This is a genomic window from Tardiphaga sp. P4_G1, from assembly GCF_056401215.1.
Window position 1 is genome coordinate 227,453 of the sequence record NZ_JBFUJU010000004.1, and the last position, 57,671, is coordinate 285,123.

At 62.5% G+C, this 57,671-nt stretch carries 49 protein-coding genes and 1 pseudogene (2 of these 50 running past the window's edge); 32 read left to right on the forward strand and 18 right to left on the reverse strand.

The window, feature by feature from the left end; genetic code table 11:
- From mraY to AC1DUY_RS11530, 6 genes are all read left to right on the forward strand, one after another.
- A protein-coding gene (gene mraY / locus AC1DUY_RS11505; protein ID WP_068732324.1) for a phospho-N-acetylmuramoyl-pentapeptide-transferase crosses the window boundary here: on the forward strand, nt 1-322 show its 3' end. 761 nt of this gene lie to the left of the window's left edge; the window shows 322 of its 1,083 coding nt (coding positions 762-1,083); the start codon falls outside the window, past its left edge; its stop codon occupies nt 320-322.
- A 4-nt stretch (nt 323-326) separates the two neighbouring features.
- Entirely contained in the window at nt 327-1,724 is a 1,398-nt protein-coding gene (gene murD, locus AC1DUY_RS11510) for a UDP-N-acetylmuramoyl-L-alanine--D-glutamate ligase (RefSeq protein ID WP_478114354.1), read from the forward strand.
- A gap of 118 nt (nt 1,725-1,842) precedes the next feature.
- Nucleotides 1,843-2,535 (forward strand): nucleoside/nucleotide kinase family protein, encoded by a 693-nt coding sequence (locus AC1DUY_RS11515; protein WP_478114356.1) that lies wholly within the window; start codon nt 1,843-1,845, stop codon nt 2,533-2,535.
- A gap of 86 nt (nt 2,536-2,621) precedes the next feature.
- A complete protein-coding gene (gene ftsW / locus AC1DUY_RS11520) occupies nt 2,622-3,770 on the forward strand; it encodes a putative lipid II flippase FtsW (protein WP_089267347.1) in 1,149 nt (382 codons plus the stop codon).
- Nucleotides 3,767-4,870 carry an undecaprenyldiphospho-muramoylpentapeptide beta-N-acetylglucosaminyltransferase gene (gene murG, locus AC1DUY_RS11525; RefSeq protein WP_478114359.1) on the forward strand — a complete coding sequence of 368 codons (1,104 nt, stop codon included), beginning with the start codon at nt 3,767-3,769 and terminating at the stop codon, nt 4,868-4,870. The genes ftsW and murG overlap by 4 nt, the downstream gene beginning before the upstream one ends.
- 50 nt (nt 4,871-4,920) lie before the next feature.
- Complete coding sequence (locus tag AC1DUY_RS11530) at nt 4,921-5,955, forward strand: phosphotransferase (protein WP_478114361.1); 1,035 nt, start codon at nt 4,921-4,923, stop codon at nt 5,953-5,955.
- Nucleotides 5,956-5,973: 18 nt separating this feature from the next.
- On the opposite strand, the gene AC1DUY_RS11535 is transcribed toward AC1DUY_RS11530, so the two are convergent.
- Nucleotides 5,974-6,876: a LysR family transcriptional regulator gene (locus tag AC1DUY_RS11535; RefSeq protein ID WP_478114363.1), complete on the reverse strand. Its 903-nt coding sequence runs from the start codon at nt 6,874-6,876 to the stop codon at nt 5,974-5,976.
- A gap of 130 nt (nt 6,877-7,006) precedes the next feature.
- Between AC1DUY_RS11535 and AC1DUY_RS11540 the strand changes: the two genes are divergently transcribed.
- The 3 genes from AC1DUY_RS11540 to murB all read left to right on the forward strand — a co-directional run bounded on the left by AC1DUY_RS11540 (nt 7,007) and on the right by murB (nt 10,886).
- Nucleotides 7,007-8,179 carry an MFS transporter gene (locus AC1DUY_RS11540; RefSeq protein ID WP_478114365.1) on the forward strand — a complete coding sequence of 391 codons (1,173 nt, stop codon included), beginning with the start codon at nt 7,007-7,009 and terminating at the stop codon, nt 8,177-8,179.
- A gap of 194 nt (nt 8,180-8,373) precedes the next feature.
- Complete coding sequence (gene murC / locus AC1DUY_RS11545) at nt 8,374-9,777, forward strand: UDP-N-acetylmuramate--L-alanine ligase (RefSeq protein ID WP_068734093.1); 1,404 nt, start codon at nt 8,374-8,376, stop codon at nt 9,775-9,777.
- Nucleotides 9,778-9,965: 188 nt separating this feature from the next.
- Entirely contained in the window at nt 9,966-10,886 is a 921-nt protein-coding gene (gene murB, locus AC1DUY_RS11550) for a UDP-N-acetylmuramate dehydrogenase (RefSeq protein ID WP_478114367.1), read from the forward strand.
- 66 nt (nt 10,887-10,952) lie between these two features.
- On the opposite strand, the gene AC1DUY_RS11555 is transcribed toward murB, so the two are convergent.
- Nucleotides 10,953-11,762, reverse strand: a complete 810-nt coding sequence (locus AC1DUY_RS11555) for a bestrophin-like domain (protein ID WP_093760512.1) — start codon at nt 11,760-11,762, stop codon at nt 10,953-10,955.
- A gap of 133 nt (nt 11,763-11,895) precedes the next feature.
- Between AC1DUY_RS11555 and AC1DUY_RS11560 the strand changes: the two genes are divergently transcribed.
- The 8 genes from AC1DUY_RS11560 (at nt 11,896) to ligA (ending at nt 24,143) form a co-directional block, all read left to right on the forward strand.
- Complete coding sequence (locus AC1DUY_RS11560; protein ID WP_478114370.1) at nt 11,896-12,909, forward strand: D-alanine--D-alanine ligase family protein; 1,014 nt, start codon at nt 11,896-11,898, stop codon at nt 12,907-12,909.
- Nucleotides 12,910-13,429: 520 nt separating this feature from the next.
- Nucleotides 13,430-14,434 (forward strand): cell division protein FtsQ/DivIB, encoded by a 1,005-nt coding sequence (locus AC1DUY_RS11565; RefSeq protein ID WP_089267340.1) that lies wholly within the window; start codon nt 13,430-13,432, stop codon nt 14,432-14,434.
- On the forward strand, nt 14,431-15,756 hold the full coding sequence (gene ftsA / locus AC1DUY_RS11570) for a cell division protein FtsA (protein ID WP_068734085.1): 1,326 nt from the start codon (nt 14,431-14,433) through the stop codon (nt 15,754-15,756). The genes AC1DUY_RS11565 and ftsA overlap by 4 nt, the downstream gene beginning before the upstream one ends.
- 98 nt (nt 15,757-15,854) lie before the next feature.
- Complete coding sequence (gene ftsZ / locus AC1DUY_RS11575; RefSeq protein WP_478114373.1) at nt 15,855-17,624, forward strand: cell division protein FtsZ; 1,770 nt, start codon at nt 15,855-15,857, stop codon at nt 17,622-17,624.
- A gap of 346 nt (nt 17,625-17,970) precedes the next feature.
- Nucleotides 17,971-18,936 carry a UDP-3-O-acyl-N-acetylglucosamine deacetylase gene (gene lpxC / locus AC1DUY_RS11580; protein WP_089267338.1) on the forward strand — a complete coding sequence of 322 codons (966 nt, stop codon included), beginning with the start codon at nt 17,971-17,973 and terminating at the stop codon, nt 18,934-18,936.
- A 289-nt stretch (nt 18,937-19,225) separates the two neighbouring features.
- Entirely contained in the window at nt 19,226-20,122 is an 897-nt protein-coding gene (locus AC1DUY_RS11585) for an outer membrane protein assembly factor BamD (protein ID WP_315844373.1), read from the forward strand.
- Nucleotides 20,123-20,135: 13 nt separating this feature from the next.
- Complete coding sequence (recN, locus tag AC1DUY_RS11590; RefSeq protein WP_120289050.1) at nt 20,136-21,809, forward strand: DNA repair protein RecN; 1,674 nt, start codon at nt 20,136-20,138, stop codon at nt 21,807-21,809.
- A 183-nt stretch (nt 21,810-21,992) separates the two neighbouring features.
- Nucleotides 21,993-24,143: an NAD-dependent DNA ligase LigA gene (gene ligA / locus AC1DUY_RS11595; RefSeq protein ID WP_478114376.1), complete on the forward strand. Its 2,151-nt coding sequence runs from the start codon at nt 21,993-21,995 to the stop codon at nt 24,141-24,143.
- Between the two features lie 966 nt (nt 24,144-25,109).
- Here the strand turns inward: ligA and AC1DUY_RS11600 are convergent.
- On the reverse strand, nt 25,110-26,333 hold the full coding sequence (locus AC1DUY_RS11600) for a multidrug effflux MFS transporter (RefSeq protein WP_478114649.1): 1,224 nt from the start codon (nt 26,331-26,333) through the stop codon (nt 25,110-25,112).
- Between the two features lie 78 nt (nt 26,334-26,411).
- Entirely contained in the window at nt 26,412-28,250 is a 1,839-nt protein-coding gene (locus tag AC1DUY_RS11605) for an aminopeptidase P family protein (protein ID WP_478114378.1), read from the reverse strand.
- Nucleotides 28,251-28,439: 189 nt separating this feature from the next.
- Here AC1DUY_RS11605 and AC1DUY_RS11610 point away from each other — a divergent pair, with 189 nt between their 5' ends.
- Nucleotides 28,440-28,655: a hypothetical protein gene (locus tag AC1DUY_RS11610; protein ID WP_139285921.1), complete on the forward strand. Its 216-nt coding sequence runs from the start codon at nt 28,440-28,442 to the stop codon at nt 28,653-28,655.
- A 70-nt stretch (nt 28,656-28,725) separates the two neighbouring features.
- Here the strand turns inward: AC1DUY_RS11610 and AC1DUY_RS11615 are convergent, their stop codons facing one another.
- Together AC1DUY_RS11615 and AC1DUY_RS11620 are read right to left on the reverse strand one after the other, a co-directional pair.
- On the reverse strand, nt 28,726-29,616 hold the full coding sequence (locus tag AC1DUY_RS11615; protein ID WP_441276758.1) for a 50S ribosomal protein L11 methyltransferase: 891 nt from the start codon (nt 29,614-29,616) through the stop codon (nt 28,726-28,728).
- 203 nt (nt 29,617-29,819) lie between these two features.
- Complete coding sequence (locus AC1DUY_RS11620; protein WP_478114381.1) at nt 29,820-31,421, reverse strand: phytoene desaturase family protein; 1,602 nt, start codon at nt 31,419-31,421, stop codon at nt 29,820-29,822.
- Between the two features lie 248 nt (nt 31,422-31,669).
- On the opposite strand from AC1DUY_RS11620, the gene AC1DUY_RS11625 reads away from it, so the two are divergent.
- Nucleotides 31,670-33,943, forward strand: coding sequence for a spermidine synthase (locus AC1DUY_RS11625; RefSeq protein WP_478114383.1), 2,274 nt, complete (start codon nt 31,670-31,672; stop codon nt 33,941-33,943).
- A 60-nt stretch (nt 33,944-34,003) separates the two neighbouring features.
- Here AC1DUY_RS11625 and AC1DUY_RS11630 read toward each other — a convergent pair whose 3' ends face one another.
- Entirely contained in the window at nt 34,004-34,792 is a 789-nt protein-coding gene (locus tag AC1DUY_RS11630) for a L,D-transpeptidase (protein WP_441276761.1), read from the reverse strand.
- A 278-nt stretch (nt 34,793-35,070) separates the two neighbouring features.
- Here AC1DUY_RS11630 and AC1DUY_RS11635 point away from each other — a divergent pair, with 278 nt between their 5' ends.
- Nucleotides 35,071-35,397 carry a hypothetical protein gene (locus AC1DUY_RS11635; protein WP_089268246.1) on the forward strand — a complete coding sequence of 109 codons (327 nt, stop codon included), beginning with the start codon at nt 35,071-35,073 and terminating at the stop codon, nt 35,395-35,397.
- Between the two features lie 64 nt (nt 35,398-35,461).
- Here the strand turns inward: AC1DUY_RS11635 and AC1DUY_RS11640 are convergent, their stop codons facing one another.
- From AC1DUY_RS11640 to AC1DUY_RS11665, 6 genes are all read right to left on the reverse strand, one after another.
- Nucleotides 35,462-36,223, reverse strand: a complete 762-nt coding sequence (locus AC1DUY_RS11640; protein ID WP_068734061.1) for an ABC transporter permease — start codon at nt 36,221-36,223, stop codon at nt 35,462-35,464.
- Nucleotide 36,224: 1 nt separating this feature from the next.
- Nucleotides 36,225-37,145: an ABC transporter ATP-binding protein gene (locus AC1DUY_RS11645; protein ID WP_478114386.1), complete on the reverse strand. Its 921-nt coding sequence runs from the start codon at nt 37,143-37,145 to the stop codon at nt 36,225-36,227.
- 154 nt (nt 37,146-37,299) lie between these two features.
- The gene (locus tag AC1DUY_RS11650; protein ID WP_478114388.1) at nt 37,300-37,590 is read right to left on the reverse strand and encodes a type II toxin-antitoxin system HicB family antitoxin; all 291 of its coding nucleotides are present in this window, start codon (nt 37,588-37,590) and stop codon (nt 37,300-37,302) included.
- 8 nt (nt 37,591-37,598) lie between these two features.
- Nucleotides 37,599-37,793, reverse strand: coding sequence for a type II toxin-antitoxin system HicA family toxin (locus AC1DUY_RS11655; protein ID WP_478114390.1), 195 nt, complete (start codon nt 37,791-37,793; stop codon nt 37,599-37,601).
- A 49-nt stretch (nt 37,794-37,842) separates the two neighbouring features.
- Nucleotides 37,843-38,124, reverse strand: coding sequence for a type II toxin-antitoxin system HicB family antitoxin (locus AC1DUY_RS11660; protein WP_478114392.1), 282 nt, complete (start codon nt 38,122-38,124; stop codon nt 37,843-37,845).
- Nucleotides 38,125-38,126: 2 nt separating this feature from the next.
- Nucleotides 38,127-40,595, reverse strand: coding sequence for an ATP-dependent helicase (locus AC1DUY_RS11665; RefSeq protein ID WP_478114394.1), 2,469 nt, complete (start codon nt 40,593-40,595; stop codon nt 38,127-38,129).
- 271 nt (nt 40,596-40,866) lie between these two features.
- Here AC1DUY_RS11665 and AC1DUY_RS11670 point away from each other — a divergent pair, with 271 nt between their 5' ends.
- The gene (locus tag AC1DUY_RS11670) at nt 40,867-41,040 is read left to right on the forward strand and encodes a DUF1328 domain-containing protein (protein ID WP_115033412.1); all 174 of its coding nucleotides are present in this window, start codon (nt 40,867-40,869) and stop codon (nt 41,038-41,040) included.
- 3 nt (nt 41,041-41,043) lie between these two features.
- Here the strand turns inward: AC1DUY_RS11670 and AC1DUY_RS11675 are convergent, their stop codons facing one another.
- Nucleotides 41,044-41,553, reverse strand: a complete 510-nt coding sequence (locus AC1DUY_RS11675; protein ID WP_478114396.1) for a thioesterase family protein — start codon at nt 41,551-41,553, stop codon at nt 41,044-41,046.
- Nucleotides 41,554-41,634: 81 nt separating this feature from the next.
- Here AC1DUY_RS11675 and AC1DUY_RS11680 point away from each other — a divergent pair.
- The 3 genes and pseudogenes from AC1DUY_RS11680 to AC1DUY_RS11690 form a co-directional block, all read left to right on the forward strand.
- Nucleotides 41,635-43,047, forward strand: a pseudogene (locus AC1DUY_RS11680) (FAD-binding oxidoreductase); the annotation flags it as partial.
- Nucleotides 43,048-43,244: 197 nt separating this feature from the next.
- Nucleotides 43,245-44,561, forward strand: coding sequence for an MFS transporter (locus AC1DUY_RS11685; protein WP_439057702.1), 1,317 nt, complete (start codon nt 43,245-43,247; stop codon nt 44,559-44,561).
- Between the two features lie 225 nt (nt 44,562-44,786).
- Nucleotides 44,787-48,458: an AsmA family protein gene (locus AC1DUY_RS11690; protein WP_478114399.1), complete on the forward strand. Its 3,672-nt coding sequence runs from the start codon at nt 44,787-44,789 to the stop codon at nt 48,456-48,458.
- Between the two features lie 56 nt (nt 48,459-48,514).
- On the opposite strand, the gene AC1DUY_RS11695 is transcribed toward AC1DUY_RS11690, so the two are convergent.
- The 4 genes from AC1DUY_RS11695 to AC1DUY_RS11710 form a co-directional block, all read right to left on the reverse strand.
- A complete protein-coding gene (locus tag AC1DUY_RS11695; RefSeq protein ID WP_068734045.1) occupies nt 48,515-48,772 on the reverse strand; it encodes a ribbon-helix-helix domain-containing protein in 258 nt (85 codons plus the stop codon).
- The gene (locus AC1DUY_RS11700; RefSeq protein WP_068734044.1) at nt 48,769-48,957 is read right to left on the reverse strand and encodes a DUF4169 family protein; all 189 of its coding nucleotides are present in this window, start codon (nt 48,955-48,957) and stop codon (nt 48,769-48,771) included. Before AC1DUY_RS11700 ends, AC1DUY_RS11695 begins: the two co-directional genes overlap by 4 nt.
- Before the next feature lie 294 nt (nt 48,958-49,251).
- Nucleotides 49,252-50,664 (reverse strand): class II fumarate hydratase, encoded by a 1,413-nt coding sequence (gene fumC / locus AC1DUY_RS11705; RefSeq protein WP_093760469.1) that lies wholly within the window; start codon nt 50,662-50,664, stop codon nt 49,252-49,254.
- Nucleotides 50,665-50,772: 108 nt separating this feature from the next.
- Nucleotides 50,773-51,288, reverse strand: coding sequence for an SspB family protein (locus AC1DUY_RS11710; protein ID WP_089268256.1), 516 nt, complete (start codon nt 51,286-51,288; stop codon nt 50,773-50,775).
- 256 nt (nt 51,289-51,544) lie between these two features.
- Between AC1DUY_RS11710 and AC1DUY_RS11715 the strand changes: the two genes are divergently transcribed.
- From AC1DUY_RS11715 to hflK, 8 genes are all read left to right on the forward strand, one after another.
- On the forward strand, nt 51,545-52,147 hold the full coding sequence (locus AC1DUY_RS11715; RefSeq protein ID WP_089268257.1) for a chromate transporter: 603 nt from the start codon (nt 51,545-51,547) through the stop codon (nt 52,145-52,147).
- Nucleotides 52,144-52,680: a chromate transporter gene (locus tag AC1DUY_RS11720; protein ID WP_478114651.1), complete on the forward strand. Its 537-nt coding sequence runs from the start codon at nt 52,144-52,146 to the stop codon at nt 52,678-52,680. Before AC1DUY_RS11715 ends, AC1DUY_RS11720 begins: the two co-directional genes overlap by 4 nt.
- 92 nt (nt 52,681-52,772) lie before the next feature.
- A complete protein-coding gene (locus AC1DUY_RS11725; protein ID WP_089268259.1) occupies nt 52,773-53,273 on the forward strand; it encodes a tripartite tricarboxylate transporter TctB family protein in 501 nt (166 codons plus the stop codon).
- A gap of 13 nt (nt 53,274-53,286) precedes the next feature.
- Nucleotides 53,287-54,852, forward strand: a complete 1,566-nt coding sequence (locus tag AC1DUY_RS11730) for a tripartite tricarboxylate transporter permease (RefSeq protein WP_170849787.1) — start codon at nt 53,287-53,289, stop codon at nt 54,850-54,852.
- 127 nt (nt 54,853-54,979) lie between these two features.
- Nucleotides 54,980-55,963 (forward strand): tripartite tricarboxylate transporter substrate-binding protein, encoded by a 984-nt coding sequence (locus AC1DUY_RS11735; protein WP_439076449.1) that lies wholly within the window; start codon nt 54,980-54,982, stop codon nt 55,961-55,963.
- Nucleotides 55,964-56,130: 167 nt separating this feature from the next.
- Nucleotides 56,131-56,925 (forward strand): thymidylate synthase, encoded by a 795-nt coding sequence (locus tag AC1DUY_RS11740; protein ID WP_441276766.1) that lies wholly within the window; start codon nt 56,131-56,133, stop codon nt 56,923-56,925.
- Nucleotides 56,922-57,458: a dihydrofolate reductase gene (locus AC1DUY_RS11745; RefSeq protein ID WP_441276767.1), complete on the forward strand. Its 537-nt coding sequence runs from the start codon at nt 56,922-56,924 to the stop codon at nt 57,456-57,458. Before AC1DUY_RS11740 ends, AC1DUY_RS11745 begins: the two co-directional genes overlap by 4 nt.
- 153 nt (nt 57,459-57,611) lie before the next feature.
- On the forward strand, nt 57,612-57,671 hold the 5' portion of the coding sequence (gene hflK, locus AC1DUY_RS11750) for an FtsH protease activity modulator HflK (RefSeq protein ID WP_089268263.1). Its footprint extends 1,095 nt past the window's final position; 60 of the gene's 1,155 nt are visible here — the first part of the coding sequence; it begins with the start codon at nt 57,612-57,614; its stop codon lies off the right edge, out of view.

Below are 57,671 nucleotides of genomic sequence, written 5' to 3' on the forward strand. Positions count from 1 at the left end.
CTGGTTCAACGCGCCGCCGGCCTCGATCTTCATGGGCGATACCGGTTCGCTGGCGCTGGGCGGCATGCTCGGGTCGATCGCGGTAGCCGTGAAGCACGAGATCGTGCTCGCGGTGATCGGCGGCCTGTTCGTGCTGGAGGCCGTGTCGGTGATCGTGCAGGTCACCTCCTTCAAGCTCACCGGCAAGCGCGTATTTCGCATGGCGCCGATCCATCACCACTTCGAGCAGAAGGGCTGGACCGAGCCGCAGATCGTCATCCGCTTCTGGATCATCTCGGTGATGCTGGCGCTGGTCGGCCTCTCCACGCTGAAGCTGCGGTGAGATCGTGATCCCGGTCACATCCTTCGCCGGCAAGACCGTCGCCGTCTTCGGGCTCGGCGGCTCCGGCCTTGCGTCTTGCCACGCGCTGCAGGCGGGCGGCGCCGAAGTCATCGCCTGTGACGACAGCATCGACAGGATGGTCCAGGCCACGCAGGCTGGCTTCATTACCGCCGATCTGCGCACGGTGGCATGGGGCAGTTTTGCGGCTCTGATCCTGACGCCCGGTGTGCCGCTGACGCATCCGGCGCCGCATTGGACAGTCGTCGCTGCGAAAGCAGCAGGCGTCGAGGTGATCGGCGACATCGAACTGTTTTGTAGGGAGCGCAAGTTGCATGCGCCCGACGCGCCTTTCGTTGCCATCACCGGCACCAACGGTAAATCGACGACGACGGCGCTTGTCGCGCATCTGATGCGCGAGGCGGGTTTCGATACGCAGATGGGCGGCAATATCGGCACCGCGATCCTGTCGCTGGAGCCGCCCACGGCTGGCCGCGTCCATGTGATCGAGATGTCGTCCTACCAGATCGATCTCACGCCCTCGCTCGATCCGTCGGTCGGCATCCTGCTCAATGTCACGCCCGATCACATCGATCGTCACGGCACGCTGGCGCATTACGCTGCGGTGAAGGAGCGTCTCGTCGCCGGCGTGCAGGCGGGCGGCACCGCCATCATCGGTGTTGATGACGACTGGTGCAGCAAAGCCGCGGATCGGATCGAGCAAGCCGGCAAGCGTGTGGTGCGCGTCTCCGTCGAACATCCGCTGGCCGATGGCCTCACCATTCGTGGCAGCACCATTGTGCGCAACGCCGGCGGCGCGCAGAGCGATGTCGTCGATATCGCGGGTATCGGCTCGCTGCGCGGCCTGCACAACGCGCAGAATGCAGCATGTGCCTCGGCCGCAGCGCTGGCGCTCGGCGTCAGCCCGGCCGTGCTGCAAAAGGGCCTGCGCTCGTTCCCCGGTCTTGCCCATCGCATGGAGCAGGTCGGCCGCCAGGGCACGACCTTGTTTGTCAACGACTCCAAGGGCACCAATGCCGACGCTGCTGCGAAAGCGCTGTCGTCCTTCAACGACATCTTCTGGATCGCCGGCGGCAAGCAGAAGGAGGGCGGCATCACTTCGCTGGCCGAATTCTTCCCGCGTATCCGGGGCGCCTATCTGATCGGCGAAGCCGCCAACGATTTCGCGCAGACGCTGGACGGCAAGGTGCCTTACGAGATCAGCGTCAGTCTCGACGTCGCCGTAGCCAATGCCGCCCGCGATGCCGCGGAAGCCGGGCTGACAGAGCCGGTCGTGCTGCTGTCGCCCGCCTGCGCGTCATTCGACCAGTTCCGGAACTTTGAAATCCGTGGCGACCGGTTTCGGGAACTGGTGCTGGCGCTGGATGGGGTGAGGGCGGTTTAAGGCGCGATCTTCACGATCCAGTATCAGCCGACGTGTTCTGGCTCAGCCGAGGGAATATCACGCGGCTGTTAGGAGCCAACAATCGAGGTCATTTGATCGCACCGTGCAGGGGGCGTTGATGATTGAGCCATCGGATGATCGCACCGACACGTCGCCGCTGATCGCAGAGATCGCCGAATTTATTCGGCATCATGCGACGGGCTCGATCCTCCGCGTCGGCATCGATGGCGTGGACGGTGTAGGAAAGACGGTGTTCGCGGACACGCTCGCGCGTGTAATCGGCACGCTCGGACGGCCCGTTATCCGCGCCTCCGTGGACAGCTTTCACAACACGCGCGAGATCCGATACCGGCAGGGGAAAACCTCTCCACATGGCTTTTACGCGGACTCCTACAATTATGTTGAGTTGCGGAAAGTACTGCTCGATCCTCTCGGACCCGGCGGCTCGCGCGTCTATTGCCCTGCCATCTTCGATCACACCGTGAACGCCCCGGTCGCCGCTTGCTGGTCGATTGCCGATCCCGATGCTGTCCTCGTCTTCGATGGCATTTTTCTGCACCGCACGGAACTCAGGGACGTCTGGGACCTGTCGATTTTTCTGGATGCGCCATTCGCCATCACCATCCCGCGCGGCGCCGGTCGCGGCCCCGGATACGGATCGGCTGATATGGATGCCGTGTCCAACCGGCGCTATATCGAAGGCCAGCGCCTGTATCTGCAAGAGAACGACCCGCAAAACCGGGCGAATCTCGTCATCGACTATTCCGATTTCACGCACCCTGCAGTCGCAGCCCGCCGCTGGCCGCCCTGAATGGGGCCAAATTTTCACAATCCATTAACCGTCTGGCAACCACGATGGCCCATCGATAGGAGTTCATCGACCCGCAGGACGCGCTTATGATCTCTCGCGAACAACGCACACCGCTCAGCGAATGGTGGTGGACCGTGGACCGCCTGCTGCTGGCGGCGATCATCGCGCTAATGCTGGCCGGGGTGATCCTGTCGCTGGCCGCGTCGCCGCCGGTGGCGACCCGCATCGGGCTCGATCCGTTCCACTTCTTCAACCGGCATATCCTGTTCCTGGTGCCGTCGATTATCGTACTGATCGGCGTGTCCTTCATGACGCCGCGGCAGATCCGTCGTTCGGCCCTTGTCGTGTTCGCGATCTCCATCGTGCTGATCCTGGCGACCTTGCTGATCGGGCCGGAAGTGAAGGGCGCCAAGCGCTGGATCACCATTCTCGGCATCAACATCCAGGCGTCGGAATCCGCCAAGCCGGCTTTTGTCGTCATCGCCGCCTGGCTGTTCTCGGAATCCGCGCGCAAGCCGGAGATGCCGGCGACATCCATGGCGATCGTGCTGCTGATGATGCTGGTGTCGCTGCTGGTGATGCAGCCTGACTTCGGTCAGACCATGCTGATCCTGATGGCCTGGGGTTCGCTGTTCTTCATCGCCGGCATGCGCATGGTCTGGGTGTTCGGCCTCGGCGCCACCGCGGCAGGCGGGCTATTGATGGCTTACTTCCTGGTGCCGCACGTCGCCGGCCGTATCAAACGCTTCATGGATCCCGCCTCGGGTGACACGTTCCAGGTCGATACCGCTATGGAGGCCTTCTCGAATGGTGGTTGGTTTGGTCTCGGGCCGGGCGAGGGCATCGCCAAGCGCAGCCTGCCGGACAGCCACACCGACTTCGTCTTCGCCGTCGGCGCCGAAGAGTTCGGCATCCTGCTGTGCCTCGCCGTGCTCAGCCTGTTTGCCTTCATCGTGATCCGCGCGATGTCGCGCGCCTATGCCACCGAAGATCTGTTCTCGCGCTTCGCTGCCTCGGGCCTCGCGATCCTGTTCGGCGTGCAGGCGGCGATCAACATGGCGGTCAATCTGCATCTGATCCCCGCCAAGGGCATGACGCTGCCCTTCATCTCCTATGGTGGCTCGTCGATGATCTCGCTGGCCTACAGTGTCGGCATGCTGCTCGCTTTGACGCGGATGCGCCCGCGCACCGAAGTCGAGGCGATCGACGCCCACGTCGCGCGCACTTACGCGTGATGAGTACCGCGCCCCTCATATTGCTGGCGGCGGGCGGCACCGGCGGACATCTGTTTCCGGCGGAAGCGCTCGGCGTCGCGCTGATGAAGCGCGGGCTGCGCGTCCGGCTCGTGACAGATGCGCGTGCGCTGAAATATAGCGGGCTGTTTTCGCGCGAGATGATCGATGTGGTGCCGAGCGAGACGCTGCGCTCCCGCAATCCCATCTCGCTGGCACGCACCGCGATCATGCTCGCTGCCGGCACCGCGATGGCGCTGAACCTGATGCGCAGCCTGAAGCCCGCAGCGGTAATCGGCTTCGGTGGCTATCCGACTGTGCCGCCACTGTTTGCCGCGCGTCTGTTCGGCATTCCCACCCTCATTCACGATTCCAACGCCGTCATGGGCCGTGCCAACCGCATGCTGTCCGGCAAGGTCAGCGCCATCGCCACATCGCTGCCCGGCGTGCTCGACCGCGATCCCGAATTGTCGAAGAAGACCACCACGACAGGCACGCCGATGCGCCCGGCGATCCTCGCCGCCGCCGCCGTCCCCTATGCCGCGCCGGATCTCACCGGGCCATTCCGCTTGCTCGTCGTCGGCGGCAGCCAGGGCGCGCGCATCATGGCCGATATCGTGCCGCCGGCGATCGAGCGTCTCGAACCGGCGCTGTGGAATCGCCTCGTGCTCACACAACAGGTGCGCGACGAAGACATGAGCCGCGTGCGCGCGGTCTATGACAAGCTCAAGATCAAGGCCGAACTCGCACCGTTCTTCAGCGATCTCCCCGCGCGTCTCGCATCGAGCCAGCTCGTGATCTCGCGCTCCGGTGCGGGCACCGTCGCCGAACTTGGCGCCATCGGCCGTCCGTCCATTCTGGTGCCGCTGCCCGGTGCGCTCGATCAGGATCAGTTCGCCAATGCCGGTGTGCTTGCCGATGCCGGCGGCGCACTCCGCATCGCGCAGGCCGATTTCACGCCGGATCGCCTGGCTGCTGAAATCTCGGCGCTGGCCGGCGAGCCGGCGCGGTTGACCGCGATGGCCTCAGGCGCCCGCAAGGTCGGCAAGCTCGACGCGGCAGAGCGGCTGGCGGATCTCGTCGCCAAGGTCGCGAAGATTTAGGTCATCGGTTCTGCTACACGTCGTCCCCACGCGGTTCGCCCGGGGGGACAATGAGCGGAGAGTATCTTTCCAATATTCCGATGACGCACCGCGAGATCGCGCAGGCTGCGCTCAGGGCGTCCGTCGGTTCTGCAACCATCGATTCCATCCGGCCGATTCCGGGTGGCGTCTCGGGTGCTTTTGTCTATCGAGTAGCCGCCGGCGATCGCCGCTACGTCTTGCGCATGGAGGGGGTCGCGAGTCCGCTGCGGAATCCGCACCAATATACGTCGATGCGCATCGCCGCACAGGCAGGGATCGCGCCACGGCTGCACCATGTGGACGAGATCGCCCGCGTGGCGGTGATGGATTTCATCGTCGAACAACCATTGAACACCTATCCCGGCGGCCCTCACGCTTTGGCACAGGCGCTGGGAGACATGCTGCGGCGCCTGCAGGCAACGCCGAGGTTCGGGCGCTTCGTCGACTATCCGGATATCACAGCCCGGTTGTGGGCTCATGTCTGCCGCACAAACCTGTTTGCGCCTGGCGTGCTCGATGCTCACACGCAGCGTCTGGCAGACCTCCGTAGCGCCTATACGTGGAATAGCGACGAGGCGGTTTCCAGCCACAACGATATCCTGCCGCGCAACCTTCTGTTCGATGGCGAGCGTCTGTGGCTGGTCGATTGGGAGTCGGCCTATTGCAACGATCCCGTCGTCGACATGGCGACCATGCTCGATAATTTTGCGCCGTCACCTGAACTCGAAGAGGTGCTTTTGCAGGCATGGCTCGGTCACCCGCCCGATCGCGGCCTGCGCGATCGACTCGAACTGATACGCGCGCTCACCCGTCTGTTTTATGCGGGCGTCCAATTCAGCGCCGTAGCGACCGCGTCGCGCTCGGTGCCGGACACGGACCTTTCGGCTCCTACACTTGCGGAATTCCAGCAAGCCTTGCGCGACGGGCGGCTGGCGCCCGACGCGTTGGAGACCAGGCATCTGCTTGGAAAGATGTATCTCGCTGCATTTTTCACGGGCGAGAAACCGCCGGGGCTGCCTCCGCCGATCAGTGCCTTTCAAGTGATGGGCACAGCGGAGGCATGACGACGAGGTGCTGAAACGCTACAGCCTCACGGTCTCCACCAGATAATCCAGAAACGCCCGCACCCTTGCCGGCAGTTGTCCGCCATGGCCGACGAACACCGCGTGGATCGGTTCGATGTCACCGGGGTTGAATGCTTCGAGCACCGGCACCAGCCGGCCGGCTGCGATGTCGGCTTCGACATGAAAACGCGCCAGTCGCGCGAGGCCCATGCCGGCCACGGCGAGGTGTTGCATGGCTTCGCCGTCGCTGACGAGGGCATTGCCTGACGGCATCACGGCGATTGTCTCGCCGTCGATCTTGAACGGCCAGCCGTTCTCCCACTTGGCGAAGCCGAACCGCAGCAGATTATGGTCAGCGAGATCGTCCGGCGTCTTCGGTGTGCCGCGCTCGGCGAGATAGCTGGGCGAGGCGACCACGACCATTCGGCTCTCGCCGAGTTTGCGCGCCAACAGTCGTGACTCGCGCATCAAGCCAACGCGAATGGCGACATCGGCGCGCTCTTCGAGGAGATCCACCACGAGATCCGTCAGAACGACCTCGACCTTGATCTCGGGATAGCGTTTCGCGAAATCCGGCAGTAGCGGCAGCAGGAGACGCAGGCCGAAGGGCACGCTGGTATTGACGCGCAGGAGACCGCTCGGTGTTGCGCCGATGGCGGCTTCGCGTTCGGCCGCGCTGATCTCGTCGAGAATGCGCAAGGCGCGCTCATAGAAAGCGCTGCCTTCCGGCGTGAGCTGAAGCTTGCGCGTCGAGCGATTGATCAGCCGCACGCCGAGCCGGGCCTCCAGCCGCGCCACCAGTTTGCTGACGGCAGAGGGGGTCATCCGGAAGGCCCGCGCCGCGGTCGAAAAACCGCCGAGCTCGACCACGCGGGTGAACACTTCCATCTCGCCGGAGCGGTTGACGTCCAGTCGTGACATCTGGCTTCAATCTATTGAGTGAATTCAATTCACAAATATTGTGCCTATGCCACGTCTATCTCATCAATGTCCGGAGGTCCACATCTCCCGCTGTCGGGCATCTGGCCCGTTTCACGCACGGGATAGGATCATGCCTCTCGCACTCTACGCGCTTACCGCCGGCGCCTTCGGAATTGGCGTCACCGAATTCGTCATCATGGGTCTCCTGATCGAGGTCGGCGGCGACCTCGGTGTGTCGATCCCGGCAGCGGGTCTGCTGATCTCGGGCTATGCGTTGGGTGTCGTGCTCGGCGCCCCGATCATGACCGTCGCGACCGCCCGCTGGCCGCGCAAGACCGTGCTGCTGGTGCTGATGGCAATCTTCACCATCGGCAATCTCGCTTGCGCCCTGGCGCCGGATTACTGGAGCCTGATGGCGGCACGCGTGCTCACGGCTTTCGCGCATGGCACCTTCTTCGGCGTCGGCTCGGTGGTGGCGACCACGCTGGTGGCGCCGGACAAAAAGGCCTCGGCCATCGCCATCATGTTCACCGGTCTGACCGTGGCGAATATTCTCGGCGTGCCATTCGGTACCTGGCTGGGGCAGGGGTTTGGCTGGCGCGCGACCTTCTTCTCCGTGACCGCCGTTGGCGTCGCCGCCTTCGCAATCATCGCGCTGTTCGTGCCGCGAGATAAGGAAAAGCCCGCGCCGTCGAATCTGAAACAGGATCTCGCGGTGCTCGCGCGTCCGCAGGTGCTGCTTGGCCTGCTCACGACGGTGCTGAGCTGGATTGGTGTGTTCGCGCTGTTCACCTACATCGCGCCGATCCTGACCCGGCTGGCCGGCTTTTCGGAGACCGCGGTGTCGCCGATCCTGCTGGTGTTCGGCGGCGGGCTGGTGGTCGGCAATCTGGTCGGCGGACGGCTCGCCGACCGCTGGCTGCTGCCGACGGTGCTGGGCAGCCTCGCTGCACTGGCGGTGGTGCTGTTCCTGATGACTTTCGCAGTTCACAGCCAGATCGCCGTGGTGGCATTCGTGGCGCTGCTCGGCGCCGTGGGCTTCGCCACCGTGCCGCCGTTGCAGATGTGGGTGCTGGAAAAGGCCCATGGCGCCGGCCAGAGCCTGGCCTCGAGCTTCAACATCGCGGCGTTCAATCTCGGCAACGCCATCGGGGCCTGGCTGGGCGGTGCGGTGATCGATCACGGGGGTCTCGCTTCGGTGCCGTGGGTCGCTGCATTGGCGCCGCTGGCAGCGCTCGCTGTGGCACTTTGCGCAATCCGCTTTGACCGGGGGCGGGCGGCGGTTCCCGCGGCGGCAGAGTAGGGCACAGCAGCAGCGAAGGTGGCGGATTCGTCTGATCCGCAAGCCAAATTTCCGTCTTTTTCGTCATGGCCGGGCTTGTCCCGGCCATCCACGTCTGTTTGAAGGAGTCATCTGTTAGACAAGCCTTGGATGCCCGGACGTCCAGCGAAGCTCGCTTCGCGCTGCCCGGGCATGATGGAACATAGAGACGCCCCATGAGACTGCCGCGCGAAATCGGACCCATTCACTTTGTCGGTATCGGCGGCATCGGCATGAGCGGCATCGCCGAGGTGCTGTGCAATCTCGGCTACACCGTGCAGGGCTCGGACGCTTCCGAAAGCGCCAATGTCAATCGTCTGCGCGAAAAAGGCATCACCATCCATGTCGGCCACAAGGCCGATAACGTGTCGGGCGCCGACGTGCTCGTCGTCTCCACGGCGATCAAGCGCGACAATCCGGAATTGATGGCCGCGCGCGCGCAGCGCATTCCGGTGGTGCGCCGCGCCGAGATGCTCGCCGAGCTGATGCGCTTGAAGAGCTGCGTGGCCATCGCCGGCACCCATGGCAAGACCACCACGACCTCGATGGTCGCCGCATTGCTCGATGCCGGCGAACTCGATCCCACCGTCATCAATGGTGGCATCATCAATGCCTATGGCACCAATGCGCGCCTTGGCGCGGGCGAGTGGATGGTCGTCGAAGCCGACGAGAGCGACGGCACCTTCCTGAAACTGCCGGCCGATGTCGCCATCGTCACCAATGTCGATCCCGAACATCTCGATCACTTCAAGACCTTCGATGCCGTGCAGGATGCGTTCCGCCACTTTGTCGAGAACGTGCCGTTCTATGGTTTCGCCGTGATGTGCATCGATCACCCGGTGGTGCAGAGCATCGTCGGCAAGATCGAGGATCGCCGCATTATCACCTACGGACAGAACCCGCAGGCCGATGCGCGGCTGGTCGATCTGAAACCTGCCAATGGCGGTTCGTCCTTCAAGGTCGCGTTCCGCGATCGCAAGGCCGGCACCGCGCATGAGATCGACAATCTGCTGCTGCCGATGCCGGGTCGTCACAACGCACTGAATGCCACGGCGGCGATTGCCGTCGCGCATGAACTCGGCATGTCCGATGAGGCGATCCGCAAGGCCATCGCCGGCTTCGGCGGTGTCAAGCGCCGCTTCACCAAGACCGGCGAGTGGAACGGCGTCACCATTATCGACGATTACGGCCATCATCCCGTGGAGATTTCCGCCGTGCTGCGCGCCGCGCGTGAAAGCACCGCAGGCAAGGTGATCGCCGTGGTGCAGCCGCATCGCTACACGCGCCTGCAGTCGCTGTTCGAGGAATTCTGCACCTGCTTCAACGACGCCGACACCGTGATCGTCGCCGACGTCTATCCCGCCGGCGAAGCACCGATCGAGGGCATCGACCGCGACAATTTCGTGCTCGGCCTGCGCGCCCACGGCCATCGCGAGGTGATCCCGCTGCAGGAGTCCGCGGCGCTTGCGGGTCTTGTCGCGGGTGTCGCCAAGAGTGGCGATACGGTGGTGTGTCTCGGCGCCGGCAACATCACGCAATGGGCTTATGCATTGCCGGGCGAATTGAAGGCGCTGGGGTAGGGATTGTTGATGTTTGATATCGGCATCGCAACACACGCCGCTGCGCTCCCTCCCCMCTTGCGGGGGAGGGTCGGGGAGGGGGGGAACCCCGAGCGACGGCGCCCGCGGCTTACCCCCCTCCCGGCGCTACGCGCCACCCTCCCCCGCAAGGGGGGAGGGTGCACACTTCGCACCGTGCAAAACACGCTATGACCTTCCCCGACATCACCCCCTCACTCAAATCCGCGATGCCCGATCTGCGCGGGCGTCTGCTCGCGAACGAGTCCCTCGCACCGCTGACATGGTTTCGCGTCGGTGGTCCGGCGCAGGTGTTGTTCACGCCAGCCGATGAAGACGACCTCGCTTACTTCCTGTCGAAGCTGCCGAGCGATATTCCCGTCACCGTCGTCGGCGTCGGCTCCAATCTCATCGTGCGCGATGGCGGCATCAAAGGTGTCGTCATTCGCCTGAGCCCGCGCGGCTTCGGCGCAACATCAGCCGAAGGCGATATCGTGAGCGCCGGCACGGCTGCACTCGACAAGCGCGTGGCGGAGACGGCGGCGTCCGCGAATATCGGCGGGCTGGAATTCTACTTCGGCATTCCCGGTTCCATCGGCGGCGCGCTGCGGATGAATGCCGGCGCCAATGGCGACGAGACCAAGGATGTGCTGTCTGAGGCCACAGGCATCGGCCGCGATGGCACGAAGCACGTCTTCGACAATGTCGGCATGCAATTCGTCTATCGCAATTCCGGCGTCTCACCGTCGATCATTTTCACGTCAGCAAAGTTTCGCGGGACGATCACCGATTCCGCCGCGATCCGCGCGCGGATGGACGAGGTGCAGGCGCATCGCGAGACCGCGCAGCCGATCCGTGAGAAGACCGGTGGCTCCACGTTCAAGAACCCGCCCGGTCATTCGGCCTGGAAGCTGGTCGATGCTGCCGGATGTCGCGGACTGCGCGTCGGCGGCGCGCAGGTGTCGGAGATGCACTGTAATTTCCTGATCAACACCGGCGATGCCACAGCGAGCGATATCGAAACGCTCGGCGAGACCGTGCGTGTGCGCGTGCTGGCGCAGTCGGGCATCGACCTGCACTGGGAAATCAAGCGGATCGGCGTCGCGCCGTAACACGATATGTCTGACGCGGTTCCTTAACGCGAACCGGCACCACTTCGCTCGGAAACGCTTTGGCTGCTATTTCGGCGGTGGCGGTAGTGCCGACGCCGGTCCGGCCTCGCTGATGCTCAGCAGATTTTCCAGTGGCGCAGGGGCTACGCGGAAGGCGCCGTCGAACGGATGCTCCTGCAGCGCGATAATGCCGAGAGCGACGATGGCACCGCTGGCGAACACCGTGAGCGCCGCGAGCATGGCCCGCGGACGTTCCAGATGCACCAGCGCCAGCGCCAGTTGCGTGATCAGCCCGAGCAGCAGGACCGACGTCCATTTCAGATCATTGGTGTGATCGGTCGACAGGCTGAGCCGGTCGTTGCGCGCGGTCCCGGCGCGGATCGAGGCGCCCATCAGCGCCCCATGCACCGTGTTGCTGGCGTCGCGGGTGATCGCGGGATCGCTGATTTCGCGCAGCAGGCTGTCATAGGCCACATCGGTGCGCGGCGACTTCAGGCCGAGCAGCATTGCCGGCCATTCCTCCGTCACTTCCGATGTCACATAGGCCTTCAGCGCGGCGCGTATATTGGACATGTCGGTGACCGATGCCACGCTCAGCGTATGGATGTTGCGCAGCTCGCCGGCCTCGATCTGAACGGCGCGGACGGCCTGGCGGTTGCGATCGCCGACGTCGCTGGCTAGGAAGCCCGTGAGCAGGCCGAACAGGATAGCCACCGAGGAAAAGAACGGCGCGACGATGCCGTGGAGGGACTTCAGCCGCATCGACAGCAGCCGGCTGGATGTCAGCCCCACGAGGATCAGCGCGACTCCGTAATAGATGGTGCCCAGCGTCGCGAAGATGCCGAAGGTAGAGAGTTCGAGCCAGGCTCTGATCATCAGGTTACTTCCATGTCACCGCGGGGCGGGCTCGCAAAACCGCCTCCGACAAGGCATTATATGACTCGGCTAGCGTGATGCTATTGCCTTGTCGGCAAAGGCGCGATTCGCGGATGGGTTCGGAGACGACACAATGACGGAGCAGGCGAGACCTCAGCGGATCACCATCATGTTTGGTGGCCTGAACAAGGAGCGTCTGGTGTCGGTGGCCTCCGCACAGGCGCTGCATGGCGCGCTGCCCGATGCGGATCTCTGGTTCTGGGATGCCGATGACCGCGTCTACGAGACGTCGGGCACGGCGCTGCTCTCCCATGATCGTCCGTTCGAGGATCCGTTCAAGCCCGGTGGCAGCAGCATCGGCGTGCTGACGCAGGCGCTCGACAAGGCCCAAGCCGAGAACCGTGTGCTGGTGCTCGGCATGCATGGCGGCGCTGCGGAAAATGGTGAGCTGCAGGTGATGTGCGAGATGCGCGGCATCCCGTTCACGGGTTCCGGCTCAGCATCATCCAATCTGTCTTTCGACAAGGTCGGCGCAAAGCGCTTCGCAGCCATCGCAGGCGTGCCCATCGCGGCGGGTGTCGCATTGAACGACATGGAAGCTGCGCTCGCCGAATACGGCAAGCTGATCGCCAAGCCCGCGCGCGATGGATCGAGCTACGGCCTGATATTCGTCAATGCGAAGCAGGATTTCGTCGCTGTGCGCAACGCAGCCAAGACCGAGGATTATGTGATCGAGCCGTTCGTCGCCGGCGTTGAGGCGACCTGCGCCGTGCTGGAGCAGGCCGATGGCTCGCTGATCGCATTGCCGCCGATCGAGATCATTCCGGCCGATGGCGGTTTCGACTATGAGGCGAAGTATCTCGCGAAGTCGACGCAGGAGATCTGCCCCGGGCGTTTCACGCCGGAGGTTTCAGCGGCGATCATGGATTTCGCGGTGAAGGCGCACCGCGCGATGTCGTGCCGCGGCTATTCGCGGTCGGACTTCATCGTGTCGGCCAAAGGCCCAGTCTATCTGGAGACCAACACGCTCCCGGGTCTGACCAAAGCCTCGCTCTATCCCAAGGCGCTGAATGCCCAGGGGATCAGTTTCGTGGATTTTCTGAACGGACAGATCGAGCTCGCGGTGAAGCGGGCAGGCGGCTTTTAACCTCTCCCCGCTCTGTGCGGGGAGAGGTCGCCGCGTCTTCGCGGCGGGTGAGGGGCAGCGCACCGTGCTCTCCTCATCGCTAGCGTTTGCAGATCGAAGCGCCCCTCACCCCAGCCCTCTCCCCGCAAGAGCGGGGCGAGGGAGCGCACCAGCGCTTCACCGCCGCACCACCCGCTCCCCCGCGTTAATTCCGGCAACCCGGCGATGCCGGCCGCGAAGCCGCCGCAGTTCCCTCGGGCGCGTCGGCCACACCTCGGCTAAAGTCTTCCACAGCCGCATCAAATCGCGCTCTGCGCCCATCCCCTTTACACTTTGTTTACCAGGAAGGCCGAAGGTTAACGCTGGCGGCGCGTGTGCGCTTGGCTGCCGAGGCGTGAGCTTTGCGGGGACTCCGTGACGACGCGTATCGATGGAAAACCGGCCTTTTTCAAAGGCTTGAATCCATCCCGGCAGGACCGAGACGTCACTCGCGCCTCAAGTCCCGCGCCAATGCGGACGTAACCTGTGACGAGCTCGTGGTATGGATGGTGGAGGACGCCTCTCTCGGTCGGTGCGACCCTTGAGGCCCCAAGCTGATCTTAAAATGGCTGCCCTTGGGGCAGGCATTCTGCTGCGTGAGCAGCTGAGCCCGCTCGCCCGCTTCTGGGCCCGTTTTCGTGCCGCCAAGCCTGCCGTCCGCGAACAGAGTTCCAATCGCTTCATCGCGACGCTTGAGCGTTACGCGCCGCGCCGCGTCGGAATTGCGGCCACAGTGTTGATGCTGACGGGCAGCCTCGCGCTTGGCGTGGTCAAGGGCAATCACGTCGACGAAATGGTCGAAGCTTTTAGCGATGCGCGCAACGCTGCGGCCAATGCCGCCGGCTTCCGCATTGCCTCCGTCATTCTCAACGGCCGCAAGCAGCTGACCCAGGACGAGATCCTGGCCATCGGCGGCGTCAATGGTCGCTCCTCGCTGTTCTTCCTCGATGCCGCGGCTGTCCGCGACAAGCTCAAGGCCAATCCGTGGATCGCCGACGCCAATGTGCTGAAGCTGTATCCGAACCGTCTGCAGATCGATGTCACCGAGCGCACGGCCTTTGCGCTGTGGCAGGAGGACGGTCGTCTCTCGGTGATCGCCGATGACGGTGCCGTTCTCGAAAACTACGTGTCGCGCCGCTTCATGTCGCTGCCGCTGGTGGTGGGCAAGGGCGCCGACAGCAACGCCAGGGATTTCCTTGCGCTGCTCGATCGCTATCCGCAAGTGCGCTCGGTCACCAAGGCCGCGATCTTCGTCGGCGAGCGCCGCTGGAATCTCCGCCTGAAGGATGGCCTCGACATTCGCCTCCCGGAAATCGACGTCGGCAACGCGCTGGCCATGCTCAGCAAGCTCGACAAGGAAGATCGCCTGTTCTCGCGCGACATCGTCGCCATCGACATGCGGCTGTCGGATCGGCTGACCGTGCGGCTGTCGGAAGACGCAGCGAAGGCGCGCGAAGATCTGTTCAAGGCACAAGACAAGTCCAAGAAGAAGGCTGGCGCGGCATGACCGGTCTCGATCGCAACCAGGCGCCGAAAACGCGTCAGATGGCGGCCAACCGCACCGCGCTGGTGGCGTCGCTGGACGTCGGCACCAGCAAGATCGCGTGCATGATTGCGCGTCTGCGGCCATCCGCGCCGAACGAAGCGCTGCGCGGCCGCAGCCATGCGGTTGAGCTGATCGGCTACAGCCAGATCCAGTCGCGCGGCGTCAAGTCCGGCGCGATCGTCGATATGGGCGAGGCCGAGCAGGCCGTCCGTCAGGCGGTGGCGCTGGCCGAACGTATGGCCAAGGTTCGCGTCGAATCCGTTTTGCTGTCGGTCTCGGCCGGTCGCCTGCAGGGCCAACTGATTGAAGCGTCAGCCGATATCAAGGGCGGCGCCGTCACAGCGTCCGATATCGCACGCGTCACCTCGACCGGCATGCGCCACGCGACGCCGCCGGGCCGGACGGTGCTCCATGCATTGCCGGTCGGCTATTCACTCGATGGCGTGAAGGGCATTCGCGATCCCAAGGGCATGGTCGCCTCGCAGTTCGGCGTCGATATGAATGTCGTCACTGCGGACGCGACGGTCGCGCGTAACCTGATGCTGGTCGTCGAGCGCTGCCATCTCAATGTCGAAGCCATGGCTGCGGCGCCTTATGTCGCAGGTCTCTCTGTTCTCACCGATGACGAGACCGATCTCGGTGCTGCAGTCGTCGAGATGGGCGCAGGTACGACAACGATCGCGACCTATTCCGGCGGACGCTTCGTGCACGCGTCGGGATTTGCGGTCGGCGGGCAACACATCACCATGGATCTCGCGCGCGGACTCGGTGCTTGCATCGCGGATGCCGAGCGAATCAAGACGTTATATGGCACGGTGCTGACGGGTGGCTCCGATGCGCGCGAACTCATGAACGTGCCGACGGCTGGTGATAACGATCGCGATTTTCCGCAGGTCGTATCCCGCGCCACGATCGCGAACATCGTGCGTCAGCGTGCCGAGGAGATTTTTGAAATGGTCAGGGACCGGTTGGCGGATTCGCCCTTCGCTGCAGAACCGCGCGCACGCGTGGTGCTGTCAGGCGGCGCGTCGCAGCTCACGGGCCTTGCCGAACTCGGCAGCCAGATTCTCGGACGGTCCGTTCGCATTGCACGACCACTCGGCTTCGGCCGGCTGCCCAATGAAGCCAAGAGCGCTTCGTTCGCGGTGCCGTCGGGCCTGCTGGTCTATCCGCAATTCGCTCATCTTGAACATGTCGAACCGCGGCATACGCGGCAGCTCAAGACAGGGACCAGTGACGGTTATTTCGGAAAGGTCGGACGATGGCTTCGAGAGGGCTTCTGATGAAATTTTTCCGACCAGTGTTTTTTCCATCTCCGACGCCATCGGCCACCGGCCAATGGCATGACCACACAACGCGCGCGTAATCGAGAGGCAACCTCATGACCATCAATCTCAACGTTCCTGATATCAGCGAGCTGAAGCCCCGCATTACCGTGTTCGGTGTCGGTGGCGCTGGCGGCAACGCCGTCAACAACATGATCACCGCCGGTCTGCAGGGCGTCGATTTCGTCGTCGCCAACACCGATGCGCAGGCGCTGACCATGTCGAAGGCCCAGCGCATCGTGCAGATGGGCACGCAGGTCACCCAGGGCCTCGGCGCCGGTTCGCAGCCCGACGTTGGCGCTGCCGCCGCGCAGGAAGTCATCGACGAAATCCGTGATCACCTGACCGGCGCCAACATGGTGTTCGTCACCGCCGGCATGGGCGGCGGCACCGGCACCGGTGCAGCGCCCGTCATCGCCAAGACCGCGCGCGACATGGGCATCCTCACCGTCGGCGTGATCACCAAGCCGTTCCACTTCGAAGGCCAGCGCCGCATGCGCACGGCCGAAGCCGGCATTGCCGAGCTCCACAAGGTGGTCGACACGCTGTTGATCATCCCGAACCAGAACCTGTTCCGGGTCGCCAACGAGAAGACCACCTTCGCCGACGCTTTCGCGATGGCCGACCAGGTTCTCTACTCGGGCGTTGCCTGCATCACCGACCTGATGGTCAAGGAAGGCCTCATCAACCTCGACTTCGCCGACGTGCGCGCAGTCATGAAGGAGATGGGCAAGGCGATGATGGGCACCGGCGAAGCCACCGGTGAGAAGCGCGCGCTGACTGCAGCGGAAGCTGCTATCGCCAACCCGCTGATCGACGATAGCTCGATGAAGGGGGCCCGCGGCCTGCTGATCTCGATCACCGGCGGCAAGGATCTGACCCTGTTCGAAGTCGACGAAGCCGCGACCCGTATTCGCGAAGAAGTCGATGCCGACGCCAACATCATTGTCGGCGCCACCTTCGACGAGAGCCTCGACGGCGTGATCCGCGTGTCGGTCGTCGCCACCGGCATCGAGCAGGCCATGCTGGCCCGCAATTCCTCGGCTCCGGTGACCACCGTGACCTCGGCCGTTGCGGCTCCTGCCGGCAACGGTGCTCCGGATGCCCGCCTGGCCGATCTGACCGCGCGTCTCCGCGCTGACAACCAGCGTCTCGCTGCCGCGGCGGCTGCCAAGTCTACCGGCGCTCCGGCGCCCGCTGCCGCGCCCCGTGCACCTGCGACCAGCCATGAGCGTGCCGCGCTCGCCGCCATCGCCGCTGCCGTGGCTCCGGAAGCCGCTGCGCCGCAGCAGTATGGCGACGTGATGGTGCGTCCGATCGCGCAGAAGCCCTCGCTGTTCCCGGAAGCGCCGCGTCAGGAAGCCCCTGTCGAAGCGCCGATCCCCGAACAGTTCATTCCGCCATCGGCCGAACGTGCTCCGCTGCGCGCTCCGCGGATGCCGAAATTCGAAGAACTGCCGATGCCGGCCCAGAACGAGATCCGTCAGGCACGCGGCGAATCGGAAGAGGAGCCGCAGAAGGCTCGCCTGTCGCTGCTGCAGCGTCTGGCCAATGTCGGTCTCGGCCGCCGCGACGAGGAAACGGAAGCGCCGGTCTCCGGTCGTCCGTCGGCCCCGCCGATGGCTCCGATGCCGCCGCTGCCCGAGCGTAAGCCACAGCGCAGCGTCGCCCAGCAGATGGGCAACGAGCCGCCGGTGTCCGAATACGCCCGACGTCCGGCACCGCAGGGTCTTGATTCTCATGGCCGCCCGGCACCTGTTGCGCCGGCGCCACAGGGCGACGATCATCTGGATATCCCGGCCTTCCTGCGCCGCCAGACCAGCTGACATTTGTTACAATCGTGTCGACGACAGAAGCCCCGGCTGGATCAGCCGGGGCTTTCGTTTGTGACAGCCGCCAAAAGGCAGTAGGATTTCTTAACCTATTGATAGTAAGTCATTAATCTTTACCGACGCGCTCTGCCAATGCTTGAAGGAGCCGTGGAACCGGCAGAAATTTTGATTAACCCCTGGCCTGATTGCGGCAAAGGTGGGGTAACAATCGGTAAAAAAGCGTGAGTTGGCGCACTTTGTGGCAGGGGTTAATGTGACTGCGACTCGGGGACTCAGGAGGCCGCAAGGTTCGACTGAGAGAGTCCCTCTCATGACGAGAGGCTACTTGGGTGGGTACCTTATGACTTTCAGCCGACAGACAACGCTTGGATCGCAAGCCACCGTTACCGGTGTCGGCGTCCATTCCGGAAAGCCTGTCAGTCTCACGCTTGGACCTGCGCCCGTCGATGCAGGTTATATTTTTGTTCGCACCGGTCTTGAAGGTGCTGATCGCGAAATCCAGGCCGACGCCAAATCCGTTATCGCCACCGAGTTTGCCACCGTGCTCGGCGATCGTGAAGGCCCAATCGTTTCCACCGCCGAACATGTTCTTGCTGCGCTGCGCGGCATGGGCATCGACAACGCCACCATCGAAGTCGATGGACCGGAAGTGCCGATCATGGACGGCTCCGCAGCCGCCTTCGTCGCCGCCATCGATCAGGCCGGCGTTGTGGAGCAGGGCGCCCGTCGCCGCTTCATTCAGGTTCTCAAACCCGTGCAGGTTGCCATCGGTGACTCGTTCGGCGAAATCCGCCCTCACGCTGCGGGCTTCCGCGCTGAAGTCGAAATCAGCTTCGCCAATCCGGTGATTGGCCGCCAGAGCTACGTGCTCGATCTCAATCCCGAATCCTTTCGCCGCGATATCGCCCGTGCACGTACCTTCGGTTGCATGAACGACGTGGCCCGCCTCTGGAGCGCCGGTTTCGCGCTCGGCGCGTCCTTCGAGAATTCCGTCGTGTTCGACGATGACAAGCTGCTCAACACCGAAGGCCTGCGCTACAGCGATGAATGCGCCCGCCACAAGGTGCTGGACGCCGTCGGCGATCTGGCACTGGCCGGTCTGCCGATCCTCGGCGCCTACCGCTCGGTGCGCGGCGGCCATAAGCTTAACAATGCCGTGCTCTGCGCCCTGATGGCCGATCGTTCCGCCTGGAAGATCGTCGAAGCCGATGCCGTCCCTGTCCGCCGCGGCCGCGCCAGCGCCGATGTCACCTCGGGCATGCTTGGCGGCATGATCGCCCCGGCCTTCGGCCCGGACGTGTCCTAAAGATCGGGCTTTCTGGCCTCCTTCTACCCGCTGCCGGTATTTTGCATTGCGCTTTTGCGCGAGCGCGGACCTTTGCGGGCACCGGGACATCCCCGGTAACCATAACCGCCTGTATCTCCACATCCTTCGCCTTAATCCGGGCGAAATGGCTCCGTATCCGGTTGGTTAACGGATGTCATTCGGGTAGATAGAGCACGCGGTCAAGCGAAGCTGCGGGCGCGTATCCGGTTGGTCCGTGATTGTGCGCGTACCGCGCAGACACCGCATGAAGGCGTCAGGTCTCAGATATATGTCGGCACAGCGCATTACGCTTGAATCCAGTGGTTCACTGCTCACCCGTTTCGGCCGCCAGGCGCGGTTCGCCGCGGGCCTCATCGTGCTGGCCGTGCCGCTGAGCGGCTGCGGCACCGGCGCGATCTGGGACAAGTTTGGCACCAAGGACGACACCTTCGTCGAGGAGCCCGCCGACAAGCTCTACAATGAGGGCTTGTACCTCATGAACCAGAACAAGGATCCGAAGGCCGCCGCGAAGAAATTCGAGGAAGTCGATCGTCAGCATCCGTATTCGGAATGGGCGCGCAAGTCGCTGCTGATGTCGGCCTATGCGGCCTACGAATCTGCCGACTACGACACCTGCATCGGCTCGGCCACGCGCTATGTGACGCTGCATCCCGGCAGCCCGGATGCGGCCTATGCGCAGTATCTGATCGCCGCCTCGCATTACGACCAGATCCCGGACATCTCGCGCGACCAGGGCCGCACTGAAAAGGCGATGGCTGCGCTTGAGGAAGTGGTCCGCAAATATCCGACCTCGGAATATGCGACCTCGGCCAAGAAGAAGCTGGAAGGCGCACGCGACCAGATTGCCGGCAAGGAAATGGAAATCGGCCGCTATAATCTCGACAAGCGCAACTACACCGGCGCCATCAACCGCTTCAAGACCGTCGTGACGCAGTACCAGACCACGCGTCACGTTGAGGAGGCGCTGATGCGCCTGACCGAGGCCTATATGGCGATCGGCGTGGTCGGCGAGGCGCAGACCGCTGCCGCCGTGCTTGGCCACAACTTTCCTGACAGCAAGTGGTACAAAGACGCCTACAATCTTGTAAAGTCCGGCGGTCTCGAGCCGAGCGAGAACAAGGGGTCTTACCTGAGCAAGGCCTTCAAGAGATTTGGCCTCGGTTAGGAACTGACCTCCCATGCTGGCCCGTCTGTCGATCCGTGACATCGTCCTGATCGAACGGCTCGATATCGAGTTTTCCCGCGGTCTTGCAGTGCTGACCGGTGAAACCGGCGCCGGCAAATCCATTCTTCTCGATGCCTTTGCGTTGGCCCTCGGCGGCCGCGGCGATGCCGGTCTGGTGCGCCACGGCGTCGAGCAGGGCCAGGTGACAGCCGTGTTCGACCTGGCCAAGGGCCATCCGGCGCTGGCGATTCTCAAGGACAACGGCTTCGACGACGATTCCGGCGAGATGATTCTGCGCCGCGTGCAGCTCGCCGACGGCCGCACCCGTGCCTTCATCAACGATCAGGCGATCTCCGTGCAGACGATGAAGGCGGTCGGCGCCGCTTTGGTCGAGATCCACGGCCAGCACGACGAGCGCGCCCTGGTAGATGCCGCCACGCATCGCCGGCTGCTTGATGCTTTCGCCGGGCTGGAGAAGGACGTCACCGCGCTGGAGACGCTCTGGGAGGCCCGCAAGTCCGCTTATGCGGCCCTTGAAAGCCATCGCGCCAATATGGAGCGTGCCGCGCGCGATGCCGATTATCTGCGCCACGCCGCCGATGAGCTGAAGAAGCTCAACCCGAAGGACGGCGAGGAGAGCAAGCTTGCGGAGCGCCGCACCGGCATGATGCAGGGCGAGAAGATCGCGGCCGACCTGCGCGAGGCGCAGGAGGCCGTGTCCGGCCATCATTCGCCGATCTCGTCGCTGGCCGCCGCCGTGCGCCGGCTGGAGCGCCGCGCCGGTTCATCGCCGTCGCTGGTCGAGCCCGCGGTGAAGGCGATCGACGTCGCCATCAACGCGCTGGAAGAAGCCGACCAGCATCTTGCCGCCGCGCTCATCGCCGCCGATTTCGATCCTGCGGAACTCGAGCGTATCGAGGAACGGCTGTTCGCGCTGCGCGGCGCCGCGCGGAAATATTCGACACCGGTCGACGGGCTCGCCGCGCTGGCCGCAAAATATTTTGCCGATGTCGCCACCATCGATGCCGGCGCCGGCCAGCTCAAGGGGCTGGAGACCGCGGCCTCTGACGCCGACAAGAAATACGCCGCCGCAGCGGCAAAACTTTCCGCGGCGCGCATCAAGTCCGCCGAGAAGCTCAACAAGGCCGTCATCGCCGAACTCGGTCCGCTCAAGCTCGAACGTGCCAAGTTCATCACCCAAGTCGACAGCGATGCGGCGACGCCGGGTCCGCACGGCATCGACCGCGTCGAATTCTGGGTTCAGACCAATCCCGGCACCCGCCCCGGCCCGATGATGAAGGTCGCCTCCGGCGGCGAACTCTCGCGCTTCCTGCTGGCGCTGAAGGTGGTGCTCTCCGACAAGGGCTCCGCACCGACTTTGGTGTTCGACGAAATCGACACCGGTGTCGGCGGCGCGGTGGCCGACGCCATCGGCGCGCGCCTGGCGCGGCTCGCCGGCAAGGTCCAGGTGATGGCCGTCACCCACGCCCCGCAGGTGGCGGCGAGGGCCGACCAGCATCTGCTGATCTCCAAGGACGCCCTCGACAAGGGCAAGCGCGTGGCGACGCGCGTCAACACGCTGGCGGAGGATCACCGCCGCGAGGAAATCGCGCGGATGCTCGCGGGTGCGGAGATCACCGCCGAAGCGCGGGCCGCAGCGGAGCGGCTGCTCAAGGGCGCGGCCTGATTTGAACTGTCGTTCCGGGGTGCTCGCGCCTGCGAGCGAACCCGGAACCGCGACGTGCACCTTGTTTCACCATTGTACTCCGTCATGCCCGGCCTTGTGCCGGGCATCCACGTCTTTACAACAGCGCTTCAAGGCGTGGATGGCCGGGACAAGCCCGGCCATGACGAACATCGGTGACCGCGTATGGCAAAACCCGCAAAAACTCCCCCCGACATCTCCACGCTCACGAAGCCCAAAGCGAAGATCGAGCTGATGCGGCTGTCGCTGGAGATGGAAGCGCACGACAAGCGCTACTATCAGGACGACGCGCCGACGGTGTCGGATGCGGACTACGACGCGCTGCGTCGCCGGGTCGAGGCGATCGAAGCCAAATTCCCCGATCTCGTCACCGGCGCCTCACCGACACAGACGGTCGGCGCAGCGCCCGCGCGCGGCTTTGCCAAGGTGCAGCATGTGGTGCCGATGCTGTCGCTGGGCAATGCGTTCAGCGATGAGGAAGTGACCGAATTCGTGGAGCGCATCCAGCGCTTCCTCAAGCTCGATGAAATCCCGGCCATCGTCGCCGAGCCGAAGATCGACGGTCTGTCGCTGTCGCTGCGCTACGAGAACGGTGAGTTGATCCGCGCCGCCACGCGGGGTGACGGTTTCACCGGCGAGGACGTCACTGCCAATGTTCGCACCATCAAGGACATTCCCACGACGCTGAAAGGCAAGCACATCCCCGCCGCCTGCGAGCTGCGCGGCGAGGTCTATATGCTGAAGAGCGATTTCCTTGCGCTGAACAAGAAGCAGGAAGAGGCCGGCGACACCGTGTTCGCAAATCCGCGCAACTCGGCAGCGGGCTCATTGCGCCAGAAGGACGTTGCGATCACTGCGTCACGCCCGTTGAAATTCTTCGCCTATGCCTGGGGCGAGATGTCGGACTATCCGATGGATCAGCCGACGCAGCATGCGATGATCGACTGGCTGGGCAAGGTCGGTTTCACCGTCAATCCCGAGATCACCACGTGCAAGAGCGTTGATGACGCGCTGGCCTTCTATCGCCGCATCGGCGAGATCAGAGCGAAGCTCGGCTATGACATCGACGGCGTCGTCTACAAGGTCGACCGCATCGACTGGCAGGCGCGATTGGGTTTTGCCGGCCGCGCGCCGCGCTGGGCGATCGCGCACAAATTTGCGGCCGAGCAGGCGACCACGGTGCTGGAGAAGATCGACATCCAGGTCGGCCGCACCGGCGCGCTGACGCCGGTGGCGCGGCTGATGCCGATTACGGTCGGCGGCGTCGTGGTGTCGAACGCCACGCTGCACAATGCCGATTACATCAAAGGCATCGGCAATGACGGCCAGCCGCTACGCGACGGCGTCGATATCCGCGAAGGCGACACTGTCATCGTGCAGCGCGCCGGCGATGTCATCCCGCAGGTCGTCAATGTTGTCCTCGACAAGCGCCCGAAGAGCGCAAAGCCGTATGAATTTCCCACCAAGTGCCCGGTCTGCGGCAGCCACGCGATCCGCGAGAACGACGAAGTCGTCACGCGCTGCACCGGCGCGCTGGTCTGCCCGGCGCAGGCAGTCGAGAAGCTCAAGCATTTCGTCTCGCGGCTGGCCTTCGACATCGATGGGCTCGGCGACAAGCAGATCCAGGAATTCTACGATGAGGGGATCATCATGCACCCCGTCGATATCTTCACGCTGGCCAAACGCGACGAGCGCAACACCAAGAAACTGCGTGACCGCGAAGGCTATGGCGAGACCTCGGTGCGCAACCTGTTTGCCGCCATTGATGACCGCCGCAAGATCGAACTCAATCGCCTGATCTTCGCCCTCGGCATCCGCCACATCGGCGAAGGCAATGCCAAGCTGCTGGCGCGACACTACGGTTCGTTCGCTGCGTTTCGCGATGCGATGCTGGCGGCCGCTGCGGGGCAGGGCGGCGAGGAGAATACGTCTGAAGCCTATGCCGATCTCAACGCCATCGACGGGGTCGGTGAAATCGTCGCGGACGCGGTGGTCGAGTTCTTCGCCGAGAAACGTAACGTCAAGGCGCTCGACGAATTGCTCGGCGAGATCGAGGTGCTCGATGTCGCACAGGCCAAGACCGATACGCCGGTCGCGGGCAAGACGGTGGTGTTCACGGGCTCGCTGACCAAGTTCACGCGTGATGAAGCCAAAGCCGGTGCCGAGCGTCTCGGCGCCAAGGTCGCAGGCTCGGTGTCGAAGAAGACGGACTATGTGGTGGCCGGCGAGGATGCAGGCTCGAAGCTGACCAAGGCGCGCGATCTCGGCGTCGCCGTGCTTACGGAAGACGAGTGGCTGGCGCTGATCGGGGGGTAAAGACCCGCACGGTCATTCCGGGGCGTGCGCCGCCGGCAAAGCCGGCAGAGCACGAACCTCGATCCACACTCGTCATTCCGGGGCGCATGAAAGCGGCGGAGCCGCTGCAATGCGAACCCGGAATCCCGAAGTGTTTTGCTGAACATGTCGAGATTCCGGGTTCGCCTGCGCGAAGGCGCGCAGCCGCCCCGGAATGACGAGTGGTGGGCGGGCGCAAAGCCCCTAAACATTTTTTCCTATCCATCATTGACAATATCCTCATCAGGTTTATATTCCCCTCCGTCCTGCCCCACCGAGAGGGGCGATCGCGATCGTCACGTTCGCGGGGTGGGATGCGGTGGACGCCGGAGATGCGGCGTCACGCGGTTCATGGGGGAACGTCTGTCTTCGGGCAGGACGGATCTGCGCCAGCACTGCCACTGGCAAGGAGACGGGCCGGCCTTCGGATGGACAGACCCCTGGACAGTGTGACGGACGACCAAGTCAAAACGCGTTCGGCCAAGTGCTTTGCGGCTACCCTGTCCCTCCGCCCTGGGACATTAATTTTGGTGATGGGACCGTTCGCCATGGCAGATGTGCAGGCAACCGAAAAAACACCGTATGCGGAACGCCGGGCACTTGCTCGGCGCCTCCGAAAGTCCTGATGCACTCTAAATTGCGGAAGACCGCATCGCGTCAGGCCCAAGGGTGCAACGGGCACCTGGCGTTCCGCACGCCCTCTCACAAGGGGGCGGGAATGCAAGCGACGACGGCGCCCCCGCGCCGCAAACAATGGGGGTGATGACGCATGTCTGAAGAGCAGTGGCTGTTTGACAGTTGAATCAGGAGAGACGTGGCGCTCCGTGGCCACGACATACTCAGTCGTCATACGCGGGCTTGTCCCGCGTATCCACGCCTTGGCGACATCCACAGCAAAGCGTAGATGGCCGGAACAAGTCCGGCCATGACGTCGAGAGAAAAGCGCGCCTACAACAATCCCGTCTCTTCGCCTTCGGCCTGTTCGATCATCTCTTCCGTCACCACCACCTTGCGGCGGGGGACGAGAAAGATCATCGCGGCGGCGCAGCCGCAGGACAGCACGACGAGCGCGATATTGAGCGGCACCGGTGTCGCGAAATGGCCGCCGAGCCAGGCGCCGAATTGCGAGCACAGCGAACCCAGGCCCATCTGCAGGAAGCCCATCATGCCGGATGCCGTGCCCGCGGCCTGCGGGCGAATGCTGAGCGCACCCGCGGCGCCGTTCGACATCACGAAGGCATTGCCGAACATCACGATCATATGGGTGAGGAACAGCCAGGCCGGATTCTGGTTCAGGCCGGTGAGACCCCAGACCACGTTGAGCAGCGCGCCGCCGAATTGCAGCGCGAGGCCAAACCAGATCAGTTGTTCGATGGTCCGGCGCGGCGCGAAGCGCACGCAACACAGATTGCCGACGAGGTAAGCGAGGCCGGACGTCGCGAACCATGCGCCATATTCGGCCGAGGTACGGCCCATCTGCGTGACAACGACATAAGGGCCGCCGCCGGCAAAGGTGAAGATGATCCAGGAGGCCACGACGTAACACAGCAAATAGCCGATGAAGGTCCGGCTGCGCAGCAGGACGCGGGAGTCGGCGATGAAGCCGCCGCCGCTCACGTCACTGGCTGCGCGCCGTCTCGTTTCGGGCAGGAAGAATGCGATGGCCAGTGTCACGACAACAGACGAAGCGGTGACGACGTAGAAGATCGCGCGCCATCCGAAGCCGGTTTCCAAGAGACCGCCGGCCAGCGGGCTCAGCATCTGCGCGATCATCATCACGGCGATGACGAGGCTGATCATCGCGCCGACGCGCTCGCGCGGATAGAGGTCGCGAATGATCGCGCGGCTCATCACCATGCCCGTGGCGCCGCCGAGCGCCTGAAAGAACCGCGCGGCGATCAGCTGCGGCAATGTGAGCGCAAAGCTGCTGCCGATGCCGGCGATCACCATCAGGCCGAGACCGGCAAGCAGCACAGGCCTTCGGCCGAACTTGTCGGACAGCGGTCCCATGATCAGCTGCGAGAAGGCGAGGCCGACCATGTAGAGCGACACGGTCATCTGCGCGATGGAGATGTCGGCGCCGAAGGTGCGCGCGAGTTCTGGCAGCGCCGGCACCAGCATATAGAGCGAGATCGGCGCGATGCCGGTCATCACCACCAGCAACAGCAGCATCACCCGCGATGTGGAGAGGTCGACGGCGTCGACTTTGGGAACGGGCGGGCTGTAATTCACGTGGTGGCTGTTCTCTCGCTATTGCGGCTGCGTGAGCGGCTCTGTCGCCGCTTCGAGCCAGACCCGCGTCGCTTCATCATCGAGCAGCGGCATCACCTCGCGGCGGACGCGAGCGTGATAGTCGTTGATCCATTTGAGTTCGCGCTTGCTGATGCGATGCGCATTGATCAGCCGGCGGTCGATCGGCGCCAGTGTCAGCGTCTCGAATTCATTCATCGGCTGCTCGGCGCCCTCGATATGGGCTTCGACCACCAGTTCGAGATTCTCGATGCGAATGCCGAAGGCGTCGGTCTTGTAGTAGCCGGGCTCATTGGAAAGGATCATGCCACGCTTGAGCGGCGTAGTGCCGAGCTTGGAGATCCGCGCCGGGCCTTCATGCACCGAGAGATAACTGCCGACGCCGTGGCCGGTGCCGTGCGCGAAGTCGAGGCCGGCATGCCAGAGGAACTGCCGCGCCAGCGTATCGAGCTGTGCGCCGGTGGTGCCGTCGGGAAATGCGGCGCGCGCGATAGCGATGTGGCCGCGCAGCACGCGCGTAAAACGATCGCGCATTTCGTCGGTGGGTTCGCCGATGGCGATGGTGCGGGTGACGTCGGTGGTGCCGTCTTCATATTGCGCGCCGGAATCGATCAGCAGGAGATCGCCCAGCGCAATACGGCGATTGGTCTTGCGGGTGACGCGGTAATGCACGATGGCGCCGTTCGGGCCGGTGCCGGCGATCGTGGGAAACGACACGTCCTTCAGCGCGCCGGTCTGGCGGCGGAAGGTCTCCAGCGCCTCGACGGTATCGATTTCAGTGAGCTTGCCCTTCGGCGCCTCGCGGTCGATCCAGGCGAGAAAGCGCGCCAGTGCCACAGCATCGCGGCGATGCGCGGTCTGCGTGCCCTTGATCTCGACGGGATTCTTCACTGCCTTGAGCAGAGCGATGGGATCATTGCCGCGCACGGGCTTGCCGCCGGCAGCCGTGATCAACCGGCTCAGCGCATCGGCGGCGGTGGCATTGTCGAGCGCAATCGAAGCACCCGAGGCGGCGAGGTTTGCGAGCGCCGACGTCAGCGCATCCGGCTCCTGCACATCGGCCGAGACTTCAAGATGGTTGCGCGTGCTGTTGGAGAGCTTGCGGTGGTCGATGAAGATCTGCGGGCGGCCGTGTTTCGGCACCAGCGCATAGGACAGCGGCAGCGGCGTATGCGAGACATCCGCGCCGCGGATGTTGAAGGCCCAGGCGACCGCATGGGAATCCGACAGCACCAGCGCATCGACGCGCAGGCGCTCCATCTCGCCGCGGATCTGGGCGAGCTTGTCGGCCTCGGAAACGCCGGCATAGTTGAGCGGGTGAATCGATACCGCGCCGAGCGGCGGCGCCGGGCGCTCGGCCCACACCGAATCGAGCGGATTGCTGTCGACCGCGACGAGTTCGGCGCCGGCTTTGGCGCAGGCGGTAGCCAGCCTCTCGGCTGCCGCAGAAGTGTGCAGCCATGGATCAAAACCGAGGCGATCTTCGGGCTTCAGGTGATCGGTGAGCCAGCTCTCCGGCGGCGGCTCGACCAGCGACTGGATGCTCCACGCATTCACATCGACTTGTTTGGCGGCCTGCAGCGTATAGCGGCCGTCGACGAAGACGGCGGCTTCCTGCAGCAGCACGATCGCCATGCCGGCCGATCCGGTGAAGCCGGTGAGCCAGGCCAGCCGCTCGTCGGAGGGCGGCACATATTCGTTCTGCTGCTGATCGGCGCGGGGAATCACGAAGCCTGTCAGTTTCCGGCGCAGCAATTCCTCGCGAAATGCGGCCAGCCGCGCAGTCAGCGCCACGCCGCTTTCGGGCTCTTCGAACGTCTGGAAATGGGCTTCGAACATCGCGGGATCATCCTATGGGTGCGCTGTCAGGCCTGCAATCGAGGGGCAGGGTTGCGCAGATTTGGCACAAGTTATGCTTGAAATCTGATGGTTGTGTTCAACCGGATGGAACAACGTCCCCCGGCTTGTGTTGTCGGTGCGATGCTTGGCCATTCAGAGTGTCTCAACTCAACGAAGAGGGGATACACAATGCCTGCTTTTACGTTCGAGAAAATTTCGCCACCCCCCACGCTTGGCCATTCCCAGCCTACCCAGGTGCAGTCCACCCAAACTCCGCCCAGTCAGCCAAATCAACGTAGCGGTATCATCCAGATTCTGGGCCGTTTCGTCGAAGCGCGCGTGACGCGCGTCGAGCGGCTGGAAAATGCAACGCTTCGTCGCCGCGACGTACCGCCTCCGAAGTAGCAACCCAACCGTCAGCTTTGGCCAGATCGCCCGTCGTTATTCCGGAGTTCGGAAAATGGCGAAAGGCGTGTCAGCCTGCGCGTTGCATCAACAGGCTGCTCCAGCCCTCAATGATCTGATGCTTGCGGAGCACAAGCCCGCGGGCGCGATACGCGGCGATCACGCTCATCGCCTGATGCGGCAACAGGCCGGATAGGATCACCATGCCATTGCGCGTGAGGTGCCGTGCCATGTCGGTCGACATCGCGCGCAGTGGATTGGCGAGGATGTTCGCGAGGATCAGATCGAACGGCGCGCGATCGCCGAAAGCCGGCGAGGAAAAGCCAGTTGCGCAAACAGTATCGACGAGATTGCCGACGCCGTTCAGCCGCATATTCTCGCGCGCCACCCTCACAGACATCGGGTCGATATCGGTCGCCAGCACGCGCCGTTTCGTGGCCTTCGCTGCAGCGATGGCCAGCACGCCTGTGCCGGTGCCCAGATCGAGCATCCGTTGCGGGGCCTTCGCGCGCAGCACATAATCCAGATAGACGAGGCAGCCACGCGTGGTGCCGTGATGGCCGGTGCCGAAAGCCAGCGCGGCCTCGATCTCGATGCCCAGCTGATTGGGGCGCACCTTGTCGCGGTCGTGCTGGCCGTGAACGATGAAGCGGCCGGCGCGGACCGGGACGAGGCCTTCGAGGCTCTCCTTGACCCAGTCCTTCGCTTCGATGCTGTCGAACACGATGCTCGCCGCCACGGTGTCGTCCGAGGCGAGGCTGACGAGGTCGCGGATCGAGGCCTCGTCCGGCGGGTCGGCGAAATGGACAGTGACGTCCCAGCGGCCCTCGGGGCTCTCAAATGCAGCGATCGCGGCCTGGCCTTCCTCGAAACTCTCGGTGAGGAGATCGACGATGCGCTTGGCGCTGAATTCGTCGCCGACGGCGAAGGTGGCGCGGCTGGTTCCTTGGGGCGTGGTCATCGCGGGTCCGGGTGGCGTCGTGAACAGGGTCTGCACAGCTTAGGCGCGCTTGGTACAGGGTTTATACCGGCGGGGATACAGGGGCGATACAGTGGCGATGTACAGGGTTATAAGCTGATTATACCGCTGTACTCCCGAGCTTCCGCACAGGCTTGTTCAGGACCCATCCACTGTCTATGCACAGGCTTATCCACAGGATGTCCTCAGCCGAACAGCGCCTGGTGGTCCCTGAGGATCGCCTTGGCCGCATTGTGGCCAGGCGCGCCCGTCACGCCGCCGCCGGGATGTGCACCGGAGCCGCAGTGATAGAGCCCCTTCAGCGGCCCGCGATAATCCGCATGGCCGAGCATCGGGCGGGCCGAGAACAGCTGGTTCAGCGAGAGCGCGCCGTGGAAGATGTCGCCGCCGAGCAGGCCGAAGTCGCGCTCCAGATCGAGCGGTGACAGCGCCTGCCGGCCGATCACGCTGGCGGCAAAGCCCGGTGCATAGTCATCGACGGTCTTGATCATCAGGTCCGCGACTTCGTTCCGATGGTCATCCCACGATGCGCCGTTCGGGAGTGTCGGTGCAACATGCTGGCAAAAGAGACTTGCGACGTGCTGGCCCGGTGGGCTGAGGCTGTCATCAAGAGTGGAGGGGATCAGTACTTCGACAATCGGTTGGCGGCTCCAGCCGTGCTGCTTCGCATCCAGCCAGGCACGATCCATGTAGGCGAGACTCGGCGCGATGATAATGCCTGCCGACAGATGATCGCCGTTGCCGGGCAGCGCGGTGAATGAGGGCAGGGTGCTCAACGCGACATTCATGCGGAATGTACCGGAGCCGTTGCGCCAGTTGCGGATGCGATCGAGGAACGGCTTGGGCAGCGCATCCGCCGGCATCAGCCGTGTATACAGCAGCTTCGGATTGACGTTGGAGGCAACATATTTCGCGCGGATGCTCTCGCCATTGTCGAGGATGACGCCGACGACCTTGTCGTTCTCCACGAGGACTTCGCGCACGCCGTTGTCGAGTTCGATCTGCACGCCGTGCGAGCGTGCCGCGGCGGCCATGGCCTGCGTGATTGCGCCCATGCCGCCGATGGCGTGACCCCAGACGCCCTTCTTGCCGTTCACCTCGCCGAAGGCATGGTGCAGCATCACATAGGCCGAACCGGCGGCATAGGGGCTCGCATAGTTGCCGACCACGGCATCGAAGCCGAACAATGCCTTCACCAGATCATGCTCGAACACGTCGTCCAGCATCTCGCCGGCGGAGCAGGTGAACAGATCGAGCAATACGCGCTGCTGTTCGATGGTCAGTGCGTTGAGAATCTTCGCGGTGCCGAGCGCATTGATGGCTTCGCTGATCGCGCCGAGACCGAAACCTTGCACGACGTTCGGCGGTGAACGCAGCACGAAATCCCTGAGCACATCGGCGATGACTTCGAGCTCATGCGAGAACGCACCAATCCGCTCGGCATCGCGCGCGTTGAGCTTGGCAACCGACTGTTGCGTGCGGCCTTCGCCTGTCAGGAGATAGCTGCCGTCCGGGGCGGGAACGAAATTCTGCGCCTTGCGCTCGACGATCCGCAGGCCGTGTTCGGCGAGCTTCAGATCGGAGGCGATCTGCGGGTTGAGCAGGCTGACTGTGTAGGCCGCGACCGAATTGCGGAAGCCGGGGTGAAACTCCTGCGTCACCGCGGCGCCGCCAACCACGGAACGTCGTTCGACCACCTTCACGCGCAACCCGCTCATGGCGAGATAGGCCGCGCAAGTGAGGCCGTTGTGGCCGGCGCCGATGATCAAAACGTCGGTGTCTGACATGTGCGCTTCAACAAAGCCTGCTAGAGCGTTTTCTTGCGAAGTGGCGACCGGTTCGCATTAAGAAAACGCGTCAAACGAAAATAGGGCCCTCTTTATCGAAGAGGCGCGCGCGCGGCACAAGGCCGCCCATCACGATTGTGGTTCCATAGTTAGCGCGCATTGCCCGAAACGGTGCCATATGCTCCATTCCGGCCCGCCGGTCCCGGCCGGATTCTCGCCTTTCTGCCGCGCAATATGCTGGAGCCTTCATGAGTTCGTCGCAGCCCGTCGCCGCCCCAAACTCGGCCTCCCGCAATCGGCTCCTTCTGGTGGTTTACACCGCGGCGATCTTCACCAGCGCGCTGTTGTTGTTCTCGGTGCAGCCCCTGTTCACCAAGATGGTGCTGCCGCGGCTTGGCGGTTCGCCGGCGGTGTGGTCGGTGGCGATGGTGTTCTTCCAGTCGCTGCTGCTCGGCGGCTACGCCTATGCCCATTACCTGATGCAATTGCGAAGCCGGCTGGTCCCGATCGTCATTCATCTCCTGTTGCTGGTTGTTGCGCTGCTGACGCTGCCGCTGTCCATCGCGTCGGGCTGGGGCACGCCGCCGGAAAGTGGCTATGCGTTCTGGCTGCTCGGCCTGTTCGCGGTGTCGATCGGTCTGCCGTTCTTCGCGCTCGCTGCGAACAATCCGCTGCTGCAGGCCTGGTTCGTGCGCACGGGCCATCCCAATGGCCACGATCCGTATTTTCTCTATGCGTCGTCGAATATCGGGAGCTTTCTCGCTCTGCTGACCTATCCGGTGCTGCTGGAGCCGATGTTTTCGCTGCGCACGCAGAACCTGATCTGGACGTCCGGCTATGGCCTACTGATCCTGCTGATCGCCGGCTGCGGCGTGTTGCTGTTGAAGTCGCCGCCGGTTGCCGTCGCTGCACCGGGGGCTGATGCCATCGACGCGCCGGCGCCGAGCTGGGCGCTGCGTGCACGCTGGATCTTCCTCGCGGCTGTCCCATCCGGCCTGCTGATCGCGGTCACCGCGCATATCTCGACGGACGTCGCTGCGGCGCCGCTGCTCTGGGTGCTGCCGCTGTCGCTTTATCTGCTGACCTGGGTGCTAGTGTTCCAGTCGCGGCCGCTGCTGCCGCATACGTGGATTCTCATGCTGCAGCCGCTGGCGATTGCCGGCGTCATCGTGTTGCTCGCGGTTGGCGGCGAACAGAATCTGCTGCTGACCCTCGGTGGTCATCTGTTGTGCTTCTTCATTATTGCCATGGCGTGCCATGGTGAATTGGCCCGGCAGCGTCCGGCAGCCCGCTATCTCACGGGCTACTACGTCGCACTCTCATTCGGCGGCATGGTGGGTGGCCTGTTCGCCGGTTTGATCGCGCCGTTCACATTCTCATGGATCGCGGAATATCCGATCCTGATCGCATTTGCCGTGCTGTGCAGGCCGTCTTTGCCGGAGCGGTATTCCGGCTGGGCGCGCTGGTACTGGATCGCGCTCGTGGTTGCCGCAATCGCATTGATCGTGCCGAGCTACACAACCGGCAAGCTGTTCACGTGGATCGATACCCAACGTGTCTATGTCGTCAGCACCGTTGCCGTTGTCGGCATAATCGCGGCGATCCTGCGGGCTGACCGGCTCAAGCTCCTGGCGATCACTGTCCTCGCTCTGGCGCTGATCCGTTTCTACCCGGCGGACGATGGTCGGGTCGAAACCGTGCGTAGTTTCTTCGGCGTGCACAAGATCGTGGTGACGTCGAACAACCAGTATCACGTGCTGATGCACGGCACGACCATCCACGGCGCAGAGAAATATCTTAATGACGATGGCACGCCGGTGACCGGACGACCGGAGCCGATCTCCTATTATTACAAGGACGGCGGCATCGGGCAGGCGATCACTGCGGTGCGTGCGCGCAAGGGTGCGCCACTGCGCGTGGCGGTGATCGGGCTAGGTTCGGGGTCGCTGACCTGCGCGTCGGCGCCCGGCGAGGATTGGAAGTTTTTCGAGATCGACCAGTCGATGGTCGATACCGCCAGGGATCCGAAATATTTCAGCTACATCCAGAAGTGCGAGCCGGACGTCAAGCCGGTGATCGGCGATGCGCGACTGACCTTCGCGAAGGAGCCTGACGGCGTCTACGACCTCATCATCGTTGATGCCTATTCGTCGGACGCGATCCCGATCCATCTGGCGACCGAGGAGGCGATGGAGATTTACAAGGAGAAGCTCGCCCCGCAAGGCGCCGTCGTCATGCATGTGTCGAATCGGCATCTTGAACTCGCCAGCGTCGTGGTCGGCATCGCCGATGCCAATGACATGAAGAGCTGGGTGTATTCGGAGGATTCCGGCCGCGACAACGAATATATCTTCTCGACCAACGTGGTCATCTCCGCCCACGACGCCGCCGATGTCGGCTCCATCGCGACGTCATCGCAATGGGCCCTGACCGAGGCGAACGACGATCAGCGAGTCTGGACCGACGACTATTCTAACGTGCTCGGCGCCGTCTGGCGCCGGCTACGGGACGGAGATAACTGAAGCGTTTTCAAGCGAAGTGGATGCCGGTTCGCGTCAGGAAAACGCGTCACACATCTTCGCTCAGTTGTCCCCGAAGAAGCCGCGCGGCTGATACGGCCGCGGCGCGTAGGCCTGCGGCGGATATTGCCGGCTGTAATAGCCACGATTGGCGTAATACTGCTGGGTCTCGGCTTCCGTCATGCGGCGATAGCCGGGAGGGGCCGGATAACGCTGACCGTCATTGCCATCGGCCGGATAGATGTAACGATCGTCATCCGCCGGCTGTACCTGACGTGCGACGCGGCGGTTCGGTGCCACGGCCTGCGGCGTGAGATCCATGGGATTGCCGGCGGCGTCATACGACGGTGAAGCAGGAGCGATATCGCGGCGGGCGACGGCAGACGGCTTCGCCGGGCGCGGGTTGCGGGCGAGGGCGACCTGCGAGGAGCCCGTCAGCGTGACGGTGGTGTTGAGCACCCCGTCGGCCTTGACCATGGCGAACAAGGTCGCGGCATTCTCGCGCGACAGCCGGACGCAGCCGTGAGAGGCCGGCGTGCCCAGGCGGTTCACGGAATCGGTGCCGTGGATGGCGTGGCCCTTCTTGGTGAAGAAGATGGCATGGGGCATTGGCGCATCGTCGAATTCCTTGGAGAAGTGATCCTCCTCCATGCGGAATGTCTGGAAGCTGCCATTCGGGGTCTCGTAGGACGGAATGCCTGACGAGACCGGCCAGCGATATTTCTCGACGCCGTCTTGAACGACAGTCAGCTGCTGGGCATCCTTGTCGACGGTAATGGCGATCTTGGCCTGCGCAGTGCTGGTAGCGGCGAAAACGGCGAGACCCGCAAGGGTCATATAAAACGAACGCATCTTACCTTGGCCTCCGGGCCGTAACCTGTTGTACCGCCTACCGTCCCGCCTCCAATATGCATATGGGGCGACCCGGGTGCCAGTGACAGTTTCGTGCATCCTTAATGTTGGGCTAGGCGGCACCAAGGCGGCGACCGGGCCGAAAGAGGGCTCGGCCCGACCCGAGGATGCGCGATAGGAAGCTTCTCATGGAGGCAGATGGAACCGGTTCCTAGGTCGCGCGTTGCCCTCCCACAATCGCAAGCGGCGAATTCTCGTCGCTCAGAGGGAAGCTCCAGATGACCGTTAAGACCGCTGTGTTGCCGATCAGTTCGTCGATGAAGACCCGCCTGGCGTTCGCCGCGGGCGTGCTGGCTCTGGTCGCCATGCCGCATTTTGCGCAGGCGCAGGGCGTATTCCGGGGTGGTGAGCAGGGTGCCAACCAAGGTTACCGTGACGGCAATCGCGCCGCCGGACCGGTCGGCGGTGTGGTCGGTGGCGCAGTTGGCCTCGGCGTCGGCGCGGCCGTGGGCGGCGTGAAAGGTGTGCTTGGAATTCCCGAAGGCCGACGGACCCAGTGCCGTGGGTATTACAACCGCCATGGCAAATTCCGCTGCTATCGCTAAGCAGGCATTGATTTGAAATGAAAATGGCCCGGTTCAAACCGGGCCATTTTTATTATCAGCGATTTCAGTTTTTCAGCTTGTAGCCTGTCTTGAAAATCCACCAGACGACGAACATGCAAATCACCAGGAACATGCAGGTGACGCCGATGCTCCAGCCGACACTGACGTCGGAGATTTCGTAGAAGCTCCAGCGGAAGCCACTGATCAGATACACGACCGGATTGAGCAGCGTGACGGTTCGCCAACCCGACGGCAGCATGCTGACGGAGTAGAAGCTACCGCCCAGGAAGGTCAGTGGCGTCACCACCAGCAGCGGGATCGCCTGCAGTTTCTCGAAACCGTCAGCCCAGATGCCGATGATGAAGCCGAACAGGCTGAACGTCACTGCCGTCAGCACCAGGAAGGTCAGCATCCACCACGGATGCAGGATGTGCAGCGGCACGAACAGTCCGGCGGTGGCCAGAATGATCAGGCCCAGCAGGATCGACTTGGTCGCAGCGGCGCCGACATAGCCGAGCACGACTTCGACGTAGGACACCGGCGCCGACAGCAATTCATAGATCGTACCGGTGAACTTGGGGAAGTAGATGCCGAACGAGGCGTTGGAAATGCTCTGCGTGAGTACCGACAGCATCACCAGACCGGGCACGATGAAGGTGCCGTAGCTGACGCCCTCGATGGAGGTGATGCGCGAGCCGATCGCGGCGCCAAACACCACGAAATACAGCGAGGTGGAAATCACCGGCGAAACGATGCTCTGCAGCACGGTGCGCCAGGTGCGCGCCATTTCGAACAGATAGATGGCGCGGACAGCTCTGAAGTTCATGTTACTTCCTCACCAGGCTGACGAAGATGTCTTCGAGCGAGCTCTGCGTGGTGTCGAGATCGGAGAAGCGGATGCCGGATTCGCGGAGATCGCCGAGCAGGCTGGTGATCCCGGTGCGCTCGCTCTTGGTGTCGTAGCTGTAGATCAACTGATGCCCGTCGGCTGCCAGTTCGAGGTTGTAGTGAGCCAGGCTGGCTGGAATCTCCGTGACCGTGCCTTGCAGATACAGCTTGAGCTGCTTCTTGCCGAGCTGCTCCATCAGCTTGGTCTTTTCCTCGATCAGGATGATCTCGCCTTTGTTGATGACGCCGATGCGGTCGGCCATCTCCTCGGCTTCTTCAATGTAATGCGTGGTGAGGATGACCGTGACGCCGGCAGCGCGCAGCGTGCGCACCACTTCCCACATGCCCTTGCGCAATTCGACGTCGACGCCGGCAGTGGGCTCATCGAGAAACAGGATCTGCGGTTCGTGCGACAGCGCCTTGGCGATCATCACGCGGCGCTTCATGCCGCCGGACAGCGTGATGATCTTGTTGTCCTTCTTGTCCCACAGCGAGAGGTCTTTCAGGATTTTTTCGATCAGCGCCGGGTTCTTCGGTTTGCCGAACAGGCCGCGGCTGAAACTGACCGTGGCCCAAACCGATTCGAAGGCGTCGGTGTGCAGTTCCTGCGGCACCAGCCCGATCAGCGACCGCGCGGCGCGATAGTCCCGGGCGATGTCGTGACCATCGACCATGACCTTGCCGGAGGTGGCATTGGCGATGCCACAGATGATGCTGATCATCGTCGTCTTGCCAGCGCCGTTCGGCCCCAGCAGCGCGAAGATCTCGCCGCGGTTGATGTCGAGGTCGATACCCTTCAGGGCCGTAAAGCCCGAGGCATAGCTCTTGGTCAGATTGGAAACGGAAATGATGGGAGACATCGGCGATATGATCGTTCGAAAAGGGGAAGGCAGAGGACCGGGCGGTCATACCGGGATGCACGACCGGCGCAGCCGAAACGGCTTTGTCGGGCGCGGGGTGCGTACATAGGAATGAAGATGCGCCACCGCAATCGCGGAATAGGCGATTTTGGGGCTATTCTGCGGCGTGAGCGCGTGCGCGAAACTCGACAAGGGCCACCATATGCGCGTCGATCTCGCCAGAGAACGACGCATCCTCTTTCAGCTCGGTCAAGGTGCGAGGAGGCGGTAACGTTCGTCCTTCAGCCGCGACGCTCTCGGCGTACAGCTGCAAAGCTTCCGGCGCATTGTGCAAGGCCTCGTCGATGTCGTCACCTGCAGAGGTGCAGCCGGGCAAGTCGGGAAACCAGACGCCGACGGCGAGAGCTGGTCCTGTTTCCTCGATGATGGCGACGTAGTGGGCCATGACGAACCTCAATCAGGCTTCCAGCCTGCACCTCTATAAATGGCACGAACGAGACCTTTCCCCAAGTCCTTCTTGGGATGGGGAACGACGAGTGTGTCCCCGGTCTCGGGATGTTTGAAGACGTGATGCGAGCCGGTGACGCGGGTCTTAATCCAACCTTCGCGCTCAAGACGCTGGATGATATCGCGGCTATTCGTCAGCATGACCGCTTCCCCCAAAGAAAGCGTAATGCAGAAGCGCTTGGACGGCTAGCTATTCCGTCGCCTCATAGTCGATCTCGACAATAACGCCGCCATCCGCGGCATCGACGAATGTGGGATCGTCCTGCAATTGCTCGATGGTGCGCGGCGTCGGAAGGCCGCTCGAGCCGTCCGGATTGCGCCAGTCTCCGGCCGCGTATTCGAGCGTTTCCTCGGCTTCCTCGATCGCTTCATCGAGGGTGTCGCCGGCGGTCACGATGCCGGGCAGGTCGGGAAAGGAAACGTTGAAGGTGCCGCTGGCGTCCTTCTGAATGAGCGCAATATAGACCGGCATTGTCAGACGCGTTCCACGAAACTGTCGACGACCTTCTTCTCACCCGCCTTCTCGAAGACGATGGTGAGCTTGTTGCCGTCGATCTTTGTCACATTGCCGTAGCCGAATTTCTGGTGGAAGACGCGGTCCTGCAGCGTGAAGTCGGACTCCGTGCCGGTGGACTTCGCGATCAACTCGCCCTCGATAGTCATCGGCCGCTTGTTTCGCGATGAAGAGGAGCCGCCGAAAGGCGACTGGCCTTCGCTGAAGCCGCTGCCGCCTTGTCCTCCGCCGCGTGAACGGTTGGCCTGCGCGCGCTGCCAGCCCGGTGTCGAATAGCTCGATCCGAACGATTCCACGTTGTCGAAGCGCGATGCGCCGTAGCCTCCGGCGCCGCCCCAGCCCGAACCGCCCTTTGATTCCGTGATCTCGACATTGGCTGCCGGCAACTCATCGAGGAAACGCGACGGCATCGTCGTGTTCCAGGTGCCATGAATGCGCCGGTTGGTGGCGAAATAGAGCTTGGCGCGGCGGCGTGCGCGGGTGATGCCGACATGGGCGAGGCGGCGCTCTTCTTCCAATCCTGCGCGGCCCTGATCGTCGAGCGCGCGCTGATGCGGAAACAGGCCTTCTTCCCAGCCCGGGAGAAAGACGTTGTCGAATTCGAGCCCCTTGGCCGAATGCAGTGTCATCACCGACACGGCATCCTCGTCGGCGCCGCCTTCGCGGTCCATCACCAGCGAGATGTGTTCGAGGAAGCCCTGCAGGTTCTCGAACTCTTCCATCGAGCGCACGAGTTCCTTGAGGTTTTCAAGACGGCCGGCAGCGTCGGCGGAGCGGTCCTTCTGCCACATGTCGGTGTAACCGCTTTCGTCGAGCACGATCTCGGCGAGCTCGGTATGCGGCATGACTTCGCTTTGCTTGCGCCAGCGCTCGAAGCTCATCATCAGGTCGCGCATGCTGCCGCGCGCTTTCGGTTTCATCTCATCAGTCTCGACGACCTGACGGGCAGCCTCAGAGAGCGGAATGCGGCGACGACGTGCGTGATCGTGCAGCATCTGCACGGTGGCATCGCCGAGGCCGCGCTTGGGCACATTGACGATGCGCTCGAAGGCGAGGTCGTCGGCCGGCGAATTGATCACGCGCAGATAGGCCAGCGCGTCGCGGATTTCGGCGCGCTCATAGAAGCGCGGGCCGCCAATGACCCGATAGGGCAGGCCGAGCGTAACGAAGCGATCTTCAAACTCGCGCATCTGGAACGAGGCGCGCACCAGGATCGCGATGTCGTTGAGCTTGTTGCCCTCGCGCTGCAACTGCTCGATCTCCTCGCCGATCGCGCGGGCTTCTTCCTCGGAATCCCAGGAGCCGGTGACGGTGACCTTCTCGCCATCGACATCTTCGGTACGCAGCGTCTTGCCGAGACGTCCCTCGTTGTGCGCGATCAGATGTGAGGCCGCGGCAAGGATATGGCCGGTCGAGCGGTAGTTGCGCTCCAGCCGCACGACCTTGGCACCGGGAAAATCATGTTCGAAGCGCAGGATGTTGTCGACCTCGGCGCCGCGCCAGCCATAGATCGACTGGTCGTCGTCGCCGACGCAACAGATGTTTTTGAGCGGCACGGCCGGTTTGCTGTCTGCCGATGGCGCGTCCGCTTCCGGCAGCAAGCGCTGACCGGGCGCCTGCGACAGCAGCCGCAGCCACAGATACTGCGCGACGTTGGTGTCCTGATATTCGTCGACGAGAATATATTTGAAGCGCTGCTGATACTGTTTCAGCACGTCCGGATGCTCGCGGAACAGCCGGATACATTCCAGCAGGAGGTCGCCGAAATCCGCGGCGTTGAGGGTCTTCAACCGATCCTGATAGGCGGCATAGAGCTTGCCGCCCTTGCCGTTGCCGAACACGGCCGCTTCGCCGGACGGCACCTGCGATGGCGTTAGTCCGCGGTTCTTCCAGCCGTCGATCAGGTTGGCCAGCATCCGCGCCGGCCAGCGCTTGTCGTCGATATTGTCAGCCTGCAGGAGTTGCTTGAGCAGCCGGATCTGGTCGTCGGTGTCGAGCACCGTGAAATTGGATTTCAGCTGCACCAGTTCGGCATGGGTGCGCAGGATGCGGCCACCGATCGAGTGGAAGGTGCCAAGCCACGGCATGCCCTCGACCGCCTGGCCGAGCATGATGCCAAGCCGGTGCTTCATCTCCCGCGCGGCCTTGTTGGTGAAGGTCACCGACAGGATTTCGCCGGGTCGCGCACGGCCCATGCTGAGGATGTGGGCAATCCGCGAGGTCAAAACCTTGGTCTTGCCGGTGCCGGCACCCGCGAGCACGAGGACAGGACCGTCGAGCGTCTCGACGGCGTCGCGCTGCTCCGGATTGAGCCCGCTCAGATACTGTGCCGCTGGCGCCGCAGCAGCGCGCGCACGCGCACCAATGCCGCCCGCCGCCGGTTGGTAGGCAGGGAGATCGTTGGTGGGCATTTTGCGTGCGTCATTCATGCGAATCGTATTCCGCCCACGTTGGCACCGTGGGGCCTTAAAGGGGAGCCTTCTTAGCAGGATAGGAGGGCATATAGGAGCGAGAGGCTTCTGGCGACAGACTTATCCCCGCATGCGGCTCATCTGACGCCCGTTGGCACGCAGGAGCGCTCTCGTTTCAGTGATGTTGGCTGGTACGTGGGTCGGGAACTTTCGTTTTCGCTCCGGCTTATTTCAGCATCAAGCGCGACGGCGAATGCCGCGTCAAACACCAAAAACTGAGGTTTGTGCCATGTTCAGCTGGGTTGTTACCTTCCTCGTTATCGCTCTTATTGCCGGCGTTCTCGGCTTCGGCGGTATCGCCGGCGCCTCCATCGAAATCGCCAAGGCGATCTTCTTCATCGCCATCGTCCTGTTCCTGATTTCGGCCGTTGTGGGCCTCGTCCGCGGCCGCACGCGCGTCTGACGGTTATTTCTTCGAGGGCATCCCGATCGATCGGCCGATGCCCTCGGGGCGATCTACGGATCGGTGCGCATTGGCCAGCGCCTGCACGCGGGCGCTGATATCAGGCGGAAACGGCGCAACCTTCCGGGCCGTCATGTCCATGTGGAGCGTCATGTTTTCCGACGTCGCCGACAGCCATCCCTCGGTGGCGTGGCGCAACTCCTTGAAGGTGTGAATGCGCTTGTCGTCCGCAGCGACAATCAGGATCGACACCTGCGCAGGATCTCCCAGATGAATCTCCCTGACATAGCGAACATGGCATTCGGCCGTGAATGTCGAGTTGTTGCGCGCCCTCATATATTTGGGACCGATCCCGATCTTGAGCCAAAGGTCGTCGATCGCCCGGTCGAACAGCACGTTGTAATAGGCCATGTTGAGATGGCCATTATAGTCGATCCATTGCGGTTCGATCTGCATGACATGCGCCCGGAAAGGGACGGGTTGCTGCAGCAGATCGTCGGTTGGCTCAGTCATCGGTAATTCCTGTCCCGCTCTCACGTCTCTTGACCCGTTATACAACCTTTGCCACGGTCCCGCCGCGTCGGAGGGACTGCTGTGGCTAGCATTGCGAACAATTTGAAACGACCGGAGCCGAAGGCCTTGGCCACGACGCTTGAAGCGCTGACGGCGCGTTTTGGCAATCGACTGGTGACGTCGCAGGCGGTTCGCGAGCAGCATGGCCATACCACGACATGGCTTGCCAACCAGCCGCCGGATGGCGTCGTGTTCGCGCAGGAAACCGCGGATATCCAGGACGTGGTCCGGATTTGTGCAGCGAACAAAGTTCCGGTGATCGCATTCGGCACCGGCACGTCGCTGGAAGGTCAGGTCAATGCGCCGGCCGGTGGCATCTGCATCGACATGCGCGACATGAACAATATCCTCGAAGTGCACAGCGAAGACCTCGACTGCGTGATTCAGCCCGGCGTCACCCGCAAGGCGCTCAACGAAAATCTGCGCGATCAGGGCCTGTTCTTCCCGATTGATCCCGGCGCCGATGCGTCGCTTGGCGGCATGGCGTCGACGCGCGCCTCCGGCACCAACGCAGTGCGTTACGGGACGATGCGCGACAACGTGCTCGCGCTCAAGGTCGTGCGCGCCGATGGTGCGATCATCAAGACCGGCACCCGCGCGAAGAAATCCTCGGCGGGCTACGACCTGACGCATCTGTTTGTCGGTGCTGAGGGCACACTGGGTATCATCAGCGAGCTGACCATCAAGCTGCGTGGCATTCCTGAAACCATGGCTGCCGCGTCATGTTCGTTCGCCACGGTGGCAGGTGCCTGTCAGGCGACGATTCTCGCGATTCAGACCGGCATTCCCGTTGCTCGGATCGAGCTGCTGAACGAGGCGCAGGTTCGTGCCTGTAATTCCTATTCCAAGCTGACGCTCCCGGAAACGCCGCTGCTGCTGCTGGAATTCCATGGCAGCGAGGCCGAAGTGGCCGAGCAGTCGCGAAATTTTCACGAGATCGCACTGGAATGTGGCGGTGGCGATTTCTCATGGACGACGAAGCCGGAGGATCGCACCAGGCTCTGGCAGGCCCGTCACGATGCCTATTGGTCGGTGAAGAGCATGCGACCGGGCTCCGATGTCGCGGCCACCGACGTTTGCGTGCCGATTTCCAAACTCGCGGAATGTGTCGCTGCGACGGAAGAGGATCTCGCGCGGCTCGGCCTGTTGGCGCCCATCGTCGGCCACGTCGGCGATGGCAACTTTCATTGCTCGATGGTGTGCGATCGCAACGATGCCAATGAGGTCGCCCGCGCGGAGGACTTCATGCATCGCCTCGCTCAACGGGCGCAGGCGATGGGGGGCACCTGCACAGGTGAACATGGCATCGGGCAAGGCAAGCAAAAGTATATGCAGGCCGAACTGGGCAGTGAGGCGCTCGACGCCATGCGGGCGCTCAAGAAGGCGCTCGATCCTGACAATATCTTCAATCCCGGGAAAATCCTGCCGCCGGCGTCACGCCAGATTGCCGCGTCCGGTCAGGCCGAATGCGGACGGGAAAATTCGGCAGCAGCGGCGATGCTTAACTATTCTTAAAAAGTTTAAAGTTGTAGATATAATTATATACCAGCATGGATTGCGCTTTTCGGTTACGGAAGGTGCAATCAAAAAGCTTTGACGCAGAATGCGTCCAATAAAAAAGGCATCATCCGATGCGGCTACCGTTTTTCTATGGTTGGGTCATCGTCGCCGTCACGTTCGTTTCCATGGCCATCGGGGTCAATGCGCGGACATCGTTCTCGCTGTTCTTCCCGCCAATTCTCCAGGAATTCGGCTGGGACCGTGGCGTCACCGCCGGTGCCTTTTCATTCGGCTTCCTGATTTCCGCGATCATGAGCCCGCTGATGGGCAGGCTGATGGATCGTGGCGGCCCTCGCGCGGTGATGGAGCTTGGCACCGTGCTGATGGCAGCCGGGTTGTTGCTGGCGCCGCTGACGACGCAGCCGTGGCATCTCTACCTGACCATCGGCGTTCTGGTCGGCGCAGGCAGCGTCTGCCTCGGCTATTCCGGACAATCGCTGTTTCTGCCGAACTGGTTCAGCCGCAAGCGCGGCCTCGCGGTCGGCCTCGCATTCGCCGGCGTCGGCATCGGTTCCGTAACGGTGCTGCCCTGGGTGCAGGTGATGATCGAGCAGACCGGCTGGCGCACCGCCTGCACCGCAGTGGGGCTCCTGGTGCTGGTTGTACTGGTGCCGATCAACCTGCTGCTGCGCAAGCGCCCGCAGGATATGGGGCTGCTGCCGGATGGCGATCCGGCACCGACGTCGTCGACGAAGCATATATCCAATGTGGTCGACCCTGTCTGGGCCAGTATCGACTGGACGCTGGCGCGCGCCGTGCGCACGACGCGGTTCTGGTGGCTCGCACTCGGCCTGTTCGGCGGGCTGTATGCCTGGTACGCGGTTCAGGTCCATCAAACCAAGTATCTGCTCGACATCGGCTTCACGCCGGGTGTCGCCGCCTGGGCGCTCGGTATGGTCAGTCTGTTCGGTGTGCCCGGCCAGATATTTCTGGGCCATTTGTCCGATCGCATCGGCCGCGAATGGATCTGGACCGTCAGCGGTGTCGGTTTCGCAATCTGCTTTGCGTCCCTGATTGCGCTGGAGTCCGTGCCGAGTCTGGCGCTCGTCTATGTCATGGTGATCTCGCAGGGCCTGCTGGGCTATGGCGTGACGTCCATCATGGGCGCAGTGGTTTCCGAGATTTTCCAGGGCGAGCATTTCGGCAGCATTTTCGGCACGCTCATGCTGGCCGCGTTGGCCGGTGGCGCCGCGGGCCCCTTGGTGACGGGTGTCCTGCACGACCACTTTGGTACCTATACGCCCGCATTTGCCCTTGGAATCGCAGTCAGCTTCCTCGCGACCTTTGCGGTCTGGATGGCGTCGCCAGGCAAGGTAAGGGCGGTGGCCGGACGTTTGCACCGCGCCCATGGCGCCGCAAAACCGCTGGAGCAGGGTGCTTCGACTTGATCGAAGCCGGGCGATTTGCCGCAAGCGGATGGCGAGGGATGGCTGATCTGGCCATGTATTGCGTGCTGTGACTTCGCCACAGTTGGTTCTATAAATAGATGCGTTCCCGCGTATTTCTGCGTGGCTCTGCAACGTCTGTAAGGCGTATTGCCCAGTGATGTGCTGCAATGCACTTTGCCTGGCAGGCAGGTGAACATTCTGCCGGAGCGCTTGAGGGGAGATTCGGTGCAGACGACACTGCTCGGCCTGGCAATTGCATTTATCCTGGCGCTGGTTGCTGCTCTGGTCGGGCCCTATTTTGTCGACTGGAATCAGTTCCGCCCGCAATTCGAGGCTGAAGCCACGCGCGTGGTCGGTGCGCCCGTTCGCGTCAGCGGCGGGCTGGAGGCGCGGCTGCTGCCGGCGCCGTCGTTGCGGCTGCAGTCAATCACGGTGGGCAGTCCCAACGATCTCGGCAGGATCCGTGCAGACAATCTCGATGTGGAATTCAGCCTGAGTTCGTTGATGCGCGGCGAATGGCGCGCGACAGAACTCACCATCGGCGGCGCTGCGGTCGATCTCGGCCTCAACGCGCAGGGGCGTATCGAACTTCCGGCTTCCACCGGGCCATTCAATCTTGGCGCGCTGGCGATTGATCGGCTGAATATCACCGGTCGCGTCGCGCTCCATGATGCGGCGAGCAAGAGCACGCTCGAACTCTACGACGTCGCCTTCAGCGGCGATGTTCGCTCATTGGCGGCCGGCGCCATGCGCGGTGACGGCAATTTCCTGTTGTCGGGCGCGCGCTATCCGTTCCGTTTGTCCTCCGGGCCGACCGGCGACGGCAACGGCACGCGCGTTCGTTTTACTGTGGACCCCGGCGAGAAGCCCTTGTCCGTCGATCTCGATGGCGTACTAAACTTCGACAATCGCACGCCACGCTTCGACGGCGCACTGACTCTCGCAAGCCCGGCCGGCCTGAAGGCGAATGGCGCGGGCGATCAACTGCCGACGCCGTGGCGCGTCTTCGCCAAGGTCAAGGCCGACCCGGCGGCTGCGCATATGGAAGCGCTTGAAGCCAGCTATGGCGCGGAAGAGACCGCTTTCAGGTTCGCTGGTCTTGCTGACATGCGCTTTGGCACATCGCCACTGCTGCATGCGGTGCTGTCGGCCAAGCAACTGGATGCCGATCGCCTGCTCTCCAGGGATCAAGCGACCAACGATGCGGTGACGCCATTGCCGGCGTTGCGCAGACTGTTGTCGAGCATGCCGATGGCGCCCTTCGCGACACAGATCGAGATTGGCGTGGAGCAGATCATGCTCGGCGGAAAGCCTGTGCAGAATATCGGCGCTGACCTGCGTAGCGATGCAGCAACATGGACGGTCGATCGTCTCGAGTTTCGCGCGCCAGGCGCGACCCGCGTCACGTTGAGCGGCGGCGCAGCACAGCCAGGTGCATCGAGCGGCTTCAAGGGGGCGATCGCGGTCGAGTCGTCCGATCCGGATACGCTTGCTGCGTGGCTCAAGGGCCGAACAGACATCGGCTTGCGCAATCAGAAGCCGCTACGCATTCGCGGCAATATCACTTCGGCGTCCAATCGCTTGGCCATCGAGGCACTCAAGGCGGAGATCGACGGCGGTACGGTCGAAGGTCGTGCTGCATATTTGTATCCGTCTGCCGCTGGCGGCTCCCGCTTCGATGCCGACCTGAAGGCCGACCGGCTCGATCTCGACGCAGCGGTGGTTTTGATCCGGTCGCTTGGCGAGCCGCAGGCCGAGTGGCCAGATGCAGGGCAGGTGTCACTCGATATCGGCCGTGCTGTGTCAGCCGGGCAGGAGATGCGCCCGTTCGTGGCGCAACTGGCCTACAGCCCAAAGACGATCTCGGTCGATCGCTTCAAAGTCGGTGAAGCCACCGGCCTGATGCTCGACGGCCGCGCGTCGTTCGATCGCATGGAAGCCACGGGCGGACTGACACTCAACGCCACGTCCGCATCGATGAGTCAGATCAGCAACTTGCTCACGCCGCTGGCACCGACTGTTGCGTCGAGACTCAGCTCTATGGCTGCAGCGCCGGGCGCGGTTCGCGTCAAACTGTCGCTCGATCTGGCAAAGGATCAACAACGCGCCGATCGCACAAATGCGCGCGCCGTATTCGATATCGATGCACCGCAAGTGAAGGGGACGACGACGCTGACCGCATCTGCTCCCGTAGCGGCGATGCGTGGCGTTGACCTCAATGAACTGTCGCGCAGCGATGTGGCACTCGAGTCCAAATTGGCCGGGCAGGGGGGACCGCTTCTCGCATTGCTGGGTCTGAGTAACGTGATCGCCGCAAGCGATGCCATCGTGAATTTCGAAGGATCGGCAAAAGGACAATGGCGCGCGCCGCTGCGCGTCACGGCAAAACTGTCCGGCGCGGATGTCGATGCCGATGTTCAGGGTAGTGCAGAACCTTGGGCGGGATCACCGAAAGCATCGCTCGCGCTTGCGATACGTCGCGCCAATCTGGCGCCGCTAGTCGCTCTCAAGCCGTCGGATACGGCCGCGCAGAATGTCAGCCTGTCATCGCGGCTCACATTGAACGGCGACAAAGTTACGTTGGAGGATATCGACAGCACACTGGCTGGCTCACGCGTGCGCGGCCGTATTGCGCTGACGCTCGGTGCCGAGAAAGCCATCGATGGTCAGATCGGCATGGATGCGATCGAACTTGGACCGGCCTTTGGTCTCGCTGTGGGCACGAGAGGTCGCGACGCCACGGATCCGCTCGGGCATGGTGTGCTGCAGGGATGGCGCGGGCAGTTGGCCTTTCAGGCGCTGCGCGGGACATTGCCTGGCGGTGTTGAATTGCGTCCCATCAGTGGCACTGTGAAGAGTGATGGCCAGGCCCTGACGATCGATACGATCAAAGGGTCTGTCGGTGGCGGCGAGATCACGGCCGATGTCGATCTGAAGCCATCGATCAGCGGATATGCGCTTGGCGCCCGCGTGCAATTTTCCGGCGTAGATGGAGCGGCGTTGCGCTATCGCTCTCTGACAATGCCCGCGGGCAAGACGTCGCTGCGGATGACGCTGGCCAGTCAGGGGCGGAGTGCCTCGGCTCTGGAAGGCGCATTGTCCGGCAGTGGATTGCTGACGATCGACGGGGCGCGCATCAATGGCCTCGATCCACGTGCCTTCGACATTGCCATTCGCGCCAGCGATTCTGGGCAGGCCACGAATGACGTCAAGTTGCGTCAGATCGTCGATACAGCGATCACCGGCGGTGCATTTTCCGTAACTTCGGTGCAGGTCCCGTTCAGTATCAAGGATAGCCGCCTGCGCGTTGGTGCGACGACGCTCGATGGCGAAGGAGGGCGTGCCATCGTGTCAGGAGGTTACGATATCGTTGCCGACCAGGTGGATATGCGCGCGACATTGACCGGCACGAGCGCGGGGACTTCGAGCGTTCGACCGGAAGTTCAGATCTTCGCGGTGGGAACGCCAGACAAGCTTGATCGCACGCTAGATGTGGCGGCGTTATCATCCTGGCTCGCAGTGCGCGCAATCGATCGCGAGACGCGCCGGCTTGATTCGCTTGAACGCGGTGAGTTGCCACCGGCGGCTGTGCCCGTTGCCGTTCCTCCGCCGTCCGCCTCGCTGCCCGTCGACACGCAGGCGCCTGCGAGCGATCCACCGACAGCCTCTGCGCCCTCCGACGTGCTTCTTCCCGGTCGCGATCCGCGCCGTCTTGCACCGAAGGTTGCTACGCCTCGTCCCGCGACACCGCCTGTTGCAAGTCAGCAGGTTGCGCCGCTGCCAGCACCCATTGAAGTTCGTCCGGCACCCGGTGCTGCGCGCGCACCAAGGCCGAGGCCCGCGCCTCCGCTAGTACTGACACCGCCGACCGCGAGTTCAGCGCGGCCGACGTTCTGACGATGACTCAGCAAACACAACCGGCGGCGAAGCGATTCGCTTAAGGTCGGCTGTGTTTACGCCGAGAGATTGTGCTCCGGCATCCGCTGTTGCGGAACGGCACGTGTACGGAAGTAATCGAGCACGAACAGCCGAATCGCGGACGACAAATTGCCCTGTTGACGGTTTGTGTCGATCTCACCAACCAGCTCGGAAAGCGTCATGTCGCGAAGATTCGAAATCTCCTTCATGCCGTTCCAGAACGCCTCTTCGAGACTCACGCTGGTCTTGTGACCCGCAACAACGATCGATCTCTTAACTACGGGCGATTTCATGATGCGTCCTCGCCATCGATGTGATGCTGATCCAGCACGTTGTTCGCACGGACTGTGCGCTGCTCCTGCAATGTTCGTTCTGACTTAGTTCGTCCGAAGCGCGCACGGTTTATATCGGCTTGTTTTGCCGATTCCTCTCGTGCAGTGCGCTTCTTGAAGCGATTGAGATTGATCAGGTCACCCATGATCGCTCCTGTCTTTAAAAAATGATGGGGTGGGAAACGTCGTCTTCACCATCCAGTAGTTGTACGAGACGAGGGTGAATTCGGTTTCGGTATCCATCCTAAAATATTCTCCGTAGTTCCAAACAAGCTCCGCAGAAAAATGAAGTCATCTACGAAGCGTAACCAGATCACCTTCTGCTGTATCACAAGGAAAAACGCGTCTGATATGCGACCATTCTAACCATTTAGCAGATATGAATTATAACTATTTCCTTCTGGAGTTATTCTCAACAAGCTGTGAGCAAATATTCTTGCTTACCCAGGATGTATCATTTTGGCCGGCTGAACAAGAAGATCGAACTCTGCTGCACTAACAAAACCGAGCCGCAGCGCTTCCTCCTTCAATGTCGTTCCGTTTGCATGAGCAACCTTAGCTACTTTCGCCGCGTTATCGTAACCGATTTTCGGTGCGAGTGCAGTCACGAGCATCAGTGATCGTTCCATCAGCTCATGAATTCGTTTTTCATCGGCGCGAATGCCGTCGATGCAGTGCTCTGTGAAGGATCGCGCAACGTCCGCCATCAATTGGATGGACTGCATCATGCAATGGGCCATCACCGGCTTGTAGACATTGAGCTCGAAGTGCCCCTGACTGCCGGCCACCGTAATTGCCGTGTGGTTACCGAATACCTGACAGCATACCATTGTCATTGCTTCACATTGTGTCGGATTTACCTTTCCAGGCATGATCGATGAGCCAGGCTCGTTCTCCGGAAGTATCAATTCGCCAAGTCCGGAACGTGGCCCGGATCCGAGCAATCGGATGTCGTTTGCAATCTTAAATAGACTAGTTGCAACTGAGTTGATTGCACCGTGTGCAAACACATAGGCGTCGTTTGATGCGAGTGCTTCGAATTTGTTCGGTGCAGTGATGAAAGGCAGCTTGGTAATTGTTGCTGCGTGCTTCGCGAACAACTTCGCAAAACGAGGCTTGGAGTTGAGGCCGGTCCCGACTGCAGTTCCACCTTGGGCGAGCGGGTAGAGATCCTTCACGACGCTTCGTAGGCGTTTGATGCCGCTTTCGATCTGTGCGGCATAGCCTGAAAACTCCTGCCCGAGCGTGAGCGGCGTCGCGTCTTGTGTATGTGTACGTCCGATCTTCACGATCTTTGCGAAGGCTTTTTCCTTCTTGCGCAACGCAGCATGTAGTTCGCTTAGTGCGGGGATGAGGTACTCAACAATACCCTGCGTTGCCGCAATGTGCATCGCAGTCGGAAACGAATCGTTGGACGATTGACTCATGTTGACATGGTCATTGGGATGCACGGGCTTCTTGGCGCCGCGTTCACCGCCAAGAAGCTCGTTCGCACGATTGGCAATGACCTCGTTGAGATTCATGTTGGTCTGCGTGCCGGAGCCGGTTTGCCAGACGACCAGTGGGAAGTGATCATCCAGCTTCCCGTCGATGACTTCGCGTGCTGCGCTCACAATGGCCTTTGCAAGCTTGGGCTCGAGAAGTTTGAGTTCGCGATTGGTTTCGGCCGCCGCCAGCTTGACGATGCCGAGCGCGCGAATGATCGGCATAGGCATGCGATCGTGACCGATCTTGAAATTCTGTCGCGACCGTTCCGTTTGGGCTCCCCAATAACGATCCGCTGCGACCTCGATCGGACCGAAGCTGTCGGTTTCGGTGCGGGTGGTGGCGGAGGTCTTCGAGGATTTGGCCATGGGTACGGTCCTTGCGATGCCGCGCTCCCTGCAGAGACTTCTGGCGGGTGCGGCGCATAAGAATGGGGCCGCGCGAACGCGGCCCCGGCACCTTACAACGTCTTGCGATTATTTTTTCCGGAAGCGGTCTAAACGGACGACTTCTGCACCTTCGCCCGATTTTGGCGGTTCTTCCTCTGAAGCAGGCGCGGGCGGAGCCGGAGGGGCGGCGAGAGCAGATGCCGCAGTGGCTGCGGAAGACGCACCGGCAGCCGGTGTCTCTACAGCGGTTTCGGTTTCGAACTGCAGGCCGAACTGCACCGAGGGATCGTAGAAACTCTTGATGGCGTTGAACGGCACGACGAGGCGCTCGGGGATGCCGTTAAAGGACAGGCCGACCTCGAAGCGATCTTCGGTGACCACGAGATCCCAGAACTGATGCTGCAGGATCACCGTCATTTCCTCTGGATACTGGGCCAGCAGGCGCGGCGACAGTTTGACGCCGTCGGCCGTTGAAACGAAGGTGATAAAGAAGTGGTGCTCGCCCGGCAGGCCATGCTCGGCAGCGTCGATCAGCACGCGCCGCAGAACGCCACGAAGGGCGTCGCGCGCCAGCACATCGTATCGAATATGATCGGTTGCCATCGGTCGGTCCCGTCGCTTGTCTTGGTCATGGCCATATATGGAGTGAGGGCGAGGCCGGAGGCCGACTCGCGTCACATACTGTTCTATCTATTCTATCCCGGTCTTGACCCGAGGTCAGCAGCCGGAAAAGCTGGCGCCCTCTATATATGACGCAAATTGGACGCGATACAGCCGGGCGGTCATTTCAACCGCCGATTGGCGTGGAAACAGGCAAAAATCGATTGGCCCGATGGGCGGATGGCCCTAGTTCTGGACCATGCGTCCAAGTTCACCACAGGCTGATGCCCCCATTGCGGAACTCGCGTCGGCATCGCCGCCGGGACTGCTGACGCTATTCCTTGCCTTTGCAAAGATGTCCCTGGCCGGTTTCGGCGGCGTTCTGGTTTGGGCGCGCCGGGCGATCGTCGAGCAGCACGGCTGGATGACGCCCGAGGAATTCAATGAGACTTTCGCACTTTGCCATTTCTTGCCGGGGCCGAATATCGTCAATCTGTCGGTGGTGTTCGGGGCGCGGTTTCGCGGTGTGCCTGGTGCCATTGCAGCCTTTGCGGGATTGCTGGGTCCGCCCGTGGTCATCGTGACCATTCTGGCGATCCTGTATGCACGCTTTGGGGATATCGAAGCGCTGCGGCGCACACTGGCCGGCGTCTCATGCGCTGCCGTTGGACTGCTGTTCGCGGTAATTTTCCGAATGATGCTGCCTCTTCTGAAGAAGCGTGAGCCGGTCAGCTTGGCGCTCCTGATCGCCGTTTTCGTCGCCGTTGGCGTGATGCGATGGCCATTGCCGACGGTTCTTCTGGTATCGATTCCCGTCAGTATCGGCCTGACCATGTTGATGCGACGGCGGGCGGCAGCATGAACGATGCCACTCCCGGATCGCTTGTCACGCTGGCCTGGTCGTTCGGGCTGATGTCGCTTTTTGCCGTGGGCGGCGCCAATTCGGCCATTCCCGAAATTCATCGGCTCGCGGTCGATGTCAACCACTGGATGTCCGACAAGCAGTTCGCGGATGTGTTTGCGATCTCGCAGCTGTCGCCGGGGCCGAATGTTCTCATTGTGACGCTGATCGGTTATCAGGTCGCTGGCATCCTCGGTGCGATGGTTGCAACACTGGCCATGTGCGGGCCGACGGCCGTGTTTGCTTATTTTGTCAGCCAATCGCTTGCGCGGTCGGGCCACGCGCAATGGCCGGGAATCGTACAGGCCGCGCTGGTCCCCTTATCGATAGGTCTCATGAGCGCGAGCGGGTTGGTTCTGCTGTTCGCTTCTGACACCACCTGGACGGCGTTTCTGGTAACGGGGAGCGCCGCCGTTTTGGCGTTTGCCACGCGGCTTAACCCGCTATGGTTGTTAGTTGCCGGGGGCCTTCTTGGTTTCGCTGGCGTTCTCTGACGAAAATCGCTAGCAAGCTTGACCACGGAGCCGTTGGGCGGTCTCCGAACGATGTTGTTTGGGCTAAATGCTCGTGACAGGGGAACGTACCAATGAGTGATGCGCCGAGCCATGCGCCGGAGAAATCCATCTTACCGAGCTGGGTCAAAGGCCCTCAAGACTTTATCGGCGGCCTTGCTTTGGTGGCGATTGCTGCATTTGCTCTGTGGGCATCCAGCGATCTGCAGGGCATGCATGGCTTTTCGTTCGGAGCAGGTACCGCGCCGCGGATGTTCGGCATTCTGCTGCTGGGTCTTGGTGCAGCCGTAACCGTTGTCGGCATTTTCACAGAGGGCCCCGGGCTCTCCAAGTTCCACTGGCGCGGTCCGTTTTTTGTGGCGCTGGCCATTCTGGTTTTCGCGGTCGGCATTCGTCCGATGGGCATGATCTTCGCGGCGATGTCGAGTTTTCTGATTGCTGCGCTCGGCACGCCCGAGACGCGCTGGAAAGAAACGATCATCGTTGGCGCCTGCCTCACGGGCTTCTGCGCCTTGCTGTTCCCGTATGCGCTTGGTCTGCCGTTGCAGATGTGGCCGACATTTCTGATCCGCTAAGAACGAGGGCGTCATGGGTGATCTTTTTTCGAATCTCGGTCTTGGCTTCAGCACCGTCTTCCAGTTCGTGCAGTGGACGCCGGCGTTCCTCGGCGGAATGTCGATCCCGCTTCCGATCAATATTCTGCTCTGTCTGATCGGTGCGCTGGTCGGTACGTTGGTCGGCGTTCTGCCGGGCATCGGTACCATTGCCACCGTGGCGATGTTGCTGCCGATCACGTTCGGTCTGCCGCCGGTCGGCGCGCTGATCATGCTCGCCGGCATCTATTACGGTGCGCAATATGGCGGTTCGACCACGTCGATCCTGGTCAATATTCCGGGTGAAGCAGGTTCGGTCGTAACTGCGCTCGACGGCTTCCAGATGGCGAAGCAGGGCCGTGCCGGTCCGGCGCTCGCGATTGCAGCAATCGGCTCGTTCTTTGCGGGTTGCGTTGCGACGGTCCTTATCGCTGTGCTCGGCGCGCCGCTCACCAAGCTCGCGCTTGCGTTCGGTCCTGCAGAATACTTCTCGCTGATGGTGCTCGGCCTGATCTTTGCCGTGGTGCTCGCCAAGGGCTCGGTTCTGAAGGCGATCGCGATGATCGTGTTCGGTCTGCTGCTGTCCATGGTTGGTTCCGACATCGAAACCGGCGCGTCGCGCATGTCGTTCAACATCCCTGAACTCGCTGACGGCCTGGGTTTTGCTACGGTCGCCATGGGTCTGTTCGGCTTTGCGGAAATCATCCGCAACCTGGATGCGGGCGGCGAGGAAGATCGCCAGCTCGTGCAGCAGAAGGTCACGGGCCTGATGCCGACCAAGAAGGATTTGAAGGACTCTGCGCCTGCAATTCTGCGCGGCACCGTGCTCGGCTCCATTCTCGGCATTCTGCCGGGCGGCGGCGCGGTCATCGCATCCTTCGCGGCCTATACGCTTGAGAAGAAGCTGTCGAAGGATCCGAAGCGTTTCGGTCGTGGAGCGATCGAAGGCGTTGCAGCGCCGGAAAGCGCCAACAACGCTGCAGCGCAAACCTCGTTCATCCCGCTGCTCACCCTCGGCATTCCGCCGAACGCCGTGATGGCGCTGATGGTCGGCGCGATGACCATCCACGGCATCGTGCCGGGTCCGCAGGTGATGCAGAAGCAGCCGGAACTCGTCTGGGGCATGATCGCCTCGATGTGGATCGGCAACCTGATGCTGCTCGTCATCAACCTGCCGATGGTCGGCATCTGGGTTCGGCTGCTTCGTGTGCCGTATCGCCTGATGTTCCCGTCAATCGTGGTGTTCTGCAGCATCGGCATCTATTCGGTGAACAACGCACCGATGGATGTGGTGCTCGCAGGCGTGTTCGGTTTGCTCGGCTACTGGCTGATCAAGCATGACTTCGAACCGGCGCCGCTGCTGCTCGGCATGGTGCTTGGTCCGCTGATGGAAGAGAACCTGCGTCGTGCACTGCTGATTTCGCGCGGCGATGCGACGGTGTTTTTCACCCGTCCGTTGTCGGCCACCCTGATGGCAATCTCGGCGTTCCTGCTGATCCTCGCTGTGCTTCCCGCACTGCGAAAGAAGCGCGACGAAGTCTTCGTCGAATCCGAGAGCTGACGAATCTATCCACGCATCTGCGTCGTTACGCCACGGCCCGAAGTCGAATAGACTTCGGGCCTTTGCTTGTATTCAGTCCCGCGACTGTCGTTATTTTCGCGGCAAAAACATTTTCGGAGGAAACCAAATGAAACTGTTCAATCGCAGAGTTGCGATCAGTGGCCTGGCGGCCGTCGCCGGCTTCGGCGCACTGGCAACCACTGTTCAGGCGCAGGAATACCCGACGCGCAACATCACCATGATCGTGCCGTTCGCGGCCGGTGGCCCCACCGACGTCATCGCGCGCATCGTCGCCGCGGACATGTCGAAGACGCTCGGCCAGCAGATCATCATCGAGAACGTCGTCGGCGCTGGCGGCACGACCGGCGCGACGCGTGCAGCGCGCGCGGCCAATGACGGCTACACGATCATCACCGGCCACATGGGCACCCATGCTGCGGCGGTGCCGCTGTATCCGAAGCTCGCTTATCACCCCGAGAAGGATTTCGAGCCTGTCGCGCTGCTGGCCGGCACGCCAATTCTGATCCTGGCGAAGAAGGATTTCGCGCCGAAGGATCTCAAGGAATTCGTCACCTATGTGAAGGCCAACAGCGACAAGTTGAACATGGCCCATGCCGGCGTCGGTTCTGTGTCGTATTCGTCCTGCGAATTGCTGAGCTCGGTTCTGGATATCAAGCCGACCGGCGTGCCGTTCAATGGCACCGGTCCGGCGATGAACGCGCTGGTCGGTGGTCAGGTCGATTATATGTGCGACCAGATCGTCAACGCGGTTCCGCAGATCAAGGGCGGCACCATCAAGGCCTATGCCATCGCGACGCCCGATCGTAACCCGTCGCTGCCGGACGTCCCGACCACCACCGAAGCCGGGCTGCCGAAGTATCAGGCCTCGGCCTGGAACGCGATCTTCGCGCCCAAGGGCACACCTGCGGCGATCACCGCCAAGCTGAACGCCGCGGCCGCCAAGGCGCTGGACGACGAGAACGTCAAGAAGCGTCTGCTCGATCTCGGCTCGGACATTCCGAAGCCGGAAGCTCGCACCCAGGCTGCGCTCGGTTCGCTGGTGAAGAGCGAAGTCGAGAAGTGGTCGGCGGTGCTTAAGCCCGCAATGTAATCGGGAACCGGCTAACCGGTTGATTTCAAGGGCTGGATCCCCGGGGATCCAGCCCTTGCCGTTTGCGGGGCAGGGACACACTTTTTCGGGTATAGTCCGGGAATCGGCGTGTCCGACCACCGGCCGAGGCGATAAGTTCGCCCGCTCACGAGCCCGCAAGATCGACCATGAACCAGTATCACGACCTGCTAGAGCGAATCCTGAGTGACGGTGCCGAGAAGCACGACCGCACCGGCACAGGCACGCTGTCGGTGTTCGGCCATCAGATGCGCTTCAAGCTCAGCGATGGCTTTCCCGTCCTGACCACCAAGAAGCTGTCGCTGAAGGCGATCATCCACGAGCTGCTGTGGTTTTTGGCAGGCGATACCAATATCAAATATCTCAAGGACCACGGCGTCTCGATCTGGGATGAATGGGCAGACGCCAATGGCGATCTCGGTCCGGTCTATGGATCGCAGTGGCGCTCGTGGCCTACGGCGGACGGACGCACGATCGATCAGATCGCCAATGTCATCGACATGATCAAGCGCAATCCGGACTCGCGCCGGCTGATCGTGACGGCGTGGAATCCCGCCGAGATCGACAAGATGGCGCTGCCGCCGTGCCATTGCTTGTTCCAGTTCTACGTCGCCAACGGCAAGCTCTCCTGCCAGCTCTATCAGCGCTCTGCGGACGTTTTCTTGGGCGTGCCGTTCAACATCGCGTCCTACGCGCTGCTGACGATGATGATCGCGCAGGTCACGGGCCTGAAGGCCGGCGACTTCATTCATACGCTCGGCGATGCGCATCTCTATTCGAACCATCTGGATCAGGCGCGACTGCAACTGACGCGGCCGACACGTACGCTGCCGGTCATGAAGATCAATCCGGATGTGAAGGACATCTTCGCGTTCCGCTATGAGGACTTCACCCTCGAAGGCTACGATCCGCATCCGCACATCAAGGCCGAGGTTGCGGTTTGACCACAACGACACCCGTTCCTCAGATCGTCCTCATCTACGCCGTAGCCGAGAACGGCGTGATCGGGCAGGGCAACGCCATGCCATGGCGGCTGAAGTCGGACATGCAGCGGCTCAAGGCGCTGACGATGGGCAAGCCGATCGTGATGGGGCGCAAGACGTTCGAGTCGTTTCCGAAGCGACCGCTGCCGGGCCGCACCAATATCGTCATCACGCGCAATGCCGACTATCAGGCCGCTGGGGCTGTAGTCACCACGTCGCTTGCCGATGCGCGCGCGGTGGCGACTGGCGATGCGCTGCGGCGTTTGGTCACTGAGATTGCCGTGATCGGCGGCGCCGAGATCTATGCCCAATGGATGGGGATCGCCGACCGTCTCGAAGTGACCGAAGTTCACGCGCAGCCGACCGGCGATACCTTTATGCCGCCGGTCGATCTCACTGTGTGGGAAGAAGTGGCACGCGTCAGGAATGCGGCGGCGGGCGAGGACAGCGTCGATTTCTCCTATGTGACATATTGCCGGAGAGCGCCTCGTTAACCGCGTTTTCCGCCCGTTAACATTGACTTTCGCGGCCTCGGGCATAGCTCCAGCGATCAAGAACCCCGCGTTGTAAGAGCTGGGGTCGTCCCCTATAAAGCCATGCAGACGTGGCGAGACCGGTATGTCCGGCCGCGCAGAGGAGAGTGTTGAATGCCGTGGAAGAATCAAGGCGGAGGCCCATGGGGCTCTGGTCCGAAGGGACCTTGGGGT

Excerpts from the sequence above, each read along its gene's own strand:
- AC1DUY_RS11515 (WP_478114356.1), top strand. The coding sequence starts at position 1,843 with ATGATTGAGCCATCGGATGATCGCACCGACACGTCGCCGCTGATCGCA.
- ftsW (WP_089267347.1), top strand. The coding sequence starts at position 2,622 with ATGATCTCTCGCGAACAACGCACACCGCTCAGCGAATGGTGGTGGACC.
- AC1DUY_RS11530 (WP_478114361.1), top strand. The coding sequence starts at position 4,921 with ATGAGCGGAGAGTATCTTTCCAATATTCCGATGACGCACCGCGAGATC.
- AC1DUY_RS11535 (WP_478114363.1), bottom strand. The coding sequence starts at position 6,876 with ATGTCACGACTGGACGTCAACCGCTCCGGCGAGATGGAAGTGTTCACC.
- AC1DUY_RS11540 (WP_478114365.1), top strand. The coding sequence starts at position 7,007 with ATGCCTCTCGCACTCTACGCGCTTACCGCCGGCGCCTTCGGAATTGGC.
- murC (WP_068734093.1), top strand. The coding sequence starts at position 8,374 with ATGAGACTGCCGCGCGAAATCGGACCCATTCACTTTGTCGGTATCGGC.
- murB (WP_478114367.1), top strand. The coding sequence starts at position 9,966 with ATGACCTTCCCCGACATCACCCCCTCACTCAAATCCGCGATGCCCGAT.
- AC1DUY_RS11555 (WP_093760512.1), bottom strand. The coding sequence starts at position 11,762 with ATGATCAGAGCCTGGCTCGAACTCTCTACCTTCGGCATCTTCGCGACG.
- AC1DUY_RS11560 (WP_478114370.1), top strand. The coding sequence starts at position 11,896 with ATGACGGAGCAGGCGAGACCTCAGCGGATCACCATCATGTTTGGTGGC.
- AC1DUY_RS11565 (WP_089267340.1), top strand. The coding sequence starts at position 13,430 with ATGGATGGTGGAGGACGCCTCTCTCGGTCGGTGCGACCCTTGAGGCCC.
- ftsA (WP_068734085.1), top strand. The coding sequence starts at position 14,431 with ATGACCGGTCTCGATCGCAACCAGGCGCCGAAAACGCGTCAGATGGCG.
- ftsZ (WP_478114373.1), top strand. The coding sequence starts at position 15,855 with ATGACCATCAATCTCAACGTTCCTGATATCAGCGAGCTGAAGCCCCGC.
- lpxC (WP_089267338.1), top strand. The coding sequence starts at position 17,971 with ATGACTTTCAGCCGACAGACAACGCTTGGATCGCAAGCCACCGTTACC.
- AC1DUY_RS11585 (WP_315844373.1), top strand. The coding sequence starts at position 19,226 with ATGTCGGCACAGCGCATTACGCTTGAATCCAGTGGTTCACTGCTCACC.
- recN (WP_120289050.1), top strand. The coding sequence starts at position 20,136 with ATGCTGGCCCGTCTGTCGATCCGTGACATCGTCCTGATCGAACGGCTC.
- ligA (WP_478114376.1), top strand. The coding sequence starts at position 21,993 with ATGGCAAAACCCGCAAAAACTCCCCCCGACATCTCCACGCTCACGAAG.
- AC1DUY_RS11600 (WP_478114649.1), bottom strand. The coding sequence starts at position 26,333 with ATGCTGCTGTTGCTGGTGGTGATGACCGGCATCGCGCCGATCTCGCTC.
- AC1DUY_RS11605 (WP_478114378.1), bottom strand. The coding sequence starts at position 28,250 with ATGTTCGAAGCCCATTTCCAGACGTTCGAAGAGCCCGAAAGCGGCGTG.
- AC1DUY_RS11610 (WP_139285921.1), top strand. The coding sequence starts at position 28,440 with ATGCCTGCTTTTACGTTCGAGAAAATTTCGCCACCCCCCACGCTTGGC.
- AC1DUY_RS11615 (WP_441276758.1), bottom strand. The coding sequence starts at position 29,616 with ATGACCACGCCCCAAGGAACCAGCCGCGCCACCTTCGCCGTCGGCGAC.
- AC1DUY_RS11620 (WP_478114381.1), bottom strand. The coding sequence starts at position 31,421 with ATGTCAGACACCGACGTTTTGATCATCGGCGCCGGCCACAACGGCCTC.
- AC1DUY_RS11625 (WP_478114383.1), top strand. The coding sequence starts at position 31,670 with ATGAGTTCGTCGCAGCCCGTCGCCGCCCCAAACTCGGCCTCCCGCAAT.
- AC1DUY_RS11630 (WP_441276761.1), bottom strand. The coding sequence starts at position 34,792 with ATGCGTTCGTTTTATATGACCCTTGCGGGTCTCGCCGTTTTCGCCGCT.
- AC1DUY_RS11635 (WP_089268246.1), top strand. The coding sequence starts at position 35,071 with ATGACCGTTAAGACCGCTGTGTTGCCGATCAGTTCGTCGATGAAGACC.
- AC1DUY_RS11640 (WP_068734061.1), bottom strand. The coding sequence starts at position 36,223 with ATGAACTTCAGAGCTGTCCGCGCCATCTATCTGTTCGAAATGGCGCGC.
- AC1DUY_RS11645 (WP_478114386.1), bottom strand. The coding sequence starts at position 37,145 with ATGTCTCCCATCATTTCCGTTTCCAATCTGACCAAGAGCTATGCCTCG.
- AC1DUY_RS11650 (WP_478114388.1), bottom strand. The coding sequence starts at position 37,590 with ATGGCCCACTACGTCGCCATCATCGAGGAAACAGGACCAGCTCTCGCC.
- AC1DUY_RS11655 (WP_478114390.1), bottom strand. The coding sequence starts at position 37,793 with ATGCTGACGAATAGCCGCGATATCATCCAGCGTCTTGAGCGCGAAGGT.
- AC1DUY_RS11660 (WP_478114392.1), bottom strand. The coding sequence starts at position 38,124 with ATGCCGGTCTATATTGCGCTCATTCAGAAGGACGCCAGCGGCACCTTC.
- AC1DUY_RS11665 (WP_478114394.1), bottom strand. The coding sequence starts at position 40,595 with ATGAATGACGCACGCAAAATGCCCACCAACGATCTCCCTGCCTACCAA.
- AC1DUY_RS11670 (WP_115033412.1), top strand. The coding sequence starts at position 40,867 with ATGTTCAGCTGGGTTGTTACCTTCCTCGTTATCGCTCTTATTGCCGGC.
- AC1DUY_RS11675 (WP_478114396.1), bottom strand. The coding sequence starts at position 41,553 with ATGACTGAGCCAACCGACGATCTGCTGCAGCAACCCGTCCCTTTCCGG.
- AC1DUY_RS11685 (WP_439057702.1), top strand. The coding sequence starts at position 43,245 with ATGCGGCTACCGTTTTTCTATGGTTGGGTCATCGTCGCCGTCACGTTC.
- AC1DUY_RS11695 (WP_068734045.1), bottom strand. The coding sequence starts at position 48,772 with ATGAAATCGCCCGTAGTTAAGAGATCGATCGTTGTTGCGGGTCACAAG.
- AC1DUY_RS11700 (WP_068734044.1), bottom strand. The coding sequence starts at position 48,957 with ATGGGTGACCTGATCAATCTCAATCGCTTCAAGAAGCGCACTGCACGA.
- fumC (WP_093760469.1), bottom strand. The coding sequence starts at position 50,664 with ATGGCCAAATCCTCGAAGACCTCCGCCACCACCCGCACCGAAACCGAC.
- AC1DUY_RS11710 (WP_089268256.1), bottom strand. The coding sequence starts at position 51,288 with ATGGCAACCGATCATATTCGATACGATGTGCTGGCGCGCGACGCCCTT.
- AC1DUY_RS11715 (WP_089268257.1), top strand. The coding sequence starts at position 51,545 with ATGCGTCCAAGTTCACCACAGGCTGATGCCCCCATTGCGGAACTCGCG.
- AC1DUY_RS11720 (WP_478114651.1), top strand. The coding sequence starts at position 52,144 with ATGAACGATGCCACTCCCGGATCGCTTGTCACGCTGGCCTGGTCGTTC.
- AC1DUY_RS11725 (WP_089268259.1), top strand. The coding sequence starts at position 52,773 with ATGAGTGATGCGCCGAGCCATGCGCCGGAGAAATCCATCTTACCGAGC.
- AC1DUY_RS11730 (WP_170849787.1), top strand. The coding sequence starts at position 53,287 with ATGGGTGATCTTTTTTCGAATCTCGGTCTTGGCTTCAGCACCGTCTTC.
- AC1DUY_RS11735 (WP_439076449.1), top strand. The coding sequence starts at position 54,980 with ATGAAACTGTTCAATCGCAGAGTTGCGATCAGTGGCCTGGCGGCCGTC.
- AC1DUY_RS11740 (WP_441276766.1), top strand. The coding sequence starts at position 56,131 with ATGAACCAGTATCACGACCTGCTAGAGCGAATCCTGAGTGACGGTGCC.